This is a genomic window from Exilispira thermophila, from assembly GCF_055389015.1.
The window spans coordinates 2,595,212-2,652,882 of sequence record NZ_AP042476.1 but is presented as its reverse complement, the minus strand read 5'-3'; the positions used below and the strand labels follow the sequence as shown (position 1 = coordinate 2,652,882).

Genomic DNA, 57,671 nt, shown 5'->3' with positions numbered 1-57,671 from the left:
AAAATTTTTAATTATATTATTCCCAAAATAAGAGAAGGAAAGTTTATTTATAATTAAATTAGGATTATTATTAGAAAGGGAAATAACTTTTTTACCTAAATCTTCATTATAATTTAGAATCTTAAAAATATTATTTACCGATATAAATGAGGACTTAATTTCTCCTATATTATTTACCAATCTTGAAACAGGATCATAAAGCATTGTATGATAAGATAGTAATGCAACAAAAATTCCTATAGATATTTTTTGCCTAAAAATAAGAATTCCACCTAAAATAATTACTATAGAGTAACCTATTATATTAACAAAATCATTTAAACTATTCAATGAATTAAGAGTAATATTTTTCTTCATATATTTTTTCTTATATGAAATATTTATTAAATTAATATGATTGATATAAGATTTAATTTTTTTTGAAATTGTTATAATTTCTTTTACAAAAGGGATCTCATTTATATATTTATAAACATTATTAAGCTCTTCTCTTTCTTCTTTAGAAAATTTCTTAATCAGATTTTCTAAAAATTTTAAAATTAGAAATTGAAATGGGATTAAAGATAAAAAAGCTAAAAAAAGAAATTTATTAAAGCTAAAAATTGTAATTAAAATTAATATAATTGAAATTGAATCAGATATAAGAATACTTATTAATTTTGATGTGCAAAACTTCAAATTATCAACATCATTTATAAGTATAGAATTTATTTTTTCAGGAGTGTAATTTTTAAATATTTTAAAATTCATTTTAAATAATTTTTCTATTATTGATTTTCTTGAATTATTGGTTAGATTAATCATTGTTATATCATAAAGAGTATCTGAAAAAAACAATAATATTGCATGGATTATTTCAACTAAAATAATTATTATTACAAATTTAAGAAATAAATTTGAATTTAATGTAATTAAAACTTTATCTATAAAATCTTTTCTTATATAAGGAATTGCTACTTTTATAATATCATATGATATTACACAAAATGAATATATAAAAAAAAGTTTTATATCAATAAAATTTAAAACTTTTAGAATATTTTTAAATAAATGACTTTTTTTCATTTTTTCCACTTCCCTTTTTTTGGGTTGTATAAACAATCAAAACTTTTTGTAAATAGACCCATACCAACATTTAAATTTGCAGCTCTACAATCATAACAAGCATATTTGAATTCACAATCCATACATCCTTCGTAAAATTTTCTATTTAATGACCACAAATATTTTGTTTTTTCATTATTGATAATATTTGTTAAAGAATCCTTTTTTAGATTTCCTAAAACAATTTTTCTTGCCATAACACATGGAATAACTTTATAATCAGAAGAAATAATAACTAAACCTTTCCAACATCCATTTCCAGTTATGTTTTTATAAAATTGCTCTGTTGTAAAATGAGCAAAATATTTTTTATTTTTCCTTAATTGATTTTCCATCTTTTTTGATACTATTTTATCAATTTTTTTATCACATGGTCTTATAATATCTGGATTTTCAATTATTCCTCCATAATTATGGATAAATTTTTTTACTTCTTCAAAATCATTTTCATTATATTTTGTAAAAATGTAATTAGCTTCAAATTTAATTCCATATTTAGATAATAATTTTATATTATTAATTAATTTTTTATATGAACCCTTAACATTTGTGATTTTATCATGTATCTTATCTTTTAATGAATATATTGAAAATTGAACAATAATGTTCATTTCCTTTAACCTTTTAATTGAATATTCATTTAATAACAATGCATTAGTGGATAATTCTATATGATTAAAATATTTTGTAGCATATTCTAATAAATCAAATAAGTCATTGTGTAAAAGAGGTTCTCCTCCAGTAAATCTAATACAGGGCAATTTAATTAGTTTTTAGGTAACCCCTAATTTTTTCTATTTAGGTTTACAAGATCTATTGCCACATAAAATATCAAAAGTTAAAATATTTGGCATTACAATTTTTTTAAAAATTATTTTCTTTTTTTTCATAAAAATTTTCCTCCTCTTAATTATTTTTTAATAAAAATGTCTTATTATTTAAGTAGCGCTACTTGCATGCATTAAACCCAAAAAAAAAAAAAATGTCAAATATTTATTTTTAATTTCATTCAAATATATAAAAAACCTCTAATTATGCAATGTCCATAGCATTATTTTAGTAAATTTTTATCAATAAAAAGTTAAATTGGAATAATAGCAAAATTTAAATTTATTATAGAACTTTGCAATTGGTAGCTTTCCAATTATTAAATTTTTAATAATATCCCTATCAATGTTTTTCCTCCTATTAGGTATTATTAAACTTGCAACCGAAAAAAAAGACAAAACCATATAATAAAAAGCTTAATTTTAACGAAAATTATACTGATGAAACTTAAATTTTTCAAAAAATTGCTTTTAATCATTTTTATAATTTATCTTTTATTTTTTCTAAATTATAATTCACAAATAATAAAAGCTGATAAAATTAGATATGCTGAACAATTTTATATGTTATATGTTAAAAACATGAGTGAAGTTACCAATAATATTTTAAGGAATATAACTTATTTAAAATTAGCCTTATCTGCCCCATTTGCACCAGTAGTCCAATCTTTATACCCTGCTGAAACACAGGAAGAATACATTCGATATAAATATTTATTTAAAATGCATGTTAATTTTATGCTTGTTAGATCATATCTACAACTTGGAGATCGATTTTACAAAGAACATATCTATTATTATAATTACCTTTACAAAGATGCTATTTATAAAAGTTTATTATGGGCTAAATACTATTATCAACTTGCTTATCCATACTGGGATGAAGTTTTAAAATATATTGAACTTGCAAAAAGGTTTGAAAAAAATAGAACAAAAGCTTGCAAATGGGAAGATGAATATTACATGATTAAAGGAAATATTATCAATTATAAAAATATTATTGATAGAAGAATCCAGGATGTGGATAATAATTTAAAATACATTGATAACTGGGAAAAATCATTTAAAAATAATTAAATAAAAATAATTAAAGATTAAAAAAATTAAAATTATAAATTGTTTACTATATTATTAATTTCAGTATCAACTTCTTTTTCTAAATTTGCTTTATAATAATCCTGATATTCATTAAATTTTTCAATATACTTATAGGTTAATTTTATTTTATTTGCACCTGGAAAAAGAGGGAAAAGTGTAATTTCATAATTATTTTCAAACATTTTGAAATATGGAAAATTTTCATTTTCTGGTTTTCCATATTTTTCTTCTAACTTTTTAGTCATTGAAATATATAATTTTTCAAGTTCATCTCTTGACTGCAAATTATTCAACTCAAATCCTACCTGAAAAAATATTAATTCTTTTTTCTCATTAAAGAAAAGATAAAAAGTTTCTGTATAGTAATTTAAAGTTTTGGATGCAAATATTAAGTAGTTACCATATTTTGAGGCAATTTCTTGCTCTTTAATTTCAAAGCTTTTATTTTTAAGCTGTGTTAAAATTGTATTATAATTCATTGTAAAGTTTATAAAACCATATCCTGGAACAGTTTGAGAAAATGCTAATTGAGTTAGTATAAAACTATAAATTAGAACAACTAATATTATCTTTGTCAATTTATAAAATAAATTCTTTTTTCTCAATTTTATTTCCTTTTGTTTTTATTTTAATATTAATTTCTTTAATTTTATTTTTATATTATTTTTAATTAAAGTTATTTTTAACATTATTATTATAACATTAGTTATAATTCTTGAATTATAACTAATTTACACACTATTATTGACATAACCCAATTATATATCAGAATTATTCATTTTTTTAAATATCGGAATTAAGAATAACTAATTTTAAACTTAATTAATTATAATTTCACCATTGCTTAATTTTTAAAATAATGAAAACTTGATTTTTCAGATTAATAGACTACAATAAGACAAGTAAAAAATTTAAGATTGCAATAATTTTACTAAATTTACATTAAAGAATAAAATTATTATAAAAAAAAATATATACAATATATATATATTATAATATGTATTTGATTTTTTAAACAAATACTTATGAAAACATTTAAAGGTAATTTATGGAAATAGTTATAACTAAAATAGAAAAAAGAAGAAAATATTATGACTTTTATACTGATGAAAACAAATTTTCAATTTTAAAAAAAGTGGTCAACCAATATGAATTCCCATTTAATATAGAAAATTATTTAAACAAACAGGTTAATTTAAAAATAGATGAAGAATTTTTTAATGAGATATTTAAAGAATCACAATTTTTAGATGCTAAAGACTATGCTATAAACTCAATAACTAAAAGAAGAAAAACTGAAAATGAAATTATATATTCATTAAAAAATAAAAAATTCAACATGGAGATTATAACAAAAGTTTTAGAAGAGTTAAAAAGATATGATTATATTAATGATGAAACATATGTCTTTGATTTTGTAGAATATCAAAAAAATGAAAAACTACTTTCAAGACATGCAATTGAAAAAAAACTTTTTTACAAAATAAAAACTAAAAGTCTTATTAATATTGCATTAGAAAAGATATATCCCCCTGAAGATGAAGTTTCCATTGCCTCAATTTTAATAAAAAAGAAAAACATCACCAACAGGGAGCATATTAAAAAATTTCTATCTCAAAAAGGATTTTCTTATTCCACAATTAACACTATAATTTCTGAATTTTAATTAAAATAAACATCTTCTAAAAATCCATATTAATTTTATAAATTTTATTCTTTCACACTTATATAATACAATTCTTTGTATAAATTTGATTTACTCAATAACTCTTCATGTTTTCCAATAGCTTCAATTTTTCCATTATCAAACAATATTATTTTATCAGCTTCTTTTAATGAAGCTAATCTCTGGGTTATCATTATTATTGTTGCATCTTTTTTTAAGTTTTTAATATTATTTAATACTTTTTTTTCAGTTTCTGAATCAAGTGATCTGGTACTATCATCAAAAATATAAACTTCAGGGTTTTTATATATTGCTCTTGCAATTGTAATTCTTTCCCTTTGACCTCCAGATACCATTATCCCTTTAGGACCAACTAAAGTATTTACTCCATCAGTAAAAGCAGAAATATCATCTTTTAAAGCACTTATGTTAATTGATTTTTCTAAGTTTTTATCATTTTTACTATCAATTGATAAACCAGATTTATTATTTTTATTATCTTTCCAGTATAAATTAGAAAGCATACCCCTCTTCTTATAATCATTATAAATTTTATTTGATGTTGATTTCATTACTATATTATCATAAATACTACTTGAAAATAAAATTGGATCCTGAAAAACAAAACCAAATTTTTCTCGCAAATTTTTTAAATCAATATTTTCAAAATTAATACCATTTATCAACACTTTTCCTGAAGTTGCTTTTTCTAATCCTATTAAAATCTCCATTGCCATTGTTTTCCCAGAACCTATTTTACCTGTAATACCTATAAATTCTCCCCTGTTGATTCTAAAATTAATATTATTAAGAATAGTCCTTCCATTTATTTCTAATGAAACATTTTTAAATTCTATTGATTCAATATTATCAAATTTTACATTTACTTTATCTTTATTGTTACCAGTGCTTAATTTATTTATATCACCATCATTATTTTGATAATCTATATTATCAAATATGTTCTCTTCACTTAAATTTGATAATGGATTAATTTTATTTGCATATTTTAAAACCTGCAAATGTCTATTTATTGAGACAAATGTTCTATTTGTACTAATAAAAAAATATGCAAATGAATAAAGATGTTCCAGCATTAAATATAGATAATTCATAAAAGCTACAAAAACTCCAAGGGTAATTGTTTTATCAATAACCATTTTACCACCAAACCATAGTATAATTATTAATCCTGTATAATTTACAAAATAATCTGAGGAGTGCCATAAGCTTTCAAACAATGCAACTTTAAGTTCTGATCTTTTTCTTTTCCTTAAAATTTTACTAAATTCATAATCTGTAAAATTCTCCATATTATTGCTTTTTACAACCTTTATTGAGGAAAAGGTTTTCTCAATATTTGAATTTACATTTGAAATATTTTTCTGCAATTTTACAAAAGCTTTTTCAAATTGGTTATCTGTAGCAAAAAGAATTGCTATTATTACACTTATTGGAATAAAAATCATAGCAGTTAGCTTTATAGAATACCCCCCCATTACAATCAATGAAAAAGAGATTATTGATACAGCATCAATAAATCTAAAAATACCTGAACATACATACCATGATATTTTATCAATATCGTCACCTAATCTTGTCATCAATTCCCCATGATCAAATTTTTCAAAAAACTTTCTTCCCATTTTTAAAACAAATATTGTCATTTTTAAATTCAAACTCCAGAAAGTTGACATGTTAATATATGATCTATTTATCTGGAGAAAAGAGTATGCTATAACTGCAACAAAAACAATTGCAATTAAAATTGCAATATTATGAAAAAGCATTGTTTTATTTTGTAAGTTGTTTAGTCCATCAATAATTTTTGCAATTATTACAGGATATGCAACTGTCATTGTAGTATTTATTATTGAAAGAAAAAGCAACAATAATGCTCTATGCTTATGTTCTTTCCACAAAAAAAGAATGTATTTTATTTTTTCTTCTGCATTAAATAACATATATTAATCTCCATTTTTTATTTATTTTCTTTTATCATTGTATTTTCTTCAAATTGAGATTCATATAAATTGTAATAGTACCCTCTTTTTTCAAGTAAAGTTTCATGAGTACCATATTCAACAATATGACCTTTTTTAAATACAACAATCTTATCTGAATTTATTATGGTATGTAATTTATGTGCTATAACAAGCGAAGTTCTATCTTTCATAAATTTTTCAAAAGCTCCAATAATATACCTTTCTGTAATATTATCAACTGATGATGTTGCTTCATCTAAAATTAAAATATCAGGATCTTTAATATAACTTCTTACAATAGAAATTATTTGTCTTTCACCTGAAGAAACATTACTACCATCCTCTTTTATCTCTGTTAAAATCCCTTGTTCAAATTTATCGAAAACAGATTGAAGGCCTAACTCTTTAATTGCATTAAGTACTTTTTTTTCACTAATGTTTCTATCAAGAACAATGTTTTTATAAATTGTATCAGGGAACAAAAAGTTATCCTGAAATACTGCACCAATCTTTGATCTAAGTTCTTTTAACCCTATTGTTTTTAACTCTTGATTATCAATTTTAATACTTCCTTCATAATTATGATAAAATCTTAAAAGTATTGAAATTAAAGTTGTTTTTCCTGAACCTGTTCTTCCAACTAATGCAACTTTTTCCCCTTTATTTATTTCAAGATTGATATTAGATAATACATTTTTCCCTTCTTTATACTCAAAATAAACATTTTTAAAAACAATTTTATTTTTAAAATTATTAAAATTAGTTTCTTGAGACACTTCAATTGGTTCATTTAGTATCCCATTTATTCTTGTTAATGAAGCATTTGCTTTTTGTATAAGTTGAAACTGTGATGATAGATTTCTAATTGGTCCAAAAAATTGTCTTACATATGTTATAAAAAGGACAAGAGTTCCAACAGTTAATGTTCCCTTTAAATTTTTTACACCACCAAACCATATAATTAATGAAAGAGTTATGGTTTCAAAGAGTAGCATACTGTTATAGTAAAAAGTACTAAAAATTTCCCCTTTCATATTGAGTTTAAATAATTTTTTGTTTAAACTATTTATTTTTTCAGCAATCCATGAAATAGCATTAAATACCTTCAGTACTTTATGAGATTTTATTGTATCTGAAATTACTCCCATTAATTCTGAATAAGTTTTTCTAAAACTAACCCAGATAGGGGATACTTTGTTCTTATATAAAATGGATAATATAATAATTAAGGGTAATATAAGTAAAACAATAAATGTTAATGATAATGAATACCTACTCATTACAAATAGCATCCCTATAAACATCAAAATATCAGTTATTATAGATATAACAGTACTTGTAAAAAATTGCCTTATAGCTTCACCATCAGATTCAATTCTGGCCATAATTTTTCCAACAGGATTATTATCAAAAAATTTCATAGGTAATCTTACAATATGTTTAAAAATTCCAGTTTTTATTTCATATAAAAAGTTTTGACCGAAATACTCTGTAAGGTAAATATATCCTCCTGTTAATATTGACATTGAAAATGTGACAATTAAATATTCAATTACCCTTCTGAATAACCCATTTACATCATTATTAGTCATATTTACATCGATTGCTTTCTTAACAATAATAGGTCCAATTATACCTAAAATAGTAGTTATCACCATTATAAAGACTGTAAAAGCAAATAAACCAATATTTTTTTTAAATATTTTAATAATTAATTCTTTCCCTTTATTTACATTTTTCATAAGCATCAATCTCCTTACCTCAACATTTCAAATTACTATAATTTCCTTTTTACTACTTTTAATTATTATTCCAATAATACTCTTATCTTTTACAATTCTTAAAATAACATTATTCTTTTTTAATTTTTTAATTTCACTACAATTTTTTAACCCCTTATTTATTTTTTTTAATTATTCAAAATAATTTGAAAATATAAAAAACATAAAAAAAAGGCCAGAGCATTTTTCTATGCCCTGACCCTCATTTTTACAATATTAACTTTTTATTTTTTATTTTTGTAGTTATGCTTTTTTGCATACCCCTGTAATCTATTGTAATTAAAATAAAGGCAGGACATATTATATCCAATCCTGCCTTTATTCCATTTTTTAATTAACTCTTTTTATTTTTAATTTTTTTATTATATTTAGATATTTAAAACTAAAAATAATTATCTATTTTTAATATCTAAATATTTTTTCTTAATTTTTTGTAATCAATAATAATTATTATTTCGCTTTTATAAACACATAATTTAATATATTTTCTAAAACAATTTATTAATATTAATGGAATAACTTTAAAGCAGGATTGGTAATTACAAATTAATAAATATTCGTAATCGTCTAAAATTCATTAAAATACCTCCTTTTCTCATATGCCTATATATAATTATTAATTTTATATTTATGTCAAGAAAATTTTAACATAAAACAATACTTTTTAATTTACTATAACAAATATTTATTTGTGTTATTTTATTTGTTTAACACCATTAATTTCCCCTTTTTATAGGGTTATATGAATATTCTGAATATTTTTATCAATTTTAATAATTTATTTATTATTTATTTTATCTTTATTTTAGGTTATATGTTTGTTTAATTTTAATAAATTAAAAATAATTTTAATTTTAAATAAGTATTTAATATTGTCCTAAAAGATTTTTTTTTCTTGATAGTTTTTCACATATATTATATCCAACTATTCCTGAAAAAAAGTATAATAAACTTAAAACAATAATAATTACATACCATTCTAAATTAAACTTTTGATTTTTTATTATCATCATCCTCATTGTAGTTGCTCCCATTGTATATGGCAAAAATGAATAAAAATTTATTGGATATGCGGGAAAAGCAACTAGTGTAATTAGCACAAGATTAATTATAGAGAGAAAACCTGAAATTTTTTTAAACAAAATTGCCATACCACTAAAAAATATACCAAACCCCCATAAAGAAGGTAGAGATATTAATAAAACAACTAATATTTTAATTATACTAAATTTTAACCAGATTCCTGTTATAGACATAATCAGAATCAAAACTAAACTGATTTCAATAATATCAAAAATAAGATTAATTAGAATCTTATTGAAAAATACATACATAATACCTATTGAAGTAAGATTCAATTGTTCATATGTACCTTTTTGAATTTCATCAATAACATTTGATGGCAAGTTAAAATAAGCTGATTGAGCAAAAATCCATGTAATATAACCAATTATTAAAGAGGAAAGATTATTTATATTATTATTCTGACCAGAAAAATGCTTTATACTATAAAAAATTCCTAAAAAAAATATAAAACTTGCTAATAACATAGAAAATGTATTAAAAAAATATCTTTTTAATTCACATATATATTTAACTATTTCGCCATATAATAAATTAAAATATTTTTTTAACATTATTAAATCCTCCTGTATTATAAATATATTTATTACTTTTTAATCTTTATCTTTATTTATATCATATTTTTTCTATTTTTAATTTTTATCAATAAATATAAATTTTAAAATTATTTTATTATTGAAAGGAAAATATCTTCAAAATCATTTTTTTGATTTTCAAATTCTAAAATTTTAATATTATACTTTCTAAAAATATCTATTATTTGATATAACTTCATAACATTATTTAATGTAAAAAAATATATTATTTTATTTTGATTTTTTTCAAATCTTATATTATCACATATATTTAAATTTAATATTTCATCATAAATTTTTTCATTCATATTTTCAATAACTACTTTATATACAAGTTTTGAAAAATATTTTTTTAAATTTTCTATTGAGTCATTAGTAATGACTTTACCCTCTTTTATAACAATTACTCTATCACATACATTTTCAATAAATTTCATATCATGAGATGTAATTAAAATTAATTTGTTATATTGTTTTGCATAATTTTTTATAAATTTTCTTATTGACAAAGCTGTTTCAATATCCAAACCTAATGTTGGCTCATCTAATAAACAAATTTCAGGATCTGTTATTAAAGCACAAGCAATTGCAACCTTTTGTTGCATACCCCTTGAAAATTTTCTAACTTCATCTTTAGCAAATTTTTCTAATTCTAATAAATTTAAAAGATAATCTATTCTATTTTTTATAGATTTATAAGATAACCCTTTTAAAGAAGCGAAATATATCATATTTTCAATAGGAGTTAATCTCCAATAAACATTTCTTGATCCTTCAAGTACAGCTGTCATTTTTTCTAAAACAAATTTTTTATATTTCTTATTATTGTAATTATTAATTAAAATTTCACCTTCATCGTAATCAATTAAAGTTGCAATTGATTTAACAATTGTTGTTTTTCCAGCACCATTTGGTCCTAAAATTCCTAAGATTTCTCCCTTCATTCCAGAAAAGCTAACTGAATTTACTGCAGTTATAATTTGATTTTTCATTTTGTAATTTTTTGTAATTTTTTTTACATCTAAAATTTTTTCCATTAACCTTTCCTTTATAATTTTTTAGATTATTAAAGTTGTTTATTTAAATTAAAAAAATTTTTTAAATCACTATTTTTTGCTATAATATTAGCTAAATAATAAATTATAATTGAAATATATAATGATATATTTAAAAAATATAATTTAAATATATTAATTATTAAGAATAATATTAAAAAATAAATATTTCCATTAATAAAACCACAAATATAAAAAAATTTAAGTTTTTTATTTTCTATTTCATTAATTAATTTAATATAAAACATCAATTTAAAAATAATTTTAATTTTATTAAATTTAAATTCATAAGTAATAAACCCAAAAATAAAATTTAAATTATTAATTAGACAAAACAAAATATGACCTAATTCATCAAATAATATTAAAATATATCCAAAAAATATAAAAAAGAAAAAATCTTCTATAACTACTAAAAAAATATAACGATGATTAATAAAAAAATATATAAAACTATTTATTATAATGCTAATTAAAAATAAAGAGTTATTAATTAAGATATATTTAATAAGCAAGAAATATATTTTAAAAAAATTTTTACTCTTAAAATCTAATTCATTTTCATATATCATTTAATAATTCCTTAAATAAATAATTTAAGTCATTCTGATTTATTTTATTTATGGATTGAATTTTTTTTATTTTTAAATAAATATCTCTAATATTATTATATTTACAATCTTTTTGTAATTGGCATTCATTACAATTATAATTATTAGGAAGAGGAACATAGTCAAATATTTTATTATTATTTTCTAGATCTTTTTTTACTTCATAAACAATTTCTTTTTCATAAATTAAAGATAATTTTTTTATTGAATTTAAAAAACTTTTTCCATTTGATAAAAATAAAAATAAATTCCTAACCACATAATAATAACTTAAATCAACATCATCATAATTATTTTCAATAAATTTTATATATTTATCAATATAAAAAAAAGCTTTTTTATAATTATTTATTCTATAAAAAATCATTGCCAATAATAATTCAATAGTTATTTTATCCCAATCTTCGTTATCTATGGGAATACTAAAATATTCATTTATAAAAAAATTTTCAGTCCTAATATCAGCTGTTTTAAAGTTCATTAAATCATCTATTAAATACTTATATTCATCATTATTCAAATCTTTTAAATTAGATAATAAATAAGTACTATTGTAATTTTTTATATAATTATCAATTTTATATTTTGTCATAAAATCAATTTCAGACAATCCAGGAATAATAATAAAAAAAGATGGAAAACCTAAAAAAGAAACATCCCTAATAAAAATATCATTAAAATCATTTTTTTGAATAATATTTATTAAATATTTTAATTTTTGTTTACTTGAAAAAAATTCAATATTTTTGTATTCAAAATCATAACTAAATTTAGAATTAAATATTGTTTCAGGATAATAACCTATACCGTTACAAACTAGATTTTTAAAATTAACATAAAAGTTTTTATCATTTTTTGAAATAAATTTTATATTTTTCATTTTTCCTTTTAAATTAAAATTTATACCTTGCAAAATCTCAGTAAAACATCTTTGTAATGCTATTTTTAAATCTGGTTCAGATCCAAAATGTACTGCATATAAATCATTTTTTGTATCTATTATAATAATTCCTATAGCAGGGAAATTTTTACCTAAACTACAATCTTTAACTATTATTTTAACTTTTGCTTTTTCCTCAATTAATCTTTTTAATTCAAATTCATCTGGAAAATTATATTCTATAAAGGTATCATCAATTGTAGGAGGAGTTATGTTTTTAAAATATATTTCTCTTTGAACATATCTTTCAATAATCTCACTTATTCCTTGAACTAATGCTTCATAGTTAGAATTTCCAGCACACATTCCATTAGATCCATAAAAATTTAAAATAAACTGATAAGGTAAATATGTGACTTTTTTATTATTAACATTATAAAATGGTAAAAAAATAAATTCTTTATTATTTAAATTTTTATTTTTAATAATCTTTTCCCATAATTCATAAATAGAAAATTTTTCATTACCATATAAAAATGCTTTTTTAAAAGAATCATGTAATTCAGGATATTCTGATAATTTAATTTTTATTTCATCATTTGATATTTCAAATCCAAACTTATTTTTATCTTTTTCAGAAAATGATACTTCATAATAAATAATTTGATTTTGTAATCTTTCAATAAACTCTCCGTAAGCGCTAGCTAAAGCATATTCTTGAGATAATCCTTTTCCATTTGATCTAAAATTAGTTTTTATATCTTTTATTCCACAAGAAAATAATTTATTTTCATTATTATACCAGATTTCTTCAATTATAAATATTCCCATATTATTTAAATTTTTTCTAATTTTTGATATTGTATTTTCAGGTAAATCATCTTTATAAAAATATTGATATTTCACTTATAACCTCCATTAAATTAAAATAATTAAACCATCTATCCTGTTTTATAAAGTTAAAAATAAATATCAATATATATATTTTAACTGACTATATTCATACATTAATTATTTATTTATTAGCAACTTTTTTATTATAGTAGAAAAAAAAGTATGCATTTGCTTTATCTTTGTCATTTTGTAATCTTTTTTTTATTAATTTCATTTTATCCTCCTAATTCATAGTAAATTATTTACAGGATAGATGGTTTAATATAGGATTACATAATATATTAAATATGAAAATAAATAATTTTAAATAATTTTTTAAAAAAGAAGATAAATAAATATTTAATTTTTTATAATTTAACATTCTAATATTTTTTTACATAATTTTATATTTATGTCAAAAAAATTTTAACACAAAACAATACTTTTTAATTTACTATAACAAATATTTATTTGTGTTATTTTATTTGTTTAGCACCATTAATTTTCATTTTTTCCCTTTTCATCTTTAACTATTAATTCAATAAACAAACTCATAATAATTACAAATATTATTGTTAATATCAATCTTGCAACCATAAATTTTGCACCTAAAAATTGTAATTCTACCATTTCCTGTGGTATTTTTATGCATGCCCATGCAGAAAGAAAAGCAATTATGCTTGAAACTTTTGCCCCTTTTTTTATCAAAGCAGATGCAACAGGAAAAGCTATATATAATGGACCAGTTGGTAAAGAACCAAGCACTATACCAACTAAAATTGCTTTAATTCCTGTTTTCTTACCAAGGTATTTTATTACAAGGTCATTAGATACATAAACATTAAAAAGAGCCATTAATATCATAACTGCTGGCAAAATATAGATCATTTCCTTAAAAAATTGGAATGATACTTTTAGGACATGTTCTTTTTTATCAGGATATAATTTTATTAAAATTATCGATAGTACAAGAAATAAAATCATTAATATAGAATCCTGTAAAAATTTCTTTTTTTCTTTTTGTTTTTTCATTTTCATTTTATTAATACCATCATTATCTTTAAAATGTTTTTTGTTATCGTTTTTATTGTTAACATTTGAGTTAATTGATTTTTTATTATCTTGATTTTTGTTTATATTTGAATTCATTGATTTTTTATTCATAGTATTACTCCCATAATAATTCCTATTAATATTGCAATTATGAAACTTAACCCATTTCGTAACAATGCAATTTTTTTACCAAGTTCCTTTATTTCCAAAGGTAATGTTACAAATCCAATCATTGTCAAAGTTGTTATAAAAACAGCAACAACAGTTATAGAAACATCTTTTATTAGTAGAGATGATGCTAAAGGGAATGCTATTAAAGATGGGATATGCATAATTGCTCCTATAATTGCAGCAATTAAAATCCCTAAAAATCCAGTTTGTTCCCCAATAAGCTTTTTCAAAGTTTCTGTTGATACAAACCCCATTAACAATCCTATAAAAATAATTATAGTTAAAACTACTGGTAATATCTTAATAAATGCCTTTAACGCCATTAATAAGACTTTTTTTGTTTTTTCTTTATTTTTTATAAAAGAAAAAACAAGAAGTAATAAAGTAATAACATTTATAAAAATTGATGTTGTATTCAAACTAATCTCCTGACTTTTTTATTTTTTTACAGTAGCAAATAATTTACTTTGACTTCACAAAAATATAATATATCTTAATTTATAATAATAAAATATCAATAATAATAATTTTATAAAACATTTAAATAAATTTTTTTTTATAATTTATAGTAAAAATTTTAATTATCACCTATTAATAAAAGGAGATTTTTATGCAAAAAGAAAAAAAATTATACCTTTCTGAAACAGATAAAAAAATAGCTGGTGTATATGGAGGGATTGCTGAGTATTTTGAAATTGATTCAACAGTTGTTAGATTACTGTGGATTTTATTTTCTGTATGTGCAGGTGGAGGCATTATTGCTTACCTTATAGCATGGGCAATTATCCCTAAAAAACCAGAAATAACTCCATTTAATAATAATGATAATAAATAATAAAGATTATAATGATAATACATCAAAATTCTTACTACAAATTTTTTAGCAGATAAAAATATAAATTTGTTAAGCTGTTGAAATTTGACCTTGATAATTAATTTTAATTGAATAATCTAATTTAGTGATTAAGTTAGATTTAAACAACATATATAAAAATTTATTTCCACCAAAAATTATTATTGGAATTGATGAAGCTGGACGTGGTCCAATAGCAGGTCCTTTAGTTTTTACAGGGGTAATATTTGATTATACCAAAATAAATTTTTCTGATTCAAGATTTACATCTATTACAGATTCTAAAAAATTATCAGCAAAACAAAGAGAAAACCTTTTTAATTATATTAAAAGTATTTCTTTATTTTATAAAATTGTTCTCAAAACAAATACAGAAATAGATAAATTTGGAATCTCTTATTGTATTAAAGATTCTATTACCAGAATAATTAACTCAACAAAAAATTTTATAGAAAATTATCAGGACCTTTATCATGAAAATTTAAACAACGAAAATGAATTGCTCTATATTTTTGATGGGAAATTTAAACCTATAAATCTTGATAATTTTTATACATTTATAAAAGCTGATTTTTTAATTAAAGAAGTATCTGCTGCTTCAATAATCTCTAAAGTTATTAGAGATAGAATAATGATTTCTTATTCAAAAATTTACAAAAATTATGAGTTTAATAAACACAAAGGATATGGAACAAAAAAACATATACAATTGATACAAAAATATGGATATTGTCCTATTCATAGGAAAAGTTTTATTGTAAAACAGATTAATACCCTTTTTTAAAAAACACTAAATATAAAATTAATAACCGGATCATTTAAGTTAAAATATTGTTTAGAATTAAATTTTATAACATAATCAGGATTTAATGCTTTTAACTCATTTTCAGATAATTTAATTTTCATAGTTGCATAGCCTAATAGAAGTTTTTTATTTGGTAAATGTTCCCACTTAGCTCCACCATAAAATTTTAAATTATTTCCAGCAGGTTCTCCTATTAAAATAGCTTCAGTTTCTTTTTTTAATTGATAAGCTGCTATAACTCCTGCTGAAAAGGTTGATTTATTGGTTATTACAAATATTTTTCCATTTTCATTTAAATAACTATTTTTAATTTTTTCTATAAATGGTTGTATAATAAAAGAATAACCACCTAAATTATTTCTAAGATCAATAATTATTTTATCAGGTTTTGTTTTATTTATCATATCAAACATCTTACTTACAAATTTTCTAAAAGGTAATTCTTTCATTTCAAAGCATCTATTATATTTAAAATAAATAGTGTTATTTTGTGGTAAATATTCAAACCAATAATTTTTATCTTTATTTTTATTAAACAAAAACTGTTTATGCTCGTTTATTTCATCACTATAAACAAAACCTTTACTAATTAAATCATTACCAATAAATGTTTTTACTTTTACTTTATAAAGCCCTTTATTTTTAGAATATAATTCCAGTTCCACATAATCTTTAGAATCAATAATGTTAAAATAATATAAAATATCAGGAATTAATAACAATTTTTGTGATAAGAATAAACTCCAATATTCATTTTCAGAAGAAATCAATGGCTTAATCATTTTAAATACTTCATTTACTTTATATTTACCAATTTTTTCCACTCTACTACCCATTAACGGATAATACTCATTGGTTGCTCCATTAATATATAAACCATCCTGAAGCCATATAATACTTAATGGTAATCTATTAAAATACCTTGTATCAGCTATATAAGTATGTCCATCTTTTAATAAAGCTGCTATTTCTAAAAAACCTATTACAATCTGTGAATCTTCAAGATTGGGAATTTTATTAAAAAGCTTATTAACTTTTTCTTCAAATATTTCTTTTTTTGTATTTTCAAAAGGATCTGGATGTAAAGCTAATAACCATTTAGTAAAGTAATATAAATCTCTTTGCCAGCCATTTTTAGTTTTATTTTTATTAAAATTTTTTATTTTTATTTTATCAGATATTTTTTTTACTTCTATTCTATATGACCCACCATCATTTACTCCACTGGCATTTATTTCCAGATATATACTACCTTCATTTTTAGCTATAAACTTTATTCCACCTGGAGTATCAGAATACCATTGTCCTAATTCATAAGGCCCCTGATATAATATTTCTCCATTTTCATTTTTAATGAAAAGTGTAATAGAAGCTGATTCATTTAATTTTGATTTATTAAAATAATCATTTAAAATAATTTCATAAACTTCATAATATTTAATACCTTCAACTTTTATGAATTGAGTTGATTCCGGTTTAATTTTTCTTAACCTGTTTTTTAATTGATCAACATAAATAGTTTCTATTTTATCTTTAGCATTTACATAAAATGAAATATTGTTAATACTTAATATTAATAAGATAAAAAAACAAACTAAAAATATTTTAATTATTTTTATTTTCATTATAAAATCCTCTGAAAAATTATTTATTCAGTCCTTTTTTTTTTTTAAAAATAATATCCTATTCCTAAATAATACCCCATACCATAAGTTAGATTTTTTGAATCCATTCCTTCAGTCATACTTAAATAAAAATTTATCCCGTAATTTATTACAAAATTTGTATATTTATATAATACATAAGTTTTAAACTCCAACCCTCCAGCAAAATAGAAATAAAAATTAAAATAATCTTTATTTAATATATTTTGATAAGAATTCATCATTCCGATACCAGAAAATAAAGAAACATTTGTTACACCAAATAGATACATATCAAATAGATCATTTTTATATTTAAATTCAAGGAAATAAAAATCATAAGGTAGATAAAAGTTAATTTCATTTAAAGGAACATATTCAAAACTTAATGATAACCATTTTCCTTTTGAAATATTTAAATCAAAATCTGTACAATAACCTGTTGTTCCCTTATTATTAAGATAAAAATACAAAAATGAACTTTTTTTTGCATCATTTTTTATTTTCGCAATCTTTAGCTGTTTTTTAAAATCTTCATTTTTAACTAAATCAAATAATTCATAAGTATTTTTACCACTTCCAAATTTAACAACACCAATATCATCAATAAAATATGTATAATAGCTTTCTTCTATTTCTTTTGTTTTTTCACCATCTTTTGATATTACTTTTTTATTAACTTTGAATATATACCCTTTATCAAAATAGTAATTATTTATATTTAATTCACCTTCTTTAACAAAAGTATATTTTTCAATAACTTTATAATTAATTTTATTTATAGAATATTGATACACAAGGTCAAAAGAATCATTGGGTTTCACATTTGCTTTAAATAAAATATTTTTTAAAATTTTTATATTTATTTTTTTTCTTGTTTTCTCATCATATAGAATTTTACTTATTAATTTTAAACTATCAGCAAAGTTATATCTTTCAATCTCAGTAATTTTAAAATTTTTATTATAGGTATAAACTTCAAGATAGTTATGGTTTCCTTCCTTAACTTTTCTATATTCTTTAAATTTAAAATCATTTTCTTCTTTACTTTTAAATTGAACTATCACTCCATCAATTCTATCTAAATTATAAATACCTTTTATATATGATGATACAACTTTTTTTATAGATGATAATTTATTTTTTCCTCCAATATTTTTATCTCTTTCTTTGTAAAGCTTATTTACATTATTTTTAACTAAATTATAATCTACCTTATTAATTATATTTGACAAAAAATTATAAAATCTGGATTCATCCCCTTTTGAATAATATAAAATTGGAGTTTGTTTAACTGAATTTTCTCCAAGCCAGGATTGCATCATTTGCCTTATTTTTGAAATGATAATTTTCAAAGTATATTTTTTATTTTTTATCTTAAAAGATTCTAAATTTGAAAATATTTGAACTAATGATGAAATGAATATATCTGATTTGCTTCCCCAATCAAAATAACAATATTCATCAATCATTGATGATGTGATTACTGGAAAATTGATATCCAATCCTTTAAAATAATCTTTTTCCATTAAAGAATTATTAATTATATTAATCCTATCAGATATTCTTTTCCCAATATTAAAAAATACAATCTTTGTTTCAGTTTTTAGTTCATCTATAAAATTTATAAACTTGTTTAACTCAATTGCTGTATCAGATATATTTTTTAGGTTAGTATCAGCAGTTAATAAATAGATTTTATTTTGATATTTATAAGAATAAGTGGAACAATAAATTAAAATATTGGTATCTTTTTGTATTATATTTTTTAAATTCTCAAAATATGAAATTAAATTACTTTTATCTGGATAATTTTTAGAATCTTTATTAAAAAATGTAGAAAATAATTTGACCTCATCTATTTCTTTATTCAACTTTAATGTTTCAAACAACTCTAAAGCTTTTTTTTCATGAAAACGGATATCTGGAATTGATTGGTCGCAAAACTTATCAATATCAATAATTATTGCAATGCTTTTTATATTATTTGATTTTTTAGAATTTTGCTTCTCGTTATTATTGCCAGCTGATAAAAAAACTGGGATAAAAATTATAATAAAAAATAGATAAATTTTATTAATTTTCCTTCTCACAATGTACCTCTTTTTTTATAATTTTTGTATATTTAACTTATTTTAAAATTTAAGATAACAAAAATTATTCATAATAAAATTGTATACTGATATATGGCAATAGCTCTTTTTTAAAAATACCATACATAGTTTGTTTCATTTCTGAATTTTTTTTATATTTAGAATAGTTTATTATTGATTCTTTGTTTATTATAGAAATATTTAAATTTTTAATAATACCTGCTTTTGAAATTGCAATTAAATTTGCATAATATTTTCCATATATGCTAAGGACAAATGGTATTTCTCTTATAACAAGTTTATTTGATAATCTGAATTCTCTATTTATTACAAATTTTCCTTTAACCTGAAAAGGAAATACTGTTTCTGAAGAAAAAGGTAAAATAATTTTTCCATTATTAAAAACTTTTTTACCATTAAAATCAAAATATCCAATGCTATCATCATAATGCAAAATTAAATTAACACTATTATCCAGAGGAAATAATGAATTTAAATTAACTTCTTCATCAGTAATATTAATTCCTAAAGATAAAAAAGGTTTAATTTCTTTATCAAAATTTTTGATATTTTTAAAATTCTTTCTCTCAATAGGTTTAGCAGATACAGATATATAATTATTTTTAATTTTTGAATAAAGAACTACTATATCCAGATTTAAAAAATTTTCTCTAACAATAACTGTATGCTCCCCCCCATACTTTTTTTCATTTTTAAATTTATAAGCCAGTGTATATTCCCCTGGCTTTATGGGGAAATAATAAAAATTCTTTTTCCCTATTAAATTAAAATCCCATACTTTCTTCTCATTAGTTACATTATTTTTAAAAACTAGTTGAAAGCCAATTTTTTGATTAACATTTTTTATTCCACAAAAATATAAAAAACCAAAGTAAGTATTAAAGTTTAAATTAACTTTGTTTATATAGCTTTCCGGGACAATACAGGAAACATTTATTAAAAATATTGCTAAAATAAATAAAAGAAGAATTGATAAAATAATTTTTTTCAATAATTTATTATTTTTCTTATACATTTTACCTCCATTATATCTATTTTATTTATTAAGCTAATTTTAACTAATTAGATTTATATCTTATCGCATAAGTTCCAGACTCATAAGATAAATATCCTTTAACTAATATATAAATTTTTTGACTTTCAGAAACTGAAATTGTTATTCCAGAATAATATCCAGAACCTACATCATGCCATAATATATTCATATTAGAATCATATACAGAAACTTTTATATCACATGTATAGCTACCTGAACCCTCATATGAATCATCCCAATTTATCGTGTAAGAAGAACCAGCCTGTGCATAAAAATAATACCATTTTGTTTCTCCAGCAGATATATTATCTTCATAATAAACATTATCCTCTAAATGATAAGTATTATTAGATTTATATCTTATCGCATAAGTACCAGAGTCATCAGATGAATATCCTTTAACTGATATATAAATTTTTTGACTTTCAGAGACTGAAATTGGTATTCCAGAATAATATCCAGAATTTACATTAGAATATAATATATTCCTATTAGAATCATATACAGAAACTTCTATATCACATGTATAGCTACCTGAACCATCATATAAATCATCCCAATTTATCGTGTATAAAGTATCAGCCTGTGCATAAAAATAATACCATTTTGTTCCTCCAGCAGATATACTATCTTCATAATAAACATTATCTTCTAAAGAATAAGCATTATTAGATTTATATCTTATCGCGTAACTCCCATAATTATATCCTTCAACTAATATATAAATTTTTTGACTTTCAGAGACTGAAATTGGTATTCCAGAATAATATCCAGAATCTACATCAGAATATAATATATTCATATTAGAATCATACACAGAAACTATTATATCACATGTATAGCTACCTGAACCATCATATAAATCATCCCAATTTATCGTGTATAAAGTATCAGCCTGTGCATAAAAATAATACCATTTTGTTTCTCCAGCATATATATTATCTTCATAATAAACATTATTATCTAAAGAATAAGCATTTTGATAAGTGCCATTATAAGGAAATGATGGAGTACAACTGTAAACTATAAAAAGAGAAAATATTATTAAAAGTATAAATATATTTTTCTTTAATACACTCATAATTTAGCTTCCTGTTTTTTGCGAATTATTTATCCTAAAAAAAATATTATGTCAACTATTTTTTACAAATTTTATTTGTTTTTATAAAACAATTTATTGCAAACTAATTAAAAACTTAATTTTTATTATTTAATTTTTTTACTCAACAATTAACCAAATAATAAAAAAAGGGATGATTGCTCATCCCTTTTTTCAGCTTCTACTATTTGTTAGTAGTCATTATGATACTTAAATCTTTAAATAATTAAAAAAATTAATTTTTAATAACTTTTTGTTTCTATAATTTTATTATCGTTTAACTATATTATTATCAATTATCAATATCTTTTTATCATAATCTGTAACTTTACTTTATTATTTATCTTTTCATTCTTACAATCAATGGTCTGTAATCATAATTAGTTCCATCAATATTTTTTAATGTATAACCTACTGCATAATAATAATCTCCAACAGCAACAACCCTTGATAATAAAGATGCATCATAATTACTATCTAATTCAGAATCTGAAAATATAATTGTTTTTCTGGCCCCTGTAGTATCAAGAACTGTCAAAGACCCTTTTTGATCAATATCCCAGCTCTGTGTTCTTAACTGATAACCGGGTATAACCATATTATGATTATCAGGGTCATAATATATAAAAGTCCCACTTTCATCATTTATATCTGTAGGAGGTTCTGAAGATTCATCAAATGATAAGTTATTATCATAATTTGATAAATCTGTATATATTTTTGAAACCAAAGTATATCTATTATTTCCTTGTGCTTTTTGATAACCTGTCATATAGAAATTACCATAATAATCATTATAGCATAAACCCAATCCCTGTGCCAAATTACTTACTTCAATTTTGTTCAAATCTGACAATCCAGCTTTATCAAATTGAAAAATAGTTGCATAATTATTACCATCATTATATGCATCAAATAAAGAAGCAACATAAATATAACCATTATACAATATTATTCCATTTCCAGCATCATCTCCAGCATTTGTTTCTATATGAATTTGTTCAGCTGAAGTTACTGGTGCTCTTTCAACAAATATATCATTATCACCTGAATTATTGTAAACTCCTGTTAAATAAATATCCGGTTCTCCAGCTGGATCAACAACCATATCTCTTATTTCATAATCTGGATATACCTTACTATTTAAATTATCAACCATATTTAAATTATCATCTAATCTGAACAAATAACTAACATTATCGTAAAGGTCAGTAAAAGCCATATAAACATAGCCACTTTCATATTCTACAAGCACTGGAGCAATAATAGTTGAAGGATCCATTCCATCATCATTAAATACATCAGTCTCGTATTTAGCTATAATAGAGCCATTGTTTGGACTAACTTTGTAAATAAAACACCTGTGTTGATATTGTGCTGTAACATAAAAACCAGCCATATATAAAAAACTACCATCAGTTGCAACATCTGTAATCTTTCCTTGAAAATAACTAACATCTGGATTTGAAAGAAGCATATATTCATAATCATAACCATTATAATTTTTAGGATTCCAGCCTACACCATTCCAGATAAAATCATCACCAAAAGTAAAATTAACAACAATTTTTCCTTCAGTCTCAAACTTGATTTGTACAGGAATATCTGTAGGACCACCAGTTGCAGGATCAAAGTAAGCATAATAATCACCACTATCTAACACTTCATTACCATTTACATCAATATAAACCAATAAAGCAAAAGGGTTCAATTCTGATTGCTCAAAATCAAAACTAAAATCCATTGTTCTATTAGTGGAAAAATCATATCTCATATTATCTTCAGGAGAAGGATTTACATCATAAGGATCAATATAAACATAAAAATGCATTTCATATCCAGGTTCAACACTTCCATTATAATACACTGTGCCTTCAATACGATAACCCGAATAATTATCATTACTGCCTGTTCCAAAGATTCTACTTAAAATAGTACATCCTGATAAAATAGGTATAAGGAAAATAAATAAGACAACTAAATAAAATAATTTTTTCTTATCCATATTATCCCCCAAATTCAAAAAATTAATATTAATATAAAAAAACAATGTTTGAACACAAGACTTAAATTACAGTATTTTATAAACAACTTTGTTTGTTTATTAATTATTATTAATACAATTACACTAAATTTCAATTATTTTTTTTATTTTTTTGACAATTTAGATTTTATCATAATCTTTTTTGTGTTTTTATCATTTTTAATTTATCAAATTAGGGTTAAATACTAAAATATGTTACATTTTATAAATAAACTGACAATGTCTTTATACCTTTACCTAAATTTGATGTATATATTCAATTTATCAATCATACAACATTTTTTGGAATATACTTTAAAAAAAATAAAAAAGATATAATAATTTTTCTCATTTTAAATTTTACTTTTTGTTTTCAATTCAATGTTGAATTTTGTTTCTAAATTAAACATGATTTTTTTATTTTTTCACCTATTAATAATTTTCTATAATCGAATATTGATTATAATTTTTTCTCTAATTTATAATTAACCAGATTTTTTAAGAAATTTCATCTAGATTAAATGGTTTTTAAACTAAATGTAAGATTGGATTAATTGTTTTATTGTGTTTTATTATATTATTTGTATAATCCGACATATAAATAATCTTATGGTGGGTTGAATCTTTTTAAGATATTCAAAAAGTATCTTTTTTTTCTTTAGTTGTAAAATAAGATTCAAAAATTTTCGATTAAATTTCTTTAGTTATCTTAATGTCTTTATCAATTATAGAAAGCATTAAATATTTTCCTGGTTTAATACCCAAATGTCGATGAATATTAGTTTCATTAATTTCAACATTATATGTTTTTATAATTATCTTGCCACTATTAGGTATTGCATCACAACTATTTACACAAGGTTAATGATAACCTGTTCCATTTTATTTAGAACTACTTTGGTATTTGTTAATTTATTATCTTAGAAAAGTTCCAATTTGATATTTTTACTTATAATTTTTTTTAACATTTTAATAATATTATTTATAAATATATTAAGATCAATTATATTTGGATCAAGATATTGTTTTCTACTAAATGCTAAAAGCTGTTTTGTAAGTTCTACACCCCACTTTCCAGCTCCAATAATAGGAAATTAGAATTAATTTAATATTTAATTTCATAACTCGGTAGAATCCAATCATTTAATATTTCCATTCTTTATTATATTTTGGTGAATACTCAAGTATTAATAAAATTTCCATTAAAGAAGCTAATTTTTTATCTTTTTCTTCAAATGATATAAAAGAAAAAACAAAATTGTTTTTAATGAAATCTGCAGATTCCTCTCTTAAATTAAGATTTTGTTCTTCAGCAAGCCTTTTTCTAAATACACTTTTTGTATAATTAATTGCCAAATGTTGCTTTATAATTCTTTGATATAGACCTTTTTCCCCAAATGCTCTACCAACATATAAAATTTCATCATTTATTTTTGATCTCCATAAATATACACCTATTTTTTTGGGAACAACATTTTTATCGACAAGTTTAGGATCATGTTTTTTCGATTTTACTAGTTTTTCTGAATATTTTAAAACATCATTGAATAATTTTTTAGTTTTCTCAAACATATCAATCCCCATAATTAATTATTTAAACTATTTAATTATTTTTTTATATTATAATTTTCTTTTATAACTTTAATGTCTTTATAATCAATAATTTTTTGTTCTAATTTTTAAAATATTACTTAAAAAAAACACATGCATTTCTACTAAACCAATATACAACAATTTTATATATAACATTAGCTAATTTATTTCCAACCAGAAATTTTTTTCTTTTTTAATTGAAACTATAATAATTATTGATAATAAAAACAGGGAAAATAATTGAGAAAATTCACTTATGTTTAAAATCAACCCAGTATAATTTATCATAAAATGATATAGAATTGCAGCAAGAATCCTTTTATTAGTTTTATAATACAACCAGGTTAGAATAAAAGTATTGCAAAATAATCCACCTACATATATAAATGTTCCAAATGAATAAAAAACTTTAGTATTTTGGTATGTACCATTGATAAAAAATAAAGGGATATGCCATAAAGCCCATATAAAAGCTAAAATTAAACTTGCTTTTAATCTGTTAAATTTAGTAGTTAATAAATCTAATCCTATTCCTCTCCATCCTAATTCTTCTGGAATAGGTCCAAATATCAAAGTGAAAATTATAAAAGAAATTATACCAGATATAGAGTTTGAACTATTGGAGAAACCAATAAATTGATAATTTCTACTTTCAAAAATTGATGTTACCATAATTGATAAAATATAAACTACAGGGGGAAGAAAAAATATTATTAAATAATACTTTATTTTAATAGCTTTAAAATTTAATACTCTTTTCCAGTAATCCTTTTTTAAATCATTAAGCTCATTATTTTTGTATAACATTATTAATGCAGCTACAGTTGGTCCAATACCACCAAGAGCAATAAATAAATTTACTAAAAAATCTCCTTGTTTTTGTTTGCTAATAACTGCTATAAACCATGGAATCCATGTAATTAAAAAAGTCAATCCAAAAAACTTTACAATCAAAGACTCTTTTTTTCCTAATTTCATAATTATTCCCTGTTACAAGTTAATTTTTTTTCATACTAATTTTAATTTCTAATCTAATTTTTTTTAAATTCCAATATATTATAAATAATGTTCTAATTTAAAATAAAATATATAAATGTACTTTTATTTGAATTATTAAGTAAAAGAAAGAATGCACCATTTTCAATTCTTAATCAATTTATAAATATCTTGTTCAATAAAAACAACTCATTTCTTTTTCAAAATCTAATATACTAACAATTTTTGTTTCATGAATATAATATACTCAAAATAGTTTTAAATTTTATGAACAAGAACTTTACTTTTGAAAAAAAGCTATTTGTAAAAAAAATATCAACATTCTTTATTTCTACCATGAAGAAAATAATGCCAGCTACTTTTATTGTCAAATATATCTTCTATATGACGTAACCTTATAATATCAAACTCTTTAAACAATTCTTTTACACTATTTAAATCAAAATAAAAATGTGGTACCCCTTTTTCTGGTTCTTCAGTTTTAACAATGGTGTTTTCATCAATTTTTGGATAATTTTTATTTTTGTATGATGGACTATTCTTAGAACATAGTGTAACAAAAAATTCACCTCCTTTTTTTAATACTCTTTTAATTTCACTAATAATAATTTTGATTCCTTCTGTATCTGTATGTGAAATTACATGATAAGCTAATATACAATCAAAAGTATTATTTTTATAAGGTAGTTTATTAATATCTCCTACAACAGTTTTTATATTAAGTCCTAATTCTTTAGTTTTTTTATTCAGAAAATTAATTCCATCTTGTGATAAATCCAAACTATAAGTATCAAATCCATTTTCTGCAAATAATATTGAATGCCTTCCAATACCGCACCCTAAATCTAAAAATTTTTTAAAATCTTTTTTCTTCCATCTAGCAAGATAGTAATAAACATCTTCAGAAGGTTCACTCCAACAATTCTCATTCACAATCTTCCAATTCCATTCTTTTGATTTAACCATAAACCCCCTCCAAAAAGTAATATATTTCTTACTTTATCTTGTTTTTTCTTTCAAACATATTAAATTTCTAAGTTTATTTTAAAACACTTTTTGAAAAAATAAAAAAGATAGAGGAATTTTTATCAACAATTTACTATTGTTTTATTCCTCTATCTTTTTTTTAATATTTATTTTTTATTAAATTAAATATATTTTGTTTTATTTTTTATTAAATATATTTTATTTAGATTATAAAAATATTCTTTAATTTCTAAATTTTTTTTAATCTATTGTAGCATATATATTTTTTATTTTTTCTACCATTTCATAGGTATATTCATGTATTTTAATCCTTTTTCTTTCACCTGTTTTTCTTATTTTTATTTCTATCTCACCCTCTTTATAAGTTTTATCAGAAATTATTACCTGTAAAGGAATGCCAATAAGATCAGCATCATTGAATTTTACCCCAGGTGATTCTTTTCTATCATCAATTATGCAATCAAATCCTTCTTTTCTTAATTCATCATATAGGTCAAAAGCAAATTTAAAAACTTCTTCTTTTTTAGTTAAAGGTAAGATATGAATATCCATTGGTGCAACAGATTTTGGCCATATCATACCAAATTTATCATGAGATTCTTCAATTATTGCTGCTGCAAGCCTTCCAACACCTATTCCGTATGAACACATTAAAGGTGTAATCTTTTTACCATTCTCATCTAATACCTGGATATTATAAGCTTTAGTATACTTATCTCCAAGTTGAAAAATATTACCAATTTCAATACCTCTTGTTACTTTTAAAGGTTTTCCACATTTTGGACATTTTTCTCCCTGTTCAACTTGATAAATTTCAACAACCTCACCTTTATTTAAATCCCTTTTAAAATTAAAATTTTTATAATGATAATTTTCTTTATTTGCACCAACTACAAGGTTGTTAGAAGTTAAAATAGAAGTATCAACTATAATTCTTAATTTATCATTATCATTAATTGAAAGTGGAGATGCATAACCTGCTACTGCACCAATTTTTTTAATCTCTTCATCCTCTGCAAACCTTAAATATTTTGTTTTTAAATAGTTTTTAAGTTTTGTCTCATTTACCTGTTTATCTCCTCTTATCAATACAAAAATAATGTTGTCATTATCATCAGCATAAAAAACAGCTTTACCAGTCTTGTATAATGGTACATTTAAAAATTCTGCAACTTCTTCTATGGTTTTCTTTCCAGGTGTTTCAATTAATTCTAAAGGTTTTTCCTCTTCCAGATATTGATCAAGATTTGAGGTTGCTACTTCTCTATTGGCTCTATATCCACATGATTTGCATAAAATCAGAGTATCCTCTCCAGATTCTGTAACAAGCATAAATTCATGTGCAATTCGTCCTCCCATCATCCCGGTATCGGATTTAACATCAATAAATTTTTTTAAACCAACCCTTTTAAAAACATTATTATATGCATTAAAAACCTTATAATAGTATTTATCAAGATCTTCCCAATTGAGATGAAATGAATAAGCATCTTTCATTGTGAATTCTCTAACTCTTATCAAACCACCTCTTGCTCTTGGTTCATCCCTAAATTTCAATTGGAATTGATAAACCATAAAAGGGAATTGCTTATATGAAAAAAGTTCAGATTTAGCTAAAAAGGCAACTGATTCTTCATGAGTCATAGCAAGAACATAATCATGGTCATTTCTATCTTTAAATCTTAATAATTCATCACCAATTGTTTGATATCGTCCTGTTTGTTCCCACATCTCTTTAGGATTAACATATGGCATTAGCATCTCCTGGCCATCTATAGCATCCATCTCTTCCCTGATTATTTGAGTAATTTTTTGCATTACCTTATAACCTAAAGGCATATAGGAAAAAATTCCAGCTGCATTCTGTCTTATAAATCCACCTCTTAACATCAACTTATGTGAGATAAGCTGTGCATCTTTAGGATCTTCTCTTAATCTATTTCCAAATAATTTTGATAATTTCATATATTTCCTCCAAACCTAAAATTAATATTCAAATATTAAACTATTATTAAAAAACTTACTATTAATGGATAAACTAAAGAAAAAAAACAATTAAAATAATTGGAATTATAGTTTAATAACCTAATCAATAACAATATTAATTTATATTAATATTCATTTAAATTAAATTTAAATTAATATTTAATTTAAAATTAAAGTTTTTCTATTTTTTCTTTTAATTTATTTATTTTTAATTCAAGTTCATTTTTTCTTTCTTTTTGCTTTTCTATTGCCTCTTTTTTAGCCTTCTCCAAAAATTGTTTATTTGATAGCTTTTTATTAACTTTTTCAAGTTCTCCTTCAAGTTTCTTTAGTTGTTTTTCAATTCTCTTTTTCTCTTCCTCTAAATCAACAATACCTTCAACAATAATATATATTTCAGCTATTTTTGTAACTTTTGTTGCAAATTTTTTACTCGGGCTTTCTTTTACTGGAATAATATCTTTAATTCCTGCTAAAATTTTGATTTGTTCTTTAAATTCATCTAAAATTTTACTATTTTGTTCCATTTTAATATAAACATCAATATCTTTCCTATTTAAAATATTTAATTCTGATTTTAAATTTCTAATTCCAGTTATAATTTCCTGAATTGACTGAAAATCATTAAAAACATTTTCAAAAATAAGTTTTTCATTATATTCAGGATAATCCTCAATAACTATAGAAGATTTTTTGTGATTAAGCGTCTGATAAATTTCTTCAGTTAAAAATGGCATAAAAGGATGTAACATTTTTATTATATTCATAATTAAAAAATAAAGAGTTTTTTTCTTATTTAGCTTTTCTTTCTCACTTCCTTTAAATAATGTAACTTTTGCAAGCTCAATATACCAATCACAAAAATCATGCCAGATAAATTGATATAAATTGTATGATATATATTGAAATTTGTACCTTTCAAAATCATTTTCAATTGTTTTTATAAGTTTCATTAATTTTGTTAGGATCCATTTATCAACAATATCAAAATTTGTGGTTTCAAAATCAGAATTTATAATTTCAGGATCAATGTCTTTAATAAATTGATAAGAAAATCTAAATACATTCCAGATCTTATTGGCAAAATTTCTTCCCATTTCAAATTTAACGGGATCTAAATTAATATCCTGTCCTTCAGTTGATAAATATGCAAGAGTGAATCTAACAGCATCAGCTCCATATTTTTCAACCATTTCTAATGGGTCAATACCATTACCAAGGGATTTTGACATTTTTCTACCATATTTGTCTCTAATTAATCCCGTAAGGTAAATATTTTTAAATGGGATTTCTCCCTTAAATTCAAGACCAGCTATCACCATTCTAATAATCCAGAAAAACAAAATGTCATAACCGGAAACAAGAACATCTGTTGGGTAAAAATATTTTAATTCTTCAGTATCTTCAGGCCATCCTAATGTTGAAATTGGCCATAACCAGGAAGAAAACCAGGTGTCTAGAACATCTTCATCCTGTTTAATATTCGAACTACCACAATAAGGACATTTTTCAGGTTTATCAACAGAAACAAACTCTTTTCCGCAATCTTTACAATAATAAACTGGTATTCTGTGTCCCCACCATAGTTGTCTTGAAATACACCAATCCCTGATATTTTCTAACCATTCAAAATACATTTTTTTCCATCTTGGTGGAAATATTTTAATTTTATCTTCTTTTACAACTTCAATTGCTTTTTTTGCTAATGGTTTCATTTTAACAAACCATTGGTCTGATAAATATGGTTCAATTGTTGTATCGCATCTAGAACAATGACCAACAGAATGTTGATGTTTTTCTATTTTTAAAAGTAGACCATTTTTTTCAAGGTCATTTATTATTATTTCCCTTGCTTCATACCTATCTAACCCTTGATATTTAGAAGGGGTATTTTCATTCATTTTCCCTTTTGAATCAATTACTACAACCTGTTCTAAATTATGCCTTTTCCCAACTTCAAAATCGTTAGGATCATGAGCTGGTGTAATTTTAACAGCACCTGTACCAAATTTTTTATCAACATAACTATCTGCTATAATTTCAATCTCTTTATTCATTATTGGTAAAATAACCTTTTTACCAATAATATTTTTATACCTTTCATCTTCAGGATTAACAGCAACTGCTGTATCTCCAAGCATTGTTTCAGGTCTTGTAGTAGCAACGATTATTCCATCAATTTCACCAAATCCTTCAATTTTTATCTTACTACCATCAGAAAATTTGTATTTTATATACCAGAGTTTCCCTTCTTCATCTTTATTCACAACTTCCTCATTTGAAAGTGCTGTATGACATCTTGGACACCAGTTAACAATATACTTGCCTTTATATATTAAACCCTTATTATAAAGATTAACAAATGCAGTCATAACAGATTTATACATATCTGGATCAAGTGTAAATTTTTCTCTTGACCAATCTGCTGAACCACCGAGTTTTCTTTTTTGTTTTGAAATAACATCTCTATGCTCTTCTACAAGTTTCCATACTTCTTTTAAGAATTTTTCTCTTCCTAAATCTTCCCTTTTTATCCCTTTTTTAAGAAGTTTTTTTTCAACAACATTTTGAGTTGCAATACCAGCATGATCTTTTCCAGGTTGCCATAAAGCATTAAAACCTTTCATCCTTTTGTATCTAATCAATATATCCTGTATAGTATCCTGTAAAGCATGCCCCATATGTAAAACACCAGTAACATTAGGTGGTGGCATCATTATAGCATATGGGATTTTTTTATTATCTATTTCAACTTTAAAAAGATTATTTTTCTCCCAAAAATTATACCATTTAGATTCAAATTTTTCAGGTTCATATCTTTTAGATAATTCTTCTGTTTTTTTTGACATATTTATATCCTTATCCCATATTTTTAGATTGTTTGTAAAATTAAGGAATTTTGATTTTTTTTCAAGTACTAATATTTTGTTAACAATAAAATTAAAATTATTGAGATATTAAAAAAATAAAGAATTAATTATATCCTAATTAAAATTTCTCTCCTTAGTACAGTTATGTATTCATTAAAATTAATCTTTTATAACATTAAAGGAAATATATTATTTTTATCTTTTTTGCCTTTGGCAACTGTAATTCAGTCGAGAAACATGCTATAAATAAAAGTGTGTAAAAGAGAGAATAAGTTTGCTTAAAGCAAATAAATAAAAAATATTGCCTCCCGATGAAAAAAATATGTACAAAAAAACAAACCATCAGGAGGCAAAAAAATGAACAATTTAGGTAAAGAATTAGCTAAATTTTTAGAAAGTCAAGGGGTTTTAGAAGATTTTATTAAAAATCCTGACAAAACAAAAGAATTAATGTTATCAATATTGAAATATGGATATGAAAGTTTAATGGTAAATGAAATAGATACTGTTTTAGGTTATAAAAAATATGATAGAGAAACAGAAAAAGAAAATTACAGAAATGGTAAAAGGTACAGAGATTTAGACACAAGTCATGGAAAAATTATTAACTTAGAAGTACCAAGAGCAAGGAATGGGTTTTATCCTGCAATATTGGAAAGATATAAGAGAAGGCTTGAAAATATAGATGATACAATAATAAAATTGTATGCAAAAGGATTATCTACAGAAGATATATCAGAACATATAAAAGATATATATGGGATGAAGTACAGTAAAGAAACGATATCTAATATAACAGAGAAAGTAAAAAAAGATATAGAAGGATTTAAAAACAGGAAATTAGAAGAAAGTTATTATGTAATATTTATAGATGCAATGCATGTAAACATAAGGAGGGATACAGTATCTAAAGAAGCAATCTATTTTTTATTAGGAGTAAATGTAAAAGGGAAAAGAGAGATATTAGGGTTTTACATAAATCCAACAGAGAGTGCAAGTTTTTACAATGAAATATTTGAAGATATAAAGGCAAGAGGAGTAAAAAAGGTATTGTTGTTTGTAACAGATGGTTTAAGGGGTATAGAAGAAGTAATAAGCAACAATTTCCCTAAATCAAAAATACAAAGATGTATATATCATTTAAGCAGGAACATATCAACAAGAGTAAGGGTAAGAGATAGAGGAGAAATATTATTAGACTTTAAAAAGGTTTACAGTCAAAATAGGAAGGAAGAAGCACTAGTTTATTTTGAACAATTTAAAATAAAATGGGGAAGGAAGTATAAGAAGTTAGTTAATGATTTAGAAGAAGTATTGGATTATATGTTAACATTTTATGAATTTCCGGAAAGTATAAGGAGACAGATCTATACGACAAACTGGATAGAGAGATTAAATGAAGAAGTAAGGAAAAGAATAAAAGGTAAGAATAGTTTTCCAACAGTTGAATCAGCAGAGAAACTTTTATTTTTAATATTAAAAGATTATGAAAATAGATGGGAAGAAAGAATATTAAGGGGGTTTGGTCAGGCAAAATATGAGCTTGACTTAATGCTAAAAAAAATTTATGGTTAATGTCAATATTTTCATCGGGAGGCGAAATTAGTTATAATTCTAGAATTATAACTAATTTACACATTTTTATTGACATAACCTCGAGACATTTTAATTAGGATATATATATTGTTTTTATTTATTTAATTAAATATAATAATTTCAATTTTTATTATTAACTTCACTAACCACGATTTATTTTTATATTTTTAGTCTTTGGCAACTGACATCCACTCGAAAAATTATAATAAGGATAGACATATAAATTAAGCTTATTAAATCAAATATAACAATTTCAATTTTATTATTATCTGCACCAACCACGGAAATAAATTTTTTCATTTCTGCAACTTTTTTGAATATTTTCTTGTCTATATATAATAAAAGACAAAAAAATTATATAATGGAATAATTAAAAAGAATAATAAATGGAGATATATTTTATGAAAGAACTATATCATAATTTTATTAAACATCCACACGATACTTTCTTTAAAATCGTTTTTAAAAATATTAATAATGCTAAAGACTTTATTAATATCATTTTACCTGATAATATCAAAAAATATATTAACATCAATAACTTAAAAATTGTTGACTCTTCTTACATTACAAAAGAATTTAAAAATAGATTCGCTGACCTTGTTTTTGAAACCAATCTAATTAACTCCAAACATAATATTAACATATACTTCCTTTTTGAACATAAATCTTATAAAGATAATGCTATCTTTATTCAACTATTACGATATATGTTGGTTAAATGGGAACATGATTTTCAAAATAACAAAGATTTATCTTTAATATTACCTGTTGTATTTTATCATGGTAAAAGTAAATGGGATATTGATACAGAATTTATAAATAATTTTAAAATAGATAAAGAGATTAAAAATAATTTTAAAAACTATTTATTAAATTTTAAATATTTATTTTTTAATGATAGTAAGAATAAATTAAGTTATAAAGTGATGAATTATAATAGATACTTGAAATTAGCCCTAGATGTATTAAAATATAAAGCAGAAGAAGATATGAAATTAATATCCAGGATACTTGAAGAATTAGCTAAAGAGATAGAGAATAGAGATATAAAAAATGTATTTTATGTATATATATTGTCAATATTGAAAAGTGAAGATAGAGAAATGGTGATAAAAAAACTTGAAGAGAAGGAGAGCAAGATGCCATCAATTTTAGAATCATTGATAAAAGAAGGTGAAATAAAAGGGAAAACAAAAGGATTAAAAGAAGGAACACTAAAAGGACAAATACTTGATAAACAACAGGTTTTAATTAAACAGATAGAATTAAAATTTGGAATAACCAATGATGAAAAGCAAGTTATATTAAATTGTTTTGATAGAGATAAGCTTGAGAGGGGAATTGAAAAAATTCTTTTTGTTAATAATAAAATTGAAATTATTGAGATATTTAAAAAATAAAGAATAGATTCTATCATTATTAAAATTTTTCTCATTAGGTCAGTTATGTAATTCTTTTAGTTTAACCTTTTTAAACATTAATAAAAAATAAAAAATATTATCTCTTTAGTCTTTAGCAACTGACATCCACTCGAAAAATTATAATAAGGATAGACATATTAATTTTAATTATTTGATCAAATATAATAATTTCTAATTTTATTATTAACTTCACAAACCACGGAAAAAAGTTATTCTTTTTAGCCTTTGGCAACTGTAATCCATTCAAAAAATTTCAATTAGTATAGATAGCAAACTTAATTTTATTTAATTAAATGCAATAATTTCAATTTTTATTATTAACTGCACTAGCCACGAAATATTTATATCACTTTAGTCTTTAGCAACTGACATCCACTCGAAAAATTATAATAAGGATAGACATATAAATTTAACTTGTTTAATCAAATATAACAATTTCAAATTTTATTATTAACTGCACCTGCTACATTATAGTTTTATCTCTTTAGTCTTTGAGAATTACAAAACTTCAACTTAAAATTTATAAAGATAGATTAATTCTCCCTTTAATGCTGGTTTTTTAGAACCTTCTAATTCAATTATTACATTAAATTGAACTTTTGTTAAATCTCTTATTTGTTTAACATCATGTATTTCAGTTTTTATTCTTATTTTACCATTAACAGGTACTGGTTCCATGAATTTTATATTTTGAACACCATAATTAATTGCCTGTTTATAATTTCTTACATCAAGAACCTGTGTAATTAAATATGGAATTAATGAAAGAGTAAGATATCCATGAGCAATTGTTTTTCCAAATGGAGATTCCTTTGCAGCACGCTCAGGATCACAATGGATCCACTGATGGTCATTTGTAGCATCAGCAAAATTATTAATTCTATCCTGATCAATTATCATATATGGAGAAGGGTGAATCTCTTTTTTTTTATATTTTTCAAAATCTTCAGCATTTGATATAATCAGTTTTTCCATTTTCTCCTCCTTGTTGAAAAAGTAAATATCTCAATATAAAAAATGCAAGTAAAATCAGAAATAAAATTATTCAAAATATATTGAAAAATCATTAAACCATTAGAAAATTCAATTTTTGATTGACTATTAAAATAATACATATATTATTTTACATATTAGTTAAACTAAAATTAAATATAATTTTTTTTAGGAGCACAAACATGAAATTCCCACAACTTAAAATAGGTAATTTAATTGCAAAAGTTCCAATTATTCAGGGAGGTATGGGAGTTGGGATATCACTTTCAGGACTATCTTCAGCAGTTGCAAATGAAGGTGGAATTGGCGTTATATCAGCTGCAATGATAGGATTTCTTGAAAAAGATATTATGACTAATTTTTTAGAAGCAAACATTAGAGCTTTAAAAAATGAAATCAGGAGAGCAAAAGAGCTTACTAAAGGTATAATTGGTGTCAATGTAATGGTTGCTTTAACCAATTATGCAGATATGGTTATTACATCTATTAAAGAAAAAGCTGATATAATTTTTGCTGGTGCAGGATTACCATTAGATCTTCCAAAATATCTTATTGATGGTGCTAAAACAAAACTTGTACCAATAGTATCTTCTGCAAAGGCAGCAAAAATTATCTGTATGAGGTGGTTACAGAGATATAATTATTTACCTGATGCATTTGTTGTTGAAGGACCACTTGCAGGTGGACATCTTGGATTTAAACCAGACCAGATAAAAGACCCTTCTTTTTCCTTACCAATCCTTGTTAAACAGGTAATCGAATCTGTTAAACCATTTATTGAAAAATATAAAAAAAATATCCCAGTTATTGCAGCTGGAGGTATTTATTCTAAAAATGATATCAAAAAATTTATTGATTTAGGTGCAGCTGGAGTTCAAATGGGTACACGATTTGTTGCAACAGAAGAGTGTGATGCAGATATAGAATTTAAGAAAAAATATATTGAATCCAAAGCTAAAGATATAAAGATTATTAAAAGTCCAGTTGGATTACCTGGAAGAGCAATTGAGAATACTTTTTTACAAGATGTAGAAAAAGGAATCAAAAAACCTTTTTCCTGTCCTTATCACTGTATAAAAACATGTAATTTTAAAGAATCACCTTATTGTATTGCTACCGCTCTTGCAAATGCACAAAAAGGTAATTTTTCATATGGATTTGCTTTTGCTGGAGCTAATGCATATAAAGTTAACAAAATTGTTACTGTAAAAGAACTAATAAAAGAGTTAACTGAATGATATAAAGTATTTACTTTCCAATTATATTTTCATAAATCTCTTTTGTAAATTTTTCAATATTTTCATCATTTAACTCTTCTGGTGGATACATTGCTTCTTTAATATATAAATTAACTTTTTTTCTTTTAAAAAATACTTTTGAAGGTGTATCTGGCCAATCGATAAATACTGGAATAACCGGGATTTTATATTTTATCGATAAATAAGCTGTCCCTTTTTTTGGTCGAATTTTTGATGCATCTTTATTTTTTGTTCTTGTTCCCTGAGGGAACATAGCAATTACCCCTTTACTATTAAAAACTGCTTCTACTTCTTTAAGTGTTGAAGCTCTCATAATGTTTCTATCAACAGGAAATCCACCCCCATCTCGTAAAATTGAACCAATAATTTTGTTTTTAAACAATTCTTTTTTAGCCATATACTTTATAGGAACAGGTAGAAAGGCTACCCCTACCATTAAAGGGTCCCAATTGGAATAATGGTTTGATGCTATAATAAAAGGGCCATCTTTTAAAATATTTTCCCTATTATTTATTTTTAAACGAAATAATATTTTATAAATTATTGGAACAATAATTTTCCCTATTTTAAATATTATACCTGGTTTTTTCACTTTTATCTCCTACTCATTGATCCCTATAATATTTTGAATAATAGAACCTTCTATCTATATTATATTTGCATTTACCTGTTTTTTCAAAATGTTTTAATGCTTCTATTGTAAGGTCAACAAGTTTTTCTTTTGCTTCATTTGTATATGCTCCTATATGGGGGGTAAAAAGAGTTTTTTCTTTTAATGTAAAAATTCTATCTTTAAATAAAGGTTCCTCAGGAAAAACATCAGATGAATAAAATCCAAGCTTATTATTTTTTAATAAATCATAAATATCATCTAAATTTACAACTTCACCTCTTGCAGTATTAATGATAAACAGATTTTTATTAAATCCTTTAAGGAATTCTTTATCAATCATTTTATCTGTTTCATCCCATAATGGAACATGCAAAGATATTAAATCAATCCTTGATTTAAGATTAAAATCAATTTCTTTTATGTTTTTATATTTTAAAAAATGAATATTTTTATTATTATTTACATAAAAATCAGTATTACTTTTTTCTTTATTATTACTAATACCATTATTGGTATGATTATTATTACTATTATTATTTTCTATACTATTTTCTAATGTTTTATCATAATATGGATCAAAAACATAAATATTTGCACCAAGTATAGATAAGATTGATGCTACCCTTTTTCCAACTCTTCCATAACCAATTAAAAGAACATTTTTCCCATTTAATTCTATATTAAAAGGATAATTGTTTCTCCATTTACCAAGCCTTATAGAATTGTCAAAATAAATTATTTTTTTCAATGATGCTAAAATTAATGAAATTGTATGCTCAGCAGCTGAAATTTCATTTGCTTCTGGAATATTTTGAAACAGGATGTTTTTTTTGAAACAATATCTAAAATCTATATTTTCAAATCCGGAACCACTTCTTATAAATAACTTTGCACTTCCAAAAAGGTCAATTAATTCTTTATCTATTATCAATTTAGTTCTAAATATAACTACATCAATATTTTTAAAAAAATCCTTATTTTCAAATTCTTTTTGCACCTCTTTTTTAATATATGAAAGGATTTGAAGTTTTTCATTATGACTTAAATTTTTATAATTATATATTGTTTTATAAGATTTAAAAAAAGAAGTTAAATCATAAACATTATAATTTAAAGTTTTGCTTTTTTGAATAAATTTTTCTGGCAAACTTTCAAGAAGAGCTATTTTCATATATTACATGTCTTATATATCTTATATTTTATAATATATTTTATAATATTATTTTTTTAATAACATTATTTTTTATAATATAATTTTGTTTTAAAGCTATTTTTAATTAAATTATTTATTCTAATTTCTAATTTTATTTTTTATTTTATTTCTATAATCATCTTAATTTAATTATTTGAATTTATATCATTATTATGTTAAGTTTCCTTATTTTGTTTAATATTACTATTATTTTTAGATCCCTTATTTTGTTTATTATCACTTTTCTTTTTAGTTATCTTATTTGCTTTTGATTTATCCTCTTTTTTAGCTTTACTTTTAGTCTTCTTTTTTTTCTTTAATGGTAAGTTTTCAAAAGCTTTATCTAAAAGCTCATCAGTAGAAGAAACAAAATCAACATTAATTGTTTTCAATATATCTTTAGGAATCTTTTTTAAGATAGATTTATTTGAAGCTGGAATTAAAACATTAGTTATTCTTTCCCTTGAAGCAGCAGCTAATTTTTCAATTAATCCACCTACAGCTAGTACTTTTCCAGATAATGTAATCTCACCAGTCATAGCAAGATCTTTTTTACACGATATTTTTGTTAAAGCAGAAATTACTGCAGTTAAAATTGTAACACCTGCAGAAGGTCCATCTTTTGGTACAGCTCCCTCAGGAAAATGGATATGTATATCAAGTTTTTCATGAAATTTTTCAGGTATATCAAATTTTGACGAATATTTTCTTGCTAAAGTCAAAGCTATTTTAACAGACTCTTTCATAACATCACCCAACTGCCCTGTTAAAATAACCTGACCATTTCCTGGAAGTAACAAAACTTCAATTGGGAGAATATCACCTCCAAAATATGTCCAGGCAAGCCCCATTACAAGACCTACATCATTTTCATATTTTTTGTAATCTTTTGGAATAAGTTCTGGACCTAAAAAATTTTCAACATCATTTTTAGATATTTTAACTTTTTTATCTATACTAATTTTATCTATATCAATATCTTTATTTAAATTATTATTTCCTTTTAAATTGTTTTCTTCTTTACCTTTTTTTAATTCTTTATCTTTTGCTTCTAAATTCTTTTTTTTATCTTCTTTTAATTCTTTATTTTTTGTCTCTATACTCTTTTCTTTATCTTTTAAAATATTAACTGCTATTTTTCTAAGTATTGTTCCTATTTTCCTCTCAAGTTCCCTGACACCTGGTTCAAGTGTATACTCAGAAATGATATGTTCAATAGCCTGTTTTGTAAAACAAATATTATAATTTGAAAGTCCATTTTCCTTTATCTGTTTAGGAATAAGATATTTTGTTGCAATATTTAACTTATCATTTATAGAATATGAATTTAACTCAATTATTTCCATTCTGTCCAATAAAGGTAAAGGGATATTCCATTTAGAATTAGCTGTTGTGATAAATAAAACTTTAGAAAGATCAAAAGGTAAATTAATATAATGATCAACAAAATTAGAATTCTGTTGAGGATCAAGGACTTCTAATAGTGCTGATGCTGGATCTCCAGAAAAACTACTACTCATTTTATCTATCTCATCAAGAATAAAAACAGGATCCATTACTTTAACTCTTTTCATAGCAGAAATAATTTTACCAGGCATTGCACCAACATAAGTTCTTCTATGCCCTCTAATTTCTGATTCATCTTTTACACCACCTAAAGAGATTCTTACATATTCTCTTTTTAAACTTTGTGCAATTGAGATACCTAAAGAAGTTTTTCCAGTACCGGGTGGACCAACTAAACATAAAATTGGACCTTTTAAATCTTTATTTAAACTCTTTATAGCAATATATTCTAAAATTCTCTCTTTTACCTCTTTTAATCCATAATGATTCTTTTCAAGTATTTCTTCAGCTTGAGTAATGCTAACCTTTTTTGAACTATAAACTCCCCATGGTAAAGAAGTTAACCAATCAAGATAATTTCTAATAACAACTGATTCCTGCATATATTTTGGCATTTTTTTAAGATGTTTTACTTCATCTTTAATTTTGTTTATAACTTCTTCTGGAGGATTCTTACCTTCAAGTTTTTTAAGATAAAAGCTCAACTCATCATCAGTGTTTCCTAATTGTTTTTCAATGAGATTTAGTTTTTCCCTTAATATTGCCTGTTTTCTTTCTTTTTCAAATTTATCTCTTAACTCTGTTTCTATTTGTTTTTCAATTTTAATAGATTCAATATAAGAAAAAAGGTATTCCTGAAACTTTTTAACCTGTAAAGCAATTGATTCTAAATTAAGAATTTCAAATTTATCTGTTAAAGGTGCTCTAACAATATTAAGCCCTTTACCAATAACTTCAAAAGGATCATTTGTATTAGGGAATAGCAATTCAATAGGAATGTTGTTAAAATGTTTTTTTGTTATATCAAAATAATCACGAATTGAATTGACAATCATACTTAAATCAGATTCTTTAACATCTTCCTCTATTATAGGGAAATAAGTTGCATCTACCAATATAGGGTTGTTTTTACTTAATACTTTATTAAGTTTATATCTCTGTCCTATTATTAATTCAACTTCAGTTACATTATCTTTAAAATCATTTTCTATCCCTTTTTCTACAATTTTTGCTTTAAAAAGGATATTAAAAATCTTAGGAAAATTTTTATTAAAATTAAGGTGAAGAATATCATCAACTGTAATATCAGGAATTGCAATAAAAACTTCATTTTTATATTTTTTTTTAGAAATAGCTAGTGAATATTTAGAAAAATTATCATATAATTTTATTCTAAATTTATTTTTTGAAAAAGGGATAACCTGAGTGGATAAAATAACAGGTAAAACATTACCTCTATTACCCAGCTTATTTAATATATTTTCTTTTATACTCATGCACCCTTATCCATAACATCTTGTTTATATTCTATAATTGGAGACTTTCCATTTAAAATCATCTCTTTAGTAACAATAACTTTTTTAATATTATCATTGTCAGGAATATCAAACATTACATCTAATAATTTAGATTCAATAATTGACCTTAAACCTCTTGCACCTAAACCTTTTTGAACAGAAATTTTAGCAACAGCTTCTAAAGCATCATCTTCAAAAACTATCTCTTTATTTTCAAGCTCAAATAATCTTTTGTATTGTTTTACAACAGAATTTTTAGGTTCTTTCAAGATTTTAACAAGATCTTTTTCAGATAACTCATCTAAGACTGTTATTACTGGCATTCTACCAACAAGTTCAGGTATAAGTCCATATTTAACTAAATCTTCAGAAGATACATTTTTCAAAATATACTGGTGTTCTTTTTTTGACTTAATATCAGCTTGAAACCCTATAGCTGATTTTCTAATCCTCTGTTCAATAATTCTATCAAGTCCTACAAAAGCACCACCTAAAATAAAAAGTATGTTTTTTGTATCAATTTTCAGCATTTGTTGATATGGATGTTTTCTTCCACCTTGAGGAGGTACATTAGCAATTGTACCTTCTATTATTTTAAGAAGTGCTTGCTGAACACCTTCTCCTGAAACATCTCTTGTAATTGATGGATTTTCACTTTTCCTGGATATCTTATCAATTTCATCAATGTAAATAATCCCTTTTTCAGCCCTTTTAATATCATTATTCGCATTTTGAATTAATCTTAAAAGAATATTTTCAACATCTTCCCCAACATATCCAGCTTCTGTTAATGTTGTTGCATCAGCTATTGCAAATGGAACATTTAAAAATTTTGCCAGAGTTTCAGCAAGCAATGTTTTTCCACTACCTGTTGGACCAATAAATAAAACATTTGATTTTTGAATTTCAACATCATTCTTTTTACTATTTTCATTATGTATAATTCTTTTATAATGATTGTAAACTGCTACAGATAAAACCTTTTTTGCTACTTCCTGTCCAATTACATATTGATCAAGATATTTTTTAATTTCACTTGGTTTTGATAATTTGATTTTAGACTGTTTTTTTGAAACAGATTCACCGGTTATTATAAAGCTATATAAAAAATCGACACACTCATTGCAAATTGCAGCGCCATTTTTTCCAACAAATATTTCTTCAACTTCGTTACTTGATTTACCACAAAATGAACAATGCTTAATAGTTTCTTTTTTTTGAGTCATTTTACTCCCTTTTGATTTTGGTTAAAATAAGTTTGAGTATATTTTATCAATTAATGTCTCTATTTTTTCTCTTTTGTTTTAGGTTCTTTTCTTTCAATTATTTTATCAATTATACCATATTTTTTTGCTTCATTTGAACTTAAAAAATAATCAAGCTCAATATCCTTTGAAATTTTATCAGCAGGTTTTCCTGTATGGTTAGCTAAAATATCAATAATTGTTTTCTTCATTTTCATTATTTCATTTGCATGTCTTTCAATATCAGATGCTTTCCCCTGAAATCCACCCCATGGTTGATGAATCATAACCCTTGAATGGGGTAAAGCTGTTCTTTTCCCTTTAGCTCCTGCTGCTAATAAAACAGCTGCCATTGAAGCTGCTTGTCCTATACAAATCGTACATACATCAGGTTTTATATATTGCATGGTATCATAAATAGCCAATCCAGAAGTAATTACCCCACCTGGTGAATTTATGTACAAATATATATCTTTATCAGGATCTTCTGATTCGAGAAATAATAATTGTGCTATAACCAGTTTCGCTGTAACATCATTTATTTCATCATCAAGAAAAACAATCCTATCTTTAAGTAATCTTGAAAAAATATCATATGCTCTTTCACCTAAGGAAGTCTGTTCAACAACCATAGGAACCAATGAATTTTTAATCTTTTTATCTACCATCATTACCTCTTTAATATCTTATTTGTGATTTTATATATTGTATTATTTTTTTTTCATTAATTATTTATTATCTTTACTAATTTATCTTTACTAATTTATCTTTACTAATTTATCCTTACTAATTTATTTTTACTAATTTATTTTTTCTAATTTATTTTTACTAATTATTTTAAATAATCTTTTTTCAATTAATAAACTATATCCACTTTAACAAATCTACATTTAGTTAATTTTTTAATTCTAGTTTTCATAAAAATTTTTAAAATTTATCAATTTTATTGTTCATTATTTTCTTCATTTATATCATTGTTTTCTTTTTTATTTTCCACTTTGTCTTCAACTTTGTCATTTGTATCTACTTTTAAATTTTCTTCCTTTTGCTTTTTTAAAAGTTCTTCTCTTTCTTTAAATCTTTTATCTTCAGCTTCAGCTTTCTCTTTTTCAAGTTTATCTATATCTGAAATTTTATATTTTTTACCTTTAGTTTTTTTAACTTTATCAAAAATAAAATCATTAGCTTTTTGGAAAGCAATATGATCTTCATAATATTTTTTATTTTTTGGATCCATAACTATTGCTTTTACTTCTTCTTCAGACTTTCCAGCTTTCTCAGCTTCTTCTTTAATAAATTTATCAAAATCTTCATTTGAAACTTTTATTTCATATTTTTTTACTACTTCATCAAGGATTAGTTCCTTTTTAATATCTTTCTCAACAGATGGTAGAATTAAAAATTTAAAATCATCTTTAGTTTTACCAGATGCAGATAATATTTTCTCAAAAAGTTGTTCATTCATATTTGCACTTTGCATATAATTATCTAAATATCTATTTGAGGAATAGTTTATGATTGACTCAGGAATTAAAATTTTAGAATCAGCAATAATTTTATCAAAAGCTCTATCAAGAACAACTTTTTTCATATATTGTTCGCCATAAATTTCAAGTTGTTTTTTTATTTCCTGTTTCCATTCATCTAATGTTTGAAATTCTGAATAATCCTTTGCAAAATCATCATTTAGTTCAGGTATTTTTTTTGTTTTTACTTCTTTTACAGAAACTTTGTAATTAACCTTTTTACCTGCTAGTTTTGGATCTTTATAATCTTTTTGATATTCTTTAATAAACTCTTTTTCATCACCTTTTTTTAAACCTTTTAATTCATTATCAATATCAAGTTTTAAATAATCTTCCCCAATAATAACAAATCTATCCTGAAAATTATAAATTTCATTTCCTTCTTCATCCTTTGCAACAAAATCAATAGTTACATAATCACTATCTTCTGCAATACCATCTTTTTCTTCTAACATTGCATGTTGTTGTTGATAAGCTTCTAATTCTTTTGCAACATCTTCATCAGTAACTTCAAATTGATCCTGTTTTACTTCGATAGATTCTATATCAGTAAGTTCAACCTCAGGTGGCAAATCAAAAGTAAAAGTTAAAACAAGATCTTCATCAAATTTTAAATCCTTATCAGAAACATCTACTTCTGGCTCTGAAATAGGATTAATTTTTTCTTTTTCTAAAAACTGTTTATATGTATCCTGTATCATCTCTTTTAATGCTTCATACTTAATAGTTTCACCATACTGTAATTCTACTAACCTTCTAGGTGCTTTTCCTGGTCTAAACCCTTTCAATTTAATCTTTGGTGCATATTTTTTGTAAACTTCATCATATTTTTCTTTTAATTTTTCTACTGGAATAGTAATTTTTAATGTACCTTTTACATCCTCTTTTTTGTAATCAAATTGTATATCCATATTCCCTTCCTAAATTTATTTTTTCTCTAAAAAGAAAATAACAAAATCATTAAAATAAATCAAATAAAATTAATTATTTGACTCATATATAGGTAATTTTACAATAAAAGTTGTATTTTGCCCTCTAATTGATTCAAACCATATATCTCCATCTACACTTTTAATCATATTATAAATTACTGAAAGCCCAAGTCCTGTTCCATTAATTTTTGTTGTAAAAAAAGGATCGAAAATATAATTCTTATCTTTTTCATTAATTCCAATTCCATTATCATAAACTTCTAAGAAAATGAAATCCCCTTTTATATATGTTTTTATTTTTATTTCCCCTTTAAAATTACTCTCAACTTGTTTTTTTTCATCAATTGCAGCTATTGAATTCAATATTAAATTAAATATTATTTGATTTAGATTGTCCGGACTAATTTTTAAGCCATTTTTTAACTTATCTATTTTTTGATCCAATTCTAAAGAAAGTGAAATTTTTTTCTTTTTAATCTTTAAATTAAAAAAATCAATTATTTCCATTATTTTTTTGTTTAAATTAGTATAACCAATATTACTCTTTGTTTCTGATACAAAATTTAACATTTTTGAAACAATTAATGCAATCCTTTTTGTTTCTTTTTCTATCCAATTTAGTGAATTTAAAAATTCTTTTTTCTTTTCAACTTCTTTCAAATATTGAACATGGGATAATATTATACTCAAAGGGTTATTAATTTCATGAGCAACACCTGCTGATAAAACACCTAAAGAAGTTATTTTCTCTGCCTGTAACATCTTTTGCCATAATGTTTCTGCTTTTGTCACATCCTCAAATAAAGCTAAAAATTTCCAATTATCTGTATTTTTGTGAATCTTTATAAATTTAATATAAAATTTTAAAGTTTTAGTTAATTCAACTTTGTGTATTACATTTTCTAAAATAAATTTATCTTTTTTAAAATAATTTCCTAAATTTACTTTTTTTGAACCGACTTTAAAATTGTCATTAAAAAATTCAATAAACTTTTTATTTAAAATATTCTTTTTATTAAAATTTAAGTGTTCATAAAAATAATTATTACAATATTCAATTCTTAACTTATTATTTATAACCATTATCCCAGATTGAATATTTCTTAAAATTATTTCATTGTATTCATTTAAGAATGTAATTTTATCAAGGCTATTTTTTATAACTTCTCTATCCTTTATTAAATCGCGAGCAAGATTATAAAACGATTTTGAAAAAAAACCTATCTCATCTCCTGTAGTTGTCTTAAATTTTTCAAGTTTTCCTGTTTTTAAGAATTTATTTAAAACTTCATTTAATTTAATTATTGGTTTTGTAAAATATGATGTTAAAAATGTTGATAATACAAAAACAAAAACAAGCGTTATTATAAAACCAGCTAATATTGATCTTATAAGCTTTAAGGTATAAATTTTACTATCAGTTAATGACTTTAATACACCAACCTCAATTGTATTATTAAAATCAGTTGATAAGATTTTTTTTAATATATAATAATCTTCATTTTCAATATTAACCATTAAAATATTTTTATTATTTCTATTTGCAAATATTTTTAAAACTTTTTTTGTGTTTGTTATTCTATTTTTACTTATATCAAAATAAGGCGTAGAACTGCTTACTAGTTTTTTGTTACAAAATATTGAAATATCATTATTTATTTCTTCTGAAATTTTTTTTACAAAATTATTGTTAAAATCTATCATTATGAATATTCCATATTTTTTATCTTTAATCCATTTTATCCAGTATCCAGAAATCATAACTATTTTTTTCTTATCACCTAATTTTAAATAATAAAATTTTGTTGAAGGAAATTTGTAATGATACGAATTATAGATATTTATAGGTAAATTTTTAATACCACCTTTTAATTTGTCATTTTTATATACAACTTTAAGATTTTGATCTACTATATAAAGTTTGTCATAGTTAAATACTGGAAGATTATTTTCTAAGATATTAATTATTGAATCATCTGAAGGATATTTTTTAAATAACTTTTGTAATAAGTTACCTGTATTTATAAGGTAATTAAAGGAATAATGTTTGAGATTATTTATTTTATTATCAAGTTGAATAAGTTTAATGTCTAATTCTTTATATAAACTCTTTTCCTTTTCTTGAATAAAATTTACAATTGTAAAAGAAATTGTAATAATTACCTGAAACAATAAAACTATTATAATTATCAGGTTAATTTTATATTTGAATTTCATACATAAAAGTATAATATTTAAAAATAATTTATCAAAAAAAAGTTATTTTATAAAAATTGAAAAACTTATTTTATGATTAAAAGTATACAATATTTTGATTAATTATTTTTCATTAATATCATGTTGATTTTTTAATATTTTATTGTTCAATATAAATTAATAAGTTAAAATTTCCCAATTCTGATTTAAATGGAATTTTAATTGTAGCTACATGAGAAGATGATGGAAAAAATGAGTGAATTTTTCCTTTAATTACAGATGGTAATGAGATAAAAATTTTGTATTCATCAAGAAATTTTTTTGCATTACCTGCAATAATATTAACCAGTTCACCAACAACATCCATAACATCATTATCTATATCCTTAATCTCTTTTTCCAATAATCTTGATGCAGACTCTAAAACAAGTTCTTTTTCAAAAACAATAGCAAGTATTCCCTTAACATCTCCAGCTAAACCTATAAGACCAGATACTTCCCATTTAATATCTTTTTCATTTTTTTCAAATAATTCAGGATTAGAATAGACTACATCTAAATTTAAAAATTCTTTAAATACTTCTTTTGTTGTATTTACAAATGGAATAATATATTTATTTTTCATCTTAAAAAACATCCTCTTTAAATATTTTTAAATACTTATCAATTTTTTCAAGAACTTTTGCCATATTTATTGGTTTAATAATATACTCACTAACACCAGCTTGAATAGCTTCCATTACATTATATTTAGCTGCCTCTGAAGTTATCATTATAATTGGTATTTTTTTATACTTGTCTATTTTTCTAATTGTTTTTAAAAATTCGATTCCATTTAATTTAGGCATATTCCAATCAAGCAAGACCATACCAACATGTCTTTGAAACATAATTTCTAAAGCTTCAGCTCCATCTTTCGCTTCAATTATATCATCTTCATTGATATCTCGTTCTTTTAATATATTGATTAATATCTTCCTGATTATTTTAGAATCATCAACAATTAATATTTTCACATCCTTAACCTTTCATTTATATAAAAAACTATTCTACTAAAAATAAACTTTATACAATCAAATTTTAATTTCTAATTGGTATCTCAATTTCAAATTTCAACCCTTTTTTAAAAATATTTTTAACCCTTATGCTTCCACCTAATTCTTTTAACACATTATCTTTAATTACTGACATTCCTACACCTGTTCCTGCAACCATATTTTTCTCATTAGAAGTGCTAAAATCTTCAGAAAAAATAAATTTTATAATACCATTTTTATTAAGTTTTTTTGCTTCATCTTCACTAATGAGTTTTAATTCTATAGCTTTTTTAAGAACTTTGTCATAATCTATACCAGACCCATCATCAGAATATACAATTAAAATTTTATTACCATCTTTTCGCTTAATATTAATTTCTATAATTCCTTTTTCTGGTTTACCCAGAGTAATTCTTTCATTTTCAGTTTCAATTCCATGAGAAATAGAATTTCTTATTAAGTGTAAAAGAATTTCTTTTATAGGATCATAAATAATCTCAGGTAAATTATCCAGTTCAGAGTTAAATTTCAATTCAACATCTTTTCCTAACAATTCTTTAGATTTATCCAAAATTAAATTTAACTCTTTTTTAAGAAGTTCTACATAAAAATTTTGTGAATCAGATGTTTTTTCTCTATAATTATCATTTATATAATTAATATTTTTAGAATTATCATTATTTTTATTATCTTCAGAAATTGAGCTTTTATTTTCATTTTCCTTTTTGATTTCTATATCTTTGATATTTTCAATAATATTGGTATTCTCTATTACAGATTTAAAGTATTTTTCAAGATTTTCAATCTTTTGATTAACTTTTCTTTTTGAATTTGAAGATAACTGAGTTACAGCTAATTCTAAATCTTTTATATTTTTATACAAAAAATCTTTTTGATATTGTAATTTTTCAAATATTGAAATAATATTTAAAGTTTTATCTAAATCTATAGTTTTGTTTTTTATTTCTTTTAAAAACAATTCTAATTCTTTTGATGCTTCTGAAATTCCTTTAAATCCAAGGGAAAATGATTCTCCTTTTAATGAATGAATCTTTTTTATAACCTCACTTAATATTTCTGAATTAACTTGATCCTGTTTGATTGATCTTAATTTTTCCTTAATAAATTGCATAACATTTTCTAAACTATTTATAAACTTTTTAATAATTTCCTGATCTATACTTAATAATGAAATTATAATTTCATATTTTTCTTTAAATTCTTCTTCCTTTATTTTTATTTCATTTTTGAGTCTCTCATTTAATGTTATATCATTAAAAAGTAACAATACTTGATTAACTTTATTTTTGTCTTTATCAAAAATTCTTACAACCTTTATTGATAAAATCTTTATTTCTATTTTTCCATCATTTTTTGCAATAACATATTCAAACCTTTTTATAGGTGAGATATCATTAATCATTTCATTACTAGCTGTTATATTATTAAATACCAGAGTTAAAAACTCTTCTATTTCTTTTTTTAATTTATAACTAACACCTTTAAAAATTGTATCTAATATATTTTTCCCTTCATAATCACCTTTACCAAATATATCTTCAAATTTTACATTATAACCATTTAATATATTAAACTGTTTATCAATTAAACATATTCCAGAATTTAAATTATCAAGAATTAACTTCAAATTTATTTCATATTCTTTTTTATTTCTTAATTTTTCTAGTATTTCATTTTTTTCTCTATATCTACCAAAAACATAAAAAAATAAACCTATAAAAAATGGAATAATTATTAAAATAATATATGAAGAAAAATTAAATATCTCATTAATACCATTAATTTTTTTAGTATAAATATCGTATAGAATAGCCATTACTGGAAAAATCATTCCAAATAGAAAACCAAAAATTAATAATTTTAAACTGCTTTTAATTTTCATTTTAACTCTCTTTTATAAATACTTTTTATTTATTTTTATATCATTATAATCTTTTTAAATTTATATTTATATGTAATTATAATTATAAATTATATTTTTATAATATTAATTTATGTAAATATATTAATCTATTTTATCCCATGTTTATTAAAATACTCAGTATACATTTTATCAACCTTTAGAATATGGTTTATTAACCAGTCTTTTAAAAAATTTAAAACTTCAATTGACAATACAAATGCACCATTTTGTAATTTTGTTTGAAGTTCTATAACTTTATTAACAAAAGTTTCATGTTCTTTTTTATGCATCTTATATTCAGGATAATCAATTTTTTTCATAATATCTTCTTCAGTCTTAAAATGAATTACAGCATATTCTGAAAGGTCATTAACAACTTTTTTAATAGAATCCTGACCCCTTATAGCAATAATGTCTTCATAAAATTGATTTAATATTTCAAATAATCTTTTATGCTGAATATCTACTATATCAACTTTAACACTATATTCGTCTTTCCATTCAATTAATGCCATATATAATCCTTTTAAATTTATTAATTACATTGTTTATATTAAAGTTTCGTTTATAGATTTTTTGTTTTTTTTACTATTTTATGTATTTGTTTTATATATAATACAAAATTAAATTAATTTGTCATTATCAAATTATCTAATCTATTGTTAATTTACAATTAATATTAAAAATACTATTTTTAAATAGTCACATATTTCTAATTTCTTTTAATTTTATAACAATATATGGTTTAATTTCAACATTGTCAATAATCAAAATTAATATTTTTTATTATTTTATTTTTATCTTTTCTTTATTTTTGTAATTTTAACATTTTTATATTTATTTTACATTAAATATTTTTCATTATCTTAACCTTTATATAAAATATTCTATTTACAATTTATTTTTAAATAAAATAAATATCATTTATTAACAATGTCTAAGAATTACAATATTATCTCAATTATTATATATAACAAACAATAATAAAATTTTAATATAATAGAATAAATGTATAATAAAAAAATAAAAAACAATAAAATAGAAGTTATATTTATTTACAATTATAGATTTTTAAATAATTTACGCATAATTATTGACATAATATGTGGATATAAATATTTAGAAAAAAACAAAATGAATTATTAAAGCCAAATATTTTTTATCTTAATAATAAAAACAAAAAGAACAAAATCAAAATAAACTTTAAAAAGTTATAAAGTAAAAAAATACATTAATATAAAAAAATTTAACAAATTTATTAGAATTAAAAAAAATAAGTATATAAATCAGTTCAGAATGTAAAAATTTGAACAAATAAATATTTAAATTAAAGGATAAAAAAAAGCCTGGCGACGACCTACTTTTCCACAGAGTTTCCCCTGCAGTATCATCGGCGAAGGAGTGCTTAACTTCTGAGTTCGGTATGGGATCAGGTGTTACCACTCCTCTATGGTCACCAGGCATTTAATATATACAGTTAAGAGTGTATGATGTGGTATCAATAAAATAGGATAGTAGAAGAAAGGGGCAAGTCAAACGGTTTATTAGTACTGGTCTGCTAAACATGTTACCATGCTTACACATCCAGCCTATCAACCAGGTAGTCTACCTGGAACCTTCAGGGATACCTAATCTTGGGGTAGGCTTCCCGCTTAGATGCTTTCAGCGGTTATCCCTTCCGCACATAGCTACCCGGCTATGCCGTTGGCACGACAACCGGTGCACCAGAGGTGCGTCCAATCCGGTCCTCTCGTACTAGGATCAGATCCCCTCAAGTATCCCACGCCCACGGCAGATAGGGACCGAACTGTCTCACGACGTTCTGAACCCAGCTCACGTAACTCTTTAATCGGCGAACAGCCGAACCCTTGGGACCTGCTCCAGCCCCAGGATGAGTTGAGCCGACATCGAGGTGCCAAACACCGCCGTCGATGTGAACTCTTGGGCGGTATCAGCCTGTTATCCCCGGAGTACCTTTTATCCGTTGAGCGATGGCTTTTCCACTCAAAACCACCGGATCACTAAGACCTACTTTCGTACCTGCTCGAAACGTCTCTCTCGCAGTTAAGCTCCCTTTTGCCTTTGCACTCTAAAAGCTGATTTCTATACAGCCTGAGGGAACCTTTGTACACCTCCGTTACTCTTTGGGAGGTCACCACCCCAGTGAAACTGCCCGCCTGACAATGTCCGTAGATATCCACTACCTCCGTTAGAGATCCAGTATGATAAGGGTGGTATTTCAAGGACGGCTCCTCCGAGACTGGCGCCCCAGATTCTCTGCCTCCCACCTATCCTACACATACCATACCAAATCCCAATGCCAGGTTACAGTAAAGGTTCACGGGGTCTTTCCGTCTAACCGCGGGTAATCGGTATTTTCACCGATACTCCAATTTCACCGAGCTCCCTGTTGAGACAGCGCCCCAGTCGTTATACCATTCATGCAGGTCGGAACTTACCCGACAAGGAATTTCGCTACCTTAGGACTGTTATAGTTACAGCCGCCGTTTACCGGGGCTTCGGTCAAGAGCTTCTTATCCATAATGGATAATAACCCCCTCCCTTAACCTTCCGGCACCGGGCAGGTCTCAGTCCCTATACTTCGTCTTGCGACTTAGCAGAGACCTGTGTTTTTGGTAAACAGTCGCCAGGGCCTCTCTTCTGCCACCCCTTTCTGCTTCCAGGTAAATCCCTTCCACATACTCAGGGCCACCCTTCTCGCTAACTTACAGGTGCATTTTGCCGAGTTCCTTAACAGGGATTCTCTCGTGCGCCTTTGGATACTCACCTCGCCTACCTGTGTCGGTTTGCGGTACGGTTGCTTAATAAGCTCCTTTAGCAGCTATTTCTCGGCAGTCAGGCTCTTCCTAATCCCAGATGCCGTAACACCTGGTCTTCGTCCCCCATCAGGTACTTAATGTGAAAGGATTTGCCTCTCACTTCCCCTACAGGGTTGAACGTACAACCATCAGTACGCCAGGATTCACCCCCTGCGTCACCACTTCAGTCAAACGCTTATTAAACAGTACTGGAATATTAACCAGTTGCCCATCAGCTACGCCTTTCGGCCTCACCTTAGGAACCGACTAACCCTGGGAAGATTTGCTTTACCCAGGAAACCTTAGGCTTACAGCGAGCAGATTTCTCATCCGCTTTATCGCTACTCATGCCGGCATCCTCTCTTCAGTTGCCTCCAGTAAGCTTTACAACTTACCTTCTTCGGCTTCCCGAATGCTCCCCTACCCAGTATAGTATATCCAGATACTATACTGCCGTGCCTTCGGTTATTGGCTTAAGACCCGTTACATCTTCGGCGCATCATTGCTCGACCAGTGAGCTATTACGCACTCTTTCAAGGATTGCTGCCTCTAAGCCAACCTCCTGGCTGTCTTGGCAATAATACATCCTTTCCCACTTAGCCAATAATTCGAGACCTTAGACAACGGTCTGGGCTCTTTCCCTCTCGACCACGAAGCTTATCCCCCGCAGTCTCACTCCTATGAAATACTGTATAGGCATTCGAAGTTTGGTTGGGTTTGGTACAGATCTCTCCGCCCTAGCCCATTCAGCGCTCTACAACCTATATAGCTCCATAAGGCTGCTCCTAAAAGCATTTCGGGGAGAACCAGCTATCGCCAGGTTTGTTTGGCCTTTCACCCCTATCCACAGCTCATCCGATACGTTTTTAACCGTAACCGGTTCGGACCTCCAGTGAGTTCTACCTCACCTTCATCCTGGCCATGGATAGATCACCTGGCTTCGGGTCTACTCCATCGTACTTAACGCCCTATTAAGACTCGGTTTCCCTTCGGCTTCAGGGCTACTACCCCTTAACCTCGCACAATAGAGTAACTCACCGGCTCATTATGCAAAAGGCACGCAGTCACCTAAATAAATTTAGGCTCCTACAGCTTGTAGGTCAATAGTTTCAGGTTCTATTTCACTACCCTCACGGGGTGCTTTTCACCTTTCCCTCACGGTACTGCTCCACTATCGGTGGCCAGTTTATATTTAGCCTTGGATGGTGGTCCACCCTGCTTCCCACAGAATTCCACGTGCTCCGTGGTACTCAGCATCTACCCCATAATATCTACCATATATTTCGGGTACGGGACTTTCACCCCCTTCGGTTTAGCTTCCCAGCTAATTCCCCTATATATGATAAATATTACCCGGAATCCTGTAATCCCAGATGGATAAATGCTACAACCCCCATATCACAACGGTACAGGCCTTTAACATGATATGGGTTTGGGCTGCTCCCCTTTCGCTCACCACTACTTAGGGAATCTCTTTTCGATTTCTTCTCCTCGGGTTACTTAGATGTTTCAATTCACCCGGTATCGCCTCTCGCTTACGCAAGATACCATACGCCTTTTCAGCATACGGTGGGTTGCCCCATTCGGATATCCCCGGATCATAGCTCGCTTGCAGCTAACCGAGGCTTTTCGCAGCTTGCCACGTCCTTCTTCGCTTCTGGCCCCTAGGCATCCACTATTGACCCTTATTCCCTTGCCCCTTCCTCCTACTTCCTTACCTTCTCATACACTCTTAACTATATATACTAATTTAAAAGAACATATAAATGGAGGCAAGGGGATTCGAACCCCTGACCTCCTGGGTGCAAACCAGGTGCTCTCCCAACTGAGCTATACCCCCATTTACTACAAATTGGGCTTAGGTGGACTTGAACCACCGACCTCACGCTTATCAGGCGTGCGCTCTAACCAGCTGAGCTATAAGCCCAATTCATAAATTAAACATATATAAGAGCATTTTACAGGCCACTTTGCTTTTCTCCTTAAAGAAAGGAGGTGATCCAGCCGCACCTTCCGGTACGGCTACCTTGTTACGACTTCACCCCCCTCACTGGCCCTACCTTAGACACCTGCCTCCATTACTGGTTGGCTCCAGCATCTTCGGGTAAAACCAATTCGGGTGGTGTGACGGGCGGTGTGTACAAGGCCGGGGAACGTATTCACCGCAGCATTGCTGATCTGCGATTACTAGCGATTCCACCTTCATGCAGTCGAGTTGCAGACTGCAATCCGAACTTAAGGACGCCTTTCTGAGATTCGCTACACCTCGCGGCTTCGCTACCCTCTGTAACGCCCATTGTAGCACGTGTGTAGCCCAGGACATAAGGGCCATGATGACTTGACGTCATCCCCACCTTCCTCCGGTTTGTCACCGGCAGTCTCCTTAGAGTGCCCAGCTTAACCTGATGGCAACTAAGAATAAGGGTTGCGCTCGTTGCGGGACTTAACCCAACATCTCACGACACGAGCTGACGACAGCCATGCAGCACCTGTGTGCCACCCCCGAAAGGCATTAGGATTTCTCCTAACTGTAAGGCACATGTCAAGCCCTGGTAAGGTTCTTCGCGTATCATCGAATTAAACCACATGCTCCACCGCTTGTGCCGGCCCCCGTCAATTCCTTTGAGTTTCACCCTTGCGGGCATACTCCCCAGGCGGTATGCTTAACGCGTTGGCTGCGTCACAAAAACCTCTCGGGTCCCTATGACTAGCATACATCGTTTACAGCTAGGACTACCGGGGTATCTAATCCCGTTCGCTCCCCTAGCTTTCGCCTCTCAGCGTCAGTATCAGGCCAGGTGATTGCCTTCGCCGTCGGTATTCTTCCCGATATCTACAGATTTCACCCCTACACCGGGAATTCCATCACCCCCTCCCGTACTCTAGCTCTACAGTATCAGCCGCAACTCTGACGTTGAGCATCAGTCTTTTACAGCTGACTTGTAAAGCCGCCTACAGGCCCTTTACGCCCAGTGATTCCGAGTAACGTTCGCCCCCTACGTATTACCGCGGCTGCTGGCACGTAGTTAGCCGGGACTTATTCGCCAGGTACCGTCATCTCTTAAAGATTATTCGCCCCTGGCAAAAACGGTTTACAACCCATAGGGCCTTCATCCCGTACGCAGTGTCGCTCCGTCAGGGTCTCCCCCATTGCGGAAGATTCTTAGCTGCTGCCTCCCGTAGGAGTCTGGGCCGTATCTCAGTCCCAGTGTGGCCGATCACCCTCTCAGGCCGGCTACCCGTCTTAGCCTTGGTGAGCCTTTACCTCACCAACTAGCTGATAGG

At 25.0% G+C, this 57,671-nt stretch carries 39 protein-coding genes, 2 tRNA genes and 3 rRNA genes (2 of these 44 running past the window's edge); 7 read left to right on the top strand and 37 right to left on the bottom strand.

The annotated features are described in order from the left end of the window. Together ACZ5EC_RS11220 and ACZ5EC_RS11215 are read right to left on the bottom strand one after the other, a co-directional pair. Window positions 1-1,065 carry the 5' portion of an ABC transporter transmembrane domain-containing protein gene (locus ACZ5EC_RS11220; protein WP_464302571.1) on the bottom strand. 567 nt of this gene lie to the left of the window's left edge, so the window shows 1,065 of its 1,632 coding nt (coding positions 1-1,065); the start codon lies at window positions 1,063-1,065; its stop codon lies off the left edge, out of view. Then, complete coding sequence (locus ACZ5EC_RS11215) at window positions 1,062-1,865, bottom strand: radical SAM protein (RefSeq protein WP_464302570.1); 804 nt, start codon at window positions 1,863-1,865, stop codon at window positions 1,062-1,064. Before ACZ5EC_RS11215 ends, ACZ5EC_RS11220 begins: the two co-directional genes overlap by 4 nt. 507 nt (window positions 1,866-2,372) lie before the next feature. Between ACZ5EC_RS11215 and ACZ5EC_RS11210 the strand changes: the two genes are divergently transcribed. Beyond that, window positions 2,373-3,008 carry a hypothetical protein gene (locus ACZ5EC_RS11210; protein ID WP_464302569.1) on the top strand — a complete coding sequence of 212 codons (636 nt, stop codon included), beginning with the start codon at window positions 2,373-2,375 and terminating at the stop codon, window positions 3,006-3,008. 32 nt (window positions 3,009-3,040) lie between these two features. On the opposite strand, the gene ACZ5EC_RS11205 is transcribed toward ACZ5EC_RS11210, so the two are convergent. Further along, on the bottom strand, window positions 3,041-3,634 hold the full coding sequence (locus tag ACZ5EC_RS11205; RefSeq protein ID WP_464302568.1) for a hypothetical protein: 594 nt from the start codon (window positions 3,632-3,634) through the stop codon (window positions 3,041-3,043). 443 nt (window positions 3,635-4,077) lie between these two features. Here ACZ5EC_RS11205 and ACZ5EC_RS11200 point away from each other — a divergent pair, with 443 nt between their 5' ends. Then, entirely contained in the window at window positions 4,078-4,695 is a 618-nt protein-coding gene (locus ACZ5EC_RS11200; RefSeq protein WP_464302567.1) for a hypothetical protein, read from the top strand. 44 nt (window positions 4,696-4,739) lie between these two features. Here ACZ5EC_RS11200 and ACZ5EC_RS11195 read toward each other — a convergent pair whose 3' ends face one another. From ACZ5EC_RS11195 to ACZ5EC_RS11165, 7 genes are all read right to left on the bottom strand, one after another. Next, window positions 4,740-6,659, bottom strand: coding sequence for an ABC transporter ATP-binding protein (locus tag ACZ5EC_RS11195; protein WP_464302566.1), 1,920 nt, complete (start codon window positions 6,657-6,659; stop codon window positions 4,740-4,742). A gap of 17 nt (window positions 6,660-6,676) precedes the next feature. Beyond that, window positions 6,677-8,422, bottom strand: a complete 1,746-nt coding sequence (locus ACZ5EC_RS11190) for an ABC transporter ATP-binding protein (RefSeq protein ID WP_464302565.1) — start codon at window positions 8,420-8,422, stop codon at window positions 6,677-6,679. Window positions 8,423-9,327: 905 nt separating this feature from the next. Beyond that, window positions 9,328-10,098, bottom strand: coding sequence for a hypothetical protein (locus tag ACZ5EC_RS11185; RefSeq protein WP_464302564.1), 771 nt, complete (start codon window positions 10,096-10,098; stop codon window positions 9,328-9,330). 110 nt (window positions 10,099-10,208) lie between these two features. Further along, on the bottom strand, window positions 10,209-11,156 hold the full coding sequence (locus tag ACZ5EC_RS11180) for an ABC transporter ATP-binding protein (RefSeq protein WP_464302563.1): 948 nt from the start codon (window positions 11,154-11,156) through the stop codon (window positions 10,209-10,211). Window positions 11,157-11,735: 579 nt separating this feature from the next. Continuing rightward, window positions 11,736-13,571: a YcaO-like family protein gene (locus tag ACZ5EC_RS11175; protein WP_464302562.1), complete on the bottom strand. Its 1,836-nt coding sequence runs from the start codon at window positions 13,569-13,571 to the stop codon at window positions 11,736-11,738. Between the two features lie 465 nt (window positions 13,572-14,036). Continuing rightward, a complete protein-coding gene (locus ACZ5EC_RS11170; protein ID WP_464302561.1) occupies window positions 14,037-14,702 on the bottom strand; it encodes a permease in 666 nt (221 codons plus the stop codon). Continuing rightward, window positions 14,699-15,181, bottom strand: a complete 483-nt coding sequence (locus tag ACZ5EC_RS11165; protein ID WP_464302560.1) for a permease — start codon at window positions 15,179-15,181, stop codon at window positions 14,699-14,701. The genes ACZ5EC_RS11170 and ACZ5EC_RS11165 overlap by 4 nt, the downstream gene beginning before the upstream one ends. Window positions 15,182-15,372: 191 nt before the next feature. On the opposite strand from ACZ5EC_RS11165, the gene ACZ5EC_RS11160 reads away from it, so the two are divergent. Beyond that, on the top strand, window positions 15,373-15,597 hold the full coding sequence (locus ACZ5EC_RS11160; protein WP_464302559.1) for a PspC domain-containing protein: 225 nt from the start codon (window positions 15,373-15,375) through the stop codon (window positions 15,595-15,597). 124 nt (window positions 15,598-15,721) lie between these two features. Beyond that, window positions 15,722-16,399: a ribonuclease HII gene (locus ACZ5EC_RS11155; RefSeq protein WP_464302558.1), complete on the top strand. Its 678-nt coding sequence runs from the start codon at window positions 15,722-15,724 to the stop codon at window positions 16,397-16,399. Here the strand turns inward: ACZ5EC_RS11155 and ACZ5EC_RS11150 are convergent. The 10 genes from ACZ5EC_RS11150 to ACZ5EC_RS11105 all read right to left on the bottom strand — a co-directional run bounded on the left by ACZ5EC_RS11150 (window position 16,396) and on the right by ACZ5EC_RS11105 (window position 32,746). After that, complete coding sequence (locus ACZ5EC_RS11150; RefSeq protein ID WP_464302557.1) at window positions 16,396-18,045, bottom strand: S41 family peptidase; 1,650 nt, start codon at window positions 18,043-18,045, stop codon at window positions 16,396-16,398. The genes ACZ5EC_RS11155 and ACZ5EC_RS11150 overlap by 4 nt on opposite strands. A 44-nt stretch (window positions 18,046-18,089) precedes the next feature. Next, window positions 18,090-20,156 (bottom strand): hypothetical protein, encoded by a 2,067-nt coding sequence (locus ACZ5EC_RS11145; RefSeq protein WP_464302556.1) that lies wholly within the window; start codon window positions 20,154-20,156, stop codon window positions 18,090-18,092. A 64-nt stretch (window positions 20,157-20,220) separates the two neighbouring features. Next, window positions 20,221-21,192: a hypothetical protein gene (locus ACZ5EC_RS11140; protein WP_464302555.1), complete on the bottom strand. Its 972-nt coding sequence runs from the start codon at window positions 21,190-21,192 to the stop codon at window positions 20,221-20,223. A 43-nt stretch (window positions 21,193-21,235) separates the two neighbouring features. After that, window positions 21,236-22,294, bottom strand: coding sequence for a hypothetical protein (locus ACZ5EC_RS11135; RefSeq protein ID WP_464302554.1), 1,059 nt, complete (start codon window positions 22,292-22,294; stop codon window positions 21,236-21,238). A gap of 358 nt (window positions 22,295-22,652) precedes the next feature. Then, window positions 22,653-24,317, bottom strand: a complete 1,665-nt coding sequence (locus tag ACZ5EC_RS11130; RefSeq protein ID WP_464302553.1) for a hypothetical protein — start codon at window positions 24,315-24,317, stop codon at window positions 22,653-22,655. A 1,161-nt stretch (window positions 24,318-25,478) separates the two neighbouring features. Then, window positions 25,479-25,907, bottom strand: coding sequence for a GIY-YIG nuclease family protein (locus tag ACZ5EC_RS11125; RefSeq protein ID WP_464302552.1), 429 nt, complete (start codon window positions 25,905-25,907; stop codon window positions 25,479-25,481). A gap of 180 nt (window positions 25,908-26,087) precedes the next feature. Beyond that, complete coding sequence (locus ACZ5EC_RS11120; protein ID WP_464302551.1) at window positions 26,088-26,906, bottom strand: CPBP family glutamic-type intramembrane protease; 819 nt, start codon at window positions 26,904-26,906, stop codon at window positions 26,088-26,090. Between the two features lie 333 nt (window positions 26,907-27,239). Beyond that, window positions 27,240-27,890, bottom strand: a complete 651-nt coding sequence (locus tag ACZ5EC_RS11115) for a class I SAM-dependent methyltransferase (RefSeq protein WP_464302550.1) — start codon at window positions 27,888-27,890, stop codon at window positions 27,240-27,242. Window positions 27,891-28,151: 261 nt separating this feature from the next. Further along, window positions 28,152-29,876: a proline--tRNA ligase gene (locus tag ACZ5EC_RS11110; protein ID WP_464302549.1), complete on the bottom strand. Its 1,725-nt coding sequence runs from the start codon at window positions 29,874-29,876 to the stop codon at window positions 28,152-28,154. 191 nt (window positions 29,877-30,067) lie between these two features. Continuing rightward, a complete protein-coding gene (locus tag ACZ5EC_RS11105) occupies window positions 30,068-32,746 on the bottom strand; it encodes a valine--tRNA ligase (RefSeq protein ID WP_464302548.1) in 2,679 nt (892 codons plus the stop codon). Window positions 32,747-33,124: 378 nt separating this feature from the next. Between ACZ5EC_RS11105 and ACZ5EC_RS11100 the strand changes: the two genes are divergently transcribed. Both ACZ5EC_RS11100 and ACZ5EC_RS11095 read left to right on the top strand, forming a co-directional pair. Continuing rightward, entirely contained in the window at window positions 33,125-34,342 is a 1,218-nt protein-coding gene (locus ACZ5EC_RS11100; RefSeq protein ID WP_464302547.1) for an IS256 family transposase, read from the top strand. A 422-nt stretch (window positions 34,343-34,764) separates the two neighbouring features. Then, window positions 34,765-35,766 carry an Rpn family recombination-promoting nuclease/putative transposase gene (locus ACZ5EC_RS11095; protein ID WP_464302546.1) on the top strand — a complete coding sequence of 334 codons (1,002 nt, stop codon included), beginning with the start codon at window positions 34,765-34,767 and terminating at the stop codon, window positions 35,764-35,766. A gap of 534 nt (window positions 35,767-36,300) precedes the next feature. On the opposite strand, the gene ACZ5EC_RS11090 is transcribed toward ACZ5EC_RS11095, so the two are convergent. Next, the gene (locus ACZ5EC_RS11090) at window positions 36,301-36,762 is read right to left on the bottom strand and encodes a MaoC family dehydratase (RefSeq protein WP_464302545.1); all 462 of its coding nucleotides are present in this window, start codon (window positions 36,760-36,762) and stop codon (window positions 36,301-36,303) included. Window positions 36,763-36,962: 200 nt separating this feature from the next. On the opposite strand from ACZ5EC_RS11090, the gene ACZ5EC_RS11085 reads away from it, so the two are divergent. After that, window positions 36,963-38,018: an NAD(P)H-dependent flavin oxidoreductase gene (locus ACZ5EC_RS11085; RefSeq protein ID WP_464302544.1), complete on the top strand. Its 1,056-nt coding sequence runs from the start codon at window positions 36,963-36,965 to the stop codon at window positions 38,016-38,018. 10 nt (window positions 38,019-38,028) lie between these two features. Here the strand turns inward: ACZ5EC_RS11085 and ACZ5EC_RS11080 are convergent, their stop codons facing one another. The 16 genes from ACZ5EC_RS11080 to ACZ5EC_RS11005 form a co-directional block, all read right to left on the bottom strand. Continuing rightward, window positions 38,029-38,631 (bottom strand): lysophospholipid acyltransferase family protein, encoded by a 603-nt coding sequence (locus ACZ5EC_RS11080; RefSeq protein ID WP_464302543.1) that lies wholly within the window; start codon window positions 38,629-38,631, stop codon window positions 38,029-38,031. Between the two features lie 13 nt (window positions 38,632-38,644). Continuing rightward, complete coding sequence (locus tag ACZ5EC_RS11075; protein WP_464302542.1) at window positions 38,645-39,823, bottom strand: NAD(P)-dependent oxidoreductase; 1,179 nt, start codon at window positions 39,821-39,823, stop codon at window positions 38,645-38,647. A 197-nt stretch (window positions 39,824-40,020) separates the two neighbouring features. Further along, window positions 40,021-42,687 (bottom strand): endopeptidase La, encoded by a 2,667-nt coding sequence (lon, locus tag ACZ5EC_RS11070; protein WP_464302541.1) that lies wholly within the window; start codon window positions 42,685-42,687, stop codon window positions 40,021-40,023. Further along, window positions 42,684-43,934 carry an ATP-dependent Clp protease ATP-binding subunit ClpX gene (gene clpX, locus ACZ5EC_RS11065; RefSeq protein ID WP_464302540.1) on the bottom strand — a complete coding sequence of 417 codons (1,251 nt, stop codon included), beginning with the start codon at window positions 43,932-43,934 and terminating at the stop codon, window positions 42,684-42,686. Before clpX ends, lon begins: the two co-directional genes overlap by 4 nt. A 59-nt stretch (window positions 43,935-43,993) precedes the next feature. Then, a complete protein-coding gene (clpP, locus tag ACZ5EC_RS11060) occupies window positions 43,994-44,623 on the bottom strand; it encodes an ATP-dependent Clp endopeptidase proteolytic subunit ClpP (protein ID WP_464302539.1) in 630 nt (209 codons plus the stop codon). Window positions 44,624-44,895: 272 nt separating this feature from the next. Further along, entirely contained in the window at window positions 44,896-46,389 is a 1,494-nt protein-coding gene (gene tig / locus ACZ5EC_RS11055; RefSeq protein ID WP_464302538.1) for a trigger factor, read from the bottom strand. Window positions 46,390-46,458: 69 nt separating this feature from the next. Continuing rightward, window positions 46,459-48,627, bottom strand: a complete 2,169-nt coding sequence (locus ACZ5EC_RS11050) for a sensor histidine kinase (protein WP_464302537.1) — start codon at window positions 48,625-48,627, stop codon at window positions 46,459-46,461. Between the two features lie 139 nt (window positions 48,628-48,766). Continuing rightward, window positions 48,767-49,231, bottom strand: coding sequence for a chemotaxis protein CheX (locus tag ACZ5EC_RS11045; RefSeq protein ID WP_464302536.1), 465 nt, complete (start codon window positions 49,229-49,231; stop codon window positions 48,767-48,769). A 1-nt stretch (window position 49,232) separates the two neighbouring features. Continuing rightward, a complete protein-coding gene (locus ACZ5EC_RS11040; protein WP_464302535.1) occupies window positions 49,233-49,622 on the bottom strand; it encodes a response regulator in 390 nt (129 codons plus the stop codon). 64 nt (window positions 49,623-49,686) lie between these two features. Further along, window positions 49,687-51,546, bottom strand: coding sequence for an ATP-binding protein (locus ACZ5EC_RS11035; RefSeq protein WP_464302534.1), 1,860 nt, complete (start codon window positions 51,544-51,546; stop codon window positions 49,687-49,689). A gap of 128 nt (window positions 51,547-51,674) precedes the next feature. Next, the gene (locus ACZ5EC_RS11030) at window positions 51,675-52,082 is read right to left on the bottom strand and encodes a bacteriohemerythrin (RefSeq protein WP_464302533.1); all 408 of its coding nucleotides are present in this window, start codon (window positions 52,080-52,082) and stop codon (window positions 51,675-51,677) included. A gap of 829 nt (window positions 52,083-52,911) precedes the next feature. Beyond that, a 5S ribosomal RNA gene (gene rrf / locus ACZ5EC_RS11025) occupies window positions 52,912-53,028 on the bottom strand. 62 nt (window positions 53,029-53,090) lie between these two features. Beyond that, window positions 53,091-56,085: ribosomal RNA gene (locus ACZ5EC_RS11020) — 23S ribosomal RNA — on the bottom strand. A gap of 68 nt (window positions 56,086-56,153) precedes the next feature. Further along, window positions 56,154-56,226: transfer RNA gene (locus tag ACZ5EC_RS11015), tRNA-Ala, on the bottom strand. A gap of 13 nt (window positions 56,227-56,239) precedes the next feature. Next, window positions 56,240-56,313 (bottom strand) — tRNA-Ile (locus ACZ5EC_RS11010). A 61-nt stretch (window positions 56,314-56,374) separates the two neighbouring features. Next, window positions 56,375-57,671: ribosomal RNA gene (locus ACZ5EC_RS11005) — 16S ribosomal RNA — on the bottom strand (it continues 237 nt past the right edge of the window). Together the 16S, 23S and 5S rRNA genes with 2 tRNA genes alongside form the textbook arrangement of a ribosomal RNA operon.

What these genes read in the sequence shown, in the direction of transcription:
- clpX (WP_464302540.1), bottom strand. Translation starts at nt 43,934, where the DNA reads ATGACTCAAAAAAAAGAAACTATTAAGCATTGTTCATTTTGTGGTAAA.
- ACZ5EC_RS11180 (WP_464302563.1), bottom strand. Translation starts at nt 11,156, where the DNA reads ATGGAAAAAATTTTAGATGTAAAAAAAATTACAAAAAATTACAAAATG.
- ACZ5EC_RS11075 (WP_464302542.1), bottom strand. Translation starts at nt 39,823, where the DNA reads ATGAAAATAGCTCTTCTTGAAAGTTTGCCAGAAAAATTTATTCAAAAA.
- ACZ5EC_RS11035 (WP_464302534.1), bottom strand. Translation starts at nt 51,546, where the DNA reads ATGAAAATTAAAAGCAGTTTAAAATTATTAATTTTTGGTTTTCTATTT.
- ACZ5EC_RS11130 (WP_464302553.1), bottom strand. Translation starts at nt 24,317, where the DNA reads ATGGATAAGAAAAAATTATTTTATTTAGTTGTCTTATTTATTTTCCTT.
- ACZ5EC_RS11115 (WP_464302550.1), bottom strand. Translation starts at nt 27,890, where the DNA reads ATGGTTAAATCAAAAGAATGGAATTGGAAGATTGTGAATGAGAATTGT.
- ACZ5EC_RS11170 (WP_464302561.1), bottom strand. Translation starts at nt 14,702, where the DNA reads ATGAATAAAAAATCAATGAATTCAAATATAAACAAAAATCAAGATAAT.
- ACZ5EC_RS11090 (WP_464302545.1), bottom strand. Translation starts at nt 36,762, where the DNA reads ATGGAAAAACTGATTATATCAAATGCTGAAGATTTTGAAAAATATAAA.
- ACZ5EC_RS11050 (WP_464302537.1), bottom strand. Translation starts at nt 48,627, where the DNA reads ATGAAATTCAAATATAAAATTAACCTGATAATTATAATAGTTTTATTG.
- ACZ5EC_RS11150 (WP_464302557.1), bottom strand. Translation starts at nt 18,045, where the DNA reads ATGAAAATAAAAATAATTAAAATATTTTTAGTTTGTTTTTTTATCTTA.
- ACZ5EC_RS11185 (WP_464302564.1), bottom strand. Translation starts at nt 10,098, where the DNA reads ATGTTAAAAAAATATTTTAATTTATTATATGGCGAAATAGTTAAATAT.
- ACZ5EC_RS11045 (WP_464302536.1), bottom strand. Translation starts at nt 49,231, where the DNA reads ATGAAAAATAAATATATTATTCCATTTGTAAATACAACAAAAGAAGTA.
- ACZ5EC_RS11110 (WP_464302549.1), bottom strand. Translation starts at nt 29,876, where the DNA reads ATGAAATTATCAAAATTATTTGGAAATAGATTAAGAGAAGATCCTAAA.
- ACZ5EC_RS11120 (WP_464302551.1), bottom strand. Translation starts at nt 26,906, where the DNA reads ATGAAATTAGGAAAAAAAGAGTCTTTGATTGTAAAGTTTTTTGGATTG.
- ACZ5EC_RS11135 (WP_464302554.1), bottom strand. Translation starts at nt 22,294, where the DNA reads ATGAGTGTATTAAAGAAAAATATATTTATACTTTTAATAATATTTTCT.
- ACZ5EC_RS11200 (WP_464302567.1), top strand. Translation starts at nt 4,078, where the DNA reads ATGGAAATAGTTATAACTAAAATAGAAAAAAGAAGAAAATATTATGAC.
- ACZ5EC_RS11085 (WP_464302544.1), top strand. Translation starts at nt 36,963, where the DNA reads ATGAAATTCCCACAACTTAAAATAGGTAATTTAATTGCAAAAGTTCCA.
- lon (WP_464302541.1), bottom strand. Translation starts at nt 42,687, where the DNA reads ATGAGTATAAAAGAAAATATATTAAATAAGCTGGGTAATAGAGGTAAT.
- ACZ5EC_RS11140 (WP_464302555.1), bottom strand. Translation starts at nt 21,192, where the DNA reads ATGTATAAGAAAAATAATAAATTATTGAAAAAAATTATTTTATCAATT.
- ACZ5EC_RS11210 (WP_464302569.1), top strand. Translation starts at nt 2,373, where the DNA reads ATGAAACTTAAATTTTTCAAAAAATTGCTTTTAATCATTTTTATAATT.
- ACZ5EC_RS11100 (WP_464302547.1), top strand. Translation starts at nt 33,125, where the DNA reads ATGAACAATTTAGGTAAAGAATTAGCTAAATTTTTAGAAAGTCAAGGG.
- tig (WP_464302538.1), bottom strand. Translation starts at nt 46,389, where the DNA reads ATGGATATACAATTTGATTACAAAAAAGAGGATGTAAAAGGTACATTA.
- ACZ5EC_RS11160 (WP_464302559.1), top strand. Translation starts at nt 15,373, where the DNA reads ATGCAAAAAGAAAAAAAATTATACCTTTCTGAAACAGATAAAAAAATA.
- clpP (WP_464302539.1), bottom strand. Translation starts at nt 44,623, where the DNA reads ATGATGGTAGATAAAAAGATTAAAAATTCATTGGTTCCTATGGTTGTT.
- ACZ5EC_RS11095 (WP_464302546.1), top strand. Translation starts at nt 34,765, where the DNA reads ATGAAAGAACTATATCATAATTTTATTAAACATCCACACGATACTTTC.
- ACZ5EC_RS11190 (WP_464302565.1), bottom strand. Translation starts at nt 8,422, where the DNA reads ATGAAAAATGTAAATAAAGGGAAAGAATTAATTATTAAAATATTTAAA.
- ACZ5EC_RS11030 (WP_464302533.1), bottom strand. Translation starts at nt 52,082, where the DNA reads ATGGCATTAATTGAATGGAAAGACGAATATAGTGTTAAAGTTGATATA.
- ACZ5EC_RS11125 (WP_464302552.1), bottom strand. Translation starts at nt 25,907, where the DNA reads ATGTTTGAGAAAACTAAAAAATTATTCAATGATGTTTTAAAATATTCA.
- ACZ5EC_RS11195 (WP_464302566.1), bottom strand. Translation starts at nt 6,659, where the DNA reads ATGTTATTTAATGCAGAAGAAAAAATAAAATACATTCTTTTTTTGTGG.
- ACZ5EC_RS11105 (WP_464302548.1), bottom strand. Translation starts at nt 32,746, where the DNA reads ATGTCAAAAAAAACAGAAGAATTATCTAAAAGATATGAACCTGAAAAA.